The 57,195-nt window shown below is 63.6% G+C and carries 50 protein-coding genes (1 of these 50 only partly in view); 25 read left to right on the top strand and 25 right to left on the bottom strand.

What is annotated here, in order from left to right:
* The 3 genes from F3H35_RS15515 to F3H35_RS15505 all read right to left on the bottom strand — a co-directional run.
* Positions 1–1,105, bottom strand: partial view of a metal ABC transporter permease gene (locus F3H35_RS15515; protein WP_149780454.1) — the 5' portion only. 95 nt of this gene lie to the left of the window's left edge; only the first 1,105 of its 1,200 coding nucleotides appear in the window; the start codon lies at positions 1,103–1,105; the stop codon falls past the left edge of the window.
* A gap of 112 nt (positions 1,106–1,217) precedes the next feature.
* Entirely contained in the window at positions 1,218–2,015 is a 798-nt protein-coding gene (locus F3H35_RS15510; protein WP_149780453.1) for a metal ABC transporter ATP-binding protein, read from the bottom strand.
* A gap of 3 nt (positions 2,016–2,018) precedes the next feature.
* Positions 2,019–2,996, bottom strand: coding sequence for a metal ABC transporter solute-binding protein, Zn/Mn family (locus F3H35_RS15505; protein ID WP_149780562.1), 978 nt, complete (start codon positions 2,994–2,996; stop codon positions 2,019–2,021).
* Between the two features lie 158 nt (positions 2,997–3,154).
* Here F3H35_RS15505 and deoC point away from each other — a divergent pair, with 158 nt between their 5' ends.
* On the top strand, positions 3,155–4,144 hold the full coding sequence (gene deoC, locus F3H35_RS15500) for a deoxyribose-phosphate aldolase (protein ID WP_149780452.1): 990 nt from the start codon (positions 3,155–3,157) through the stop codon (positions 4,142–4,144).
* Between the two features lie 36 nt (positions 4,145–4,180).
* Positions 4,181–6,529, top strand: coding sequence for an aldehyde dehydrogenase family protein (locus tag F3H35_RS15495; RefSeq protein ID WP_149780451.1), 2,349 nt, complete (start codon positions 4,181–4,183; stop codon positions 6,527–6,529).
* Positions 6,530–6,605: 76 nt separating this feature from the next.
* On the opposite strand, the gene F3H35_RS15490 is transcribed toward F3H35_RS15495, so the two are convergent.
* Positions 6,606–9,143 carry a hypothetical protein gene (locus F3H35_RS15490; protein WP_449619072.1) on the bottom strand — a complete coding sequence of 846 codons (2,538 nt, stop codon included), beginning with the start codon at positions 9,141–9,143 and terminating at the stop codon, positions 6,606–6,608.
* Positions 9,144–9,291: 148 nt separating this feature from the next.
* Between F3H35_RS15490 and F3H35_RS15485 the strand changes: the two genes are divergently transcribed.
* Positions 9,292–9,966, top strand: a complete 675-nt coding sequence (locus tag F3H35_RS15485) for a thiamine diphosphokinase (RefSeq protein ID WP_149780449.1) — start codon at positions 9,292–9,294, stop codon at positions 9,964–9,966.
* A 30-nt stretch (positions 9,967–9,996) separates the two neighbouring features.
* Here F3H35_RS15485 and F3H35_RS15480 read toward each other — a convergent pair whose 3' ends face one another.
* Positions 9,997–11,370 (bottom strand): L-serine ammonia-lyase, encoded by a 1,374-nt coding sequence (locus F3H35_RS15480; RefSeq protein ID WP_149780448.1) that lies wholly within the window; start codon positions 11,368–11,370, stop codon positions 9,997–9,999.
* Between the two features lie 189 nt (positions 11,371–11,559).
* On the bottom strand, positions 11,560–12,264 hold the full coding sequence (locus F3H35_RS15475) for a glutathione S-transferase family protein (protein WP_149780447.1): 705 nt from the start codon (positions 12,262–12,264) through the stop codon (positions 11,560–11,562).
* Between the two features lie 221 nt (positions 12,265–12,485).
* On the opposite strand from F3H35_RS15475, the gene rpiA reads away from it, so the two are divergent.
* From rpiA to F3H35_RS15445, 6 genes are all read left to right on the top strand, one after another.
* Complete coding sequence (gene rpiA, locus F3H35_RS15470) at positions 12,486–13,274, top strand: ribose-5-phosphate isomerase RpiA (protein ID WP_149780446.1); 789 nt, start codon at positions 12,486–12,488, stop codon at positions 13,272–13,274.
* Between the two features lie 25 nt (positions 13,275–13,299).
* Complete coding sequence (gene gor / locus F3H35_RS15465) at positions 13,300–14,655, top strand: glutathione-disulfide reductase (protein ID WP_149780445.1); 1,356 nt, start codon at positions 13,300–13,302, stop codon at positions 14,653–14,655.
* Between the two features lie 66 nt (positions 14,656–14,721).
* Positions 14,722–15,888 carry an FtsH protease activity modulator HflK gene (hflK, locus tag F3H35_RS15460; RefSeq protein WP_149780444.1) on the top strand — a complete coding sequence of 389 codons (1,167 nt, stop codon included), beginning with the start codon at positions 14,722–14,724 and terminating at the stop codon, positions 15,886–15,888.
* On the top strand, positions 15,888–16,925 hold the full coding sequence (gene hflC / locus F3H35_RS15455; protein WP_223228444.1) for a protease modulator HflC: 1,038 nt from the start codon (positions 15,888–15,890) through the stop codon (positions 16,923–16,925). Before hflK ends, hflC begins: the two co-directional genes overlap by 1 nt.
* Complete coding sequence (locus F3H35_RS15450) at positions 16,922–17,119, top strand: DUF2065 domain-containing protein (protein WP_188130004.1); 198 nt, start codon at positions 16,922–16,924, stop codon at positions 17,117–17,119. Before hflC ends, F3H35_RS15450 begins: the two co-directional genes overlap by 4 nt.
* Positions 17,120–17,342: 223 nt before the next feature.
* On the top strand, positions 17,343–18,740 hold the full coding sequence (locus F3H35_RS15445) for a Do family serine endopeptidase (RefSeq protein ID WP_394852320.1): 1,398 nt from the start codon (positions 17,343–17,345) through the stop codon (positions 18,738–18,740).
* A gap of 179 nt (positions 18,741–18,919) precedes the next feature.
* Here the strand turns inward: F3H35_RS15445 and F3H35_RS15440 are convergent, their stop codons facing one another.
* The 4 genes from F3H35_RS15440 to rbfA form a co-directional block, all read right to left on the bottom strand.
* Positions 18,920–19,444 (bottom strand): DUF1643 domain-containing protein, encoded by a 525-nt coding sequence (locus F3H35_RS15440; RefSeq protein WP_223228443.1) that lies wholly within the window; start codon positions 19,442–19,444, stop codon positions 18,920–18,922.
* Between the two features lie 44 nt (positions 19,445–19,488).
* Positions 19,489–20,394: a tRNA pseudouridine(55) synthase TruB gene (gene truB / locus F3H35_RS15435; protein ID WP_149780441.1), complete on the bottom strand. Its 906-nt coding sequence runs from the start codon at positions 20,392–20,394 to the stop codon at positions 19,489–19,491.
* A gap of 76 nt (positions 20,395–20,470) precedes the next feature.
* Positions 20,471–21,220, bottom strand: coding sequence for a phosphodiester glycosidase family protein (locus F3H35_RS15430; protein WP_188130003.1), 750 nt, complete (start codon positions 21,218–21,220; stop codon positions 20,471–20,473).
* Entirely contained in the window at positions 21,207–21,602 is a 396-nt protein-coding gene (gene rbfA, locus F3H35_RS15425; protein ID WP_149780440.1) for a 30S ribosome-binding factor RbfA, read from the bottom strand. The genes F3H35_RS15430 and rbfA overlap by 14 nt, the downstream gene beginning before the upstream one ends.
* 150 nt (positions 21,603–21,752) lie before the next feature.
* On the opposite strand from rbfA, the gene dapB reads away from it, so the two are divergent.
* Positions 21,753–22,571: a 4-hydroxy-tetrahydrodipicolinate reductase gene (gene dapB / locus F3H35_RS15420; protein WP_149780439.1), complete on the top strand. Its 819-nt coding sequence runs from the start codon at positions 21,753–21,755 to the stop codon at positions 22,569–22,571.
* Positions 22,572–22,640: 69 nt separating this feature from the next.
* Positions 22,641–23,000, top strand: coding sequence for a dihydrodipicolinate reductase (locus F3H35_RS15415; RefSeq protein WP_149780438.1), 360 nt, complete (start codon positions 22,641–22,643; stop codon positions 22,998–23,000).
* A gap of 15 nt (positions 23,001–23,015) precedes the next feature.
* Here the strand turns inward: F3H35_RS15415 and F3H35_RS15410 are convergent, their stop codons facing one another.
* The gene (locus F3H35_RS15410; protein WP_007811658.1) at positions 23,016–23,195 is read right to left on the bottom strand and encodes a DUF1674 domain-containing protein; all 180 of its coding nucleotides are present in this window, start codon (positions 23,193–23,195) and stop codon (positions 23,016–23,018) included.
* 66 nt (positions 23,196–23,261) lie between these two features.
* Here F3H35_RS15410 and F3H35_RS15405 point away from each other — a divergent pair, with 66 nt between their 5' ends.
* From F3H35_RS15405 to F3H35_RS15370, 8 genes are all read left to right on the top strand, one after another.
* Positions 23,262–24,545 (top strand): RsmB/NOP family class I SAM-dependent RNA methyltransferase, encoded by a 1,284-nt coding sequence (locus tag F3H35_RS15405; protein ID WP_149780437.1) that lies wholly within the window; start codon positions 23,262–23,264, stop codon positions 24,543–24,545.
* 211 nt (positions 24,546–24,756) lie between these two features.
* Positions 24,757–26,502, top strand: a complete 1,746-nt coding sequence (locus F3H35_RS15400; protein ID WP_149780436.1) for a heparinase II/III family protein — start codon at positions 24,757–24,759, stop codon at positions 26,500–26,502.
* A 44-nt stretch (positions 26,503–26,546) separates the two neighbouring features.
* A complete protein-coding gene (gene purH, locus F3H35_RS15395; RefSeq protein WP_149780435.1) occupies positions 26,547–28,136 on the top strand; it encodes a bifunctional phosphoribosylaminoimidazolecarboxamide formyltransferase/IMP cyclohydrolase in 1,590 nt (529 codons plus the stop codon).
* Positions 28,137–28,147: 11 nt separating this feature from the next.
* Positions 28,148–28,621, top strand: coding sequence for a signal peptidase II (gene lspA / locus F3H35_RS15390; protein WP_149780434.1), 474 nt, complete (start codon positions 28,148–28,150; stop codon positions 28,619–28,621).
* A gap of 52 nt (positions 28,622–28,673) precedes the next feature.
* Positions 28,674–29,201 carry a DUF3035 domain-containing protein gene (locus tag F3H35_RS15385; protein ID WP_149780433.1) on the top strand — a complete coding sequence of 176 codons (528 nt, stop codon included), beginning with the start codon at positions 28,674–28,676 and terminating at the stop codon, positions 29,199–29,201.
* A gap of 91 nt (positions 29,202–29,292) precedes the next feature.
* Positions 29,293–30,624: a M16 family metallopeptidase gene (locus F3H35_RS15380; RefSeq protein WP_188130002.1), complete on the top strand. Its 1,332-nt coding sequence runs from the start codon at positions 29,293–29,295 to the stop codon at positions 30,622–30,624.
* Positions 30,621–31,934, top strand: coding sequence for a M16 family metallopeptidase (locus F3H35_RS15375; protein WP_188130001.1), 1,314 nt, complete (start codon positions 30,621–30,623; stop codon positions 31,932–31,934). Before F3H35_RS15380 ends, F3H35_RS15375 begins: the two co-directional genes overlap by 4 nt.
* 171 nt (positions 31,935–32,105) lie before the next feature.
* Positions 32,106–33,116: an alcohol dehydrogenase catalytic domain-containing protein gene (locus F3H35_RS15370; protein WP_223228442.1), complete on the top strand. Its 1,011-nt coding sequence runs from the start codon at positions 32,106–32,108 to the stop codon at positions 33,114–33,116.
* 6 nt (positions 33,117–33,122) lie between these two features.
* Here F3H35_RS15370 and F3H35_RS15365 read toward each other — a convergent pair whose 3' ends face one another.
* Complete coding sequence (locus F3H35_RS15365) at positions 33,123–33,986, bottom strand: LysR family transcriptional regulator (protein WP_149780431.1); 864 nt, start codon at positions 33,984–33,986, stop codon at positions 33,123–33,125.
* 93 nt (positions 33,987–34,079) lie between these two features.
* On the opposite strand from F3H35_RS15365, the gene F3H35_RS15360 reads away from it, so the two are divergent.
* Positions 34,080–35,630: a proton-conducting transporter transmembrane domain-containing protein gene (locus F3H35_RS15360; protein ID WP_149780430.1), complete on the top strand. Its 1,551-nt coding sequence runs from the start codon at positions 34,080–34,082 to the stop codon at positions 35,628–35,630.
* A gap of 3 nt (positions 35,631–35,633) precedes the next feature.
* Complete coding sequence (locus F3H35_RS15355; protein WP_149780429.1) at positions 35,634–38,006, top strand: YbcC family protein; 2,373 nt, start codon at positions 35,634–35,636, stop codon at positions 38,004–38,006.
* Positions 38,007–38,103: 97 nt separating this feature from the next.
* Here the strand turns inward: F3H35_RS15355 and gyrB are convergent, their stop codons facing one another.
* From gyrB to mutM, 8 genes are all read right to left on the bottom strand, one after another.
* Positions 38,104–40,521, bottom strand: coding sequence for a DNA topoisomerase (ATP-hydrolyzing) subunit B (gyrB, locus tag F3H35_RS15350; RefSeq protein ID WP_149780428.1), 2,418 nt, complete (start codon positions 40,519–40,521; stop codon positions 38,104–38,106).
* A gap of 184 nt (positions 40,522–40,705) precedes the next feature.
* Positions 40,706–41,326: a LysE family translocator gene (locus F3H35_RS15345; RefSeq protein ID WP_149780427.1), complete on the bottom strand. Its 621-nt coding sequence runs from the start codon at positions 41,324–41,326 to the stop codon at positions 40,706–40,708.
* Positions 41,327–41,432: 106 nt separating this feature from the next.
* Positions 41,433–42,545 (bottom strand): DNA replication/repair protein RecF, encoded by a 1,113-nt coding sequence (gene recF, locus F3H35_RS15340; RefSeq protein ID WP_149780426.1) that lies wholly within the window; start codon positions 42,543–42,545, stop codon positions 41,433–41,435.
* Positions 42,546–42,630: 85 nt separating this feature from the next.
* Positions 42,631–43,749, bottom strand: coding sequence for a DNA polymerase III subunit beta (gene dnaN / locus F3H35_RS15335; RefSeq protein ID WP_149780425.1), 1,119 nt, complete (start codon positions 43,747–43,749; stop codon positions 42,631–42,633).
* 166 nt (positions 43,750–43,915) lie between these two features.
* The gene (gene dnaA / locus F3H35_RS15330; protein WP_149780424.1) at positions 43,916–45,337 is read right to left on the bottom strand and encodes a chromosomal replication initiator protein DnaA; all 1,422 of its coding nucleotides are present in this window, start codon (positions 45,335–45,337) and stop codon (positions 43,916–43,918) included.
* 476 nt (positions 45,338–45,813) lie between these two features.
* Entirely contained in the window at positions 45,814–46,077 is a 264-nt protein-coding gene (gene rpsT / locus F3H35_RS15325) for a 30S ribosomal protein S20 (RefSeq protein ID WP_149780423.1), read from the bottom strand.
* A gap of 257 nt (positions 46,078–46,334) precedes the next feature.
* Positions 46,335–47,111, bottom strand: coding sequence for an enoyl-CoA hydratase (locus F3H35_RS15320; protein ID WP_149780422.1), 777 nt, complete (start codon positions 47,109–47,111; stop codon positions 46,335–46,337).
* Between the two features lie 65 nt (positions 47,112–47,176).
* Positions 47,177–48,028, bottom strand: a complete 852-nt coding sequence (gene mutM / locus F3H35_RS15315) for a bifunctional DNA-formamidopyrimidine glycosylase/DNA-(apurinic or apyrimidinic site) lyase (protein WP_007811697.1) — start codon at positions 48,026–48,028, stop codon at positions 47,177–47,179.
* 95 nt (positions 48,029–48,123) lie between these two features.
* Here mutM and ubiE point away from each other — a divergent pair, with 95 nt between their 5' ends.
* On the top strand, positions 48,124–48,867 hold the full coding sequence (ubiE, locus tag F3H35_RS15310; RefSeq protein WP_149780421.1) for a bifunctional demethylmenaquinone methyltransferase/2-methoxy-6-polyprenyl-1,4-benzoquinol methylase UbiE: 744 nt from the start codon (positions 48,124–48,126) through the stop codon (positions 48,865–48,867).
* Complete coding sequence (gene ubiB, locus F3H35_RS15305; protein ID WP_149780420.1) at positions 48,868–50,400, top strand: 2-polyprenylphenol 6-hydroxylase; 1,533 nt, start codon at positions 48,868–48,870, stop codon at positions 50,398–50,400.
* A gap of 64 nt (positions 50,401–50,464) precedes the next feature.
* Here ubiB and F3H35_RS15300 read toward each other — a convergent pair whose 3' ends face one another.
* From F3H35_RS15300 to fliK, 3 genes are all read right to left on the bottom strand, one after another.
* Complete coding sequence (locus F3H35_RS15300; RefSeq protein WP_149780419.1) at positions 50,465–51,346, bottom strand: phosphotransferase family protein; 882 nt, start codon at positions 51,344–51,346, stop codon at positions 50,465–50,467.
* A gap of 75 nt (positions 51,347–51,421) precedes the next feature.
* Positions 51,422–52,123 (bottom strand): flagellar hook capping FlgD N-terminal domain-containing protein, encoded by a 702-nt coding sequence (locus tag F3H35_RS15295; protein WP_149780418.1) that lies wholly within the window; start codon positions 52,121–52,123, stop codon positions 51,422–51,424.
* A gap of 125 nt (positions 52,124–52,248) precedes the next feature.
* Complete coding sequence (fliK, locus tag F3H35_RS18925; protein ID WP_188129998.1) at positions 52,249–52,809, bottom strand: flagellar hook-length control protein FliK; 561 nt, start codon at positions 52,807–52,809, stop codon at positions 52,249–52,251.
* Between the two features lie 1,321 nt (positions 52,810–54,130).
* Between fliK and F3H35_RS15285 the strand changes: the two genes are divergently transcribed.
* Together F3H35_RS15285 and flgN are read left to right on the top strand one after the other, a co-directional pair.
* The gene (locus F3H35_RS15285; protein ID WP_149780416.1) at positions 54,131–54,391 is read left to right on the top strand and encodes a rod-binding protein; all 261 of its coding nucleotides are present in this window, start codon (positions 54,131–54,133) and stop codon (positions 54,389–54,391) included.
* The gene (gene flgN, locus F3H35_RS15280; RefSeq protein WP_149780415.1) at positions 54,378–54,737 is read left to right on the top strand and encodes a flagellar export chaperone FlgN; all 360 of its coding nucleotides are present in this window, start codon (positions 54,378–54,380) and stop codon (positions 54,735–54,737) included. Before F3H35_RS15285 ends, flgN begins: the two co-directional genes overlap by 14 nt.
* A gap of 130 nt (positions 54,738–54,867) precedes the next feature.
* Here flgN and F3H35_RS15275 read toward each other — a convergent pair whose 3' ends face one another.
* Positions 54,868–56,340: a flagellar hook protein FlgE gene (locus F3H35_RS15275; protein WP_149780414.1), complete on the bottom strand. Its 1,473-nt coding sequence runs from the start codon at positions 56,338–56,340 to the stop codon at positions 54,868–54,870.
* A gap of 144 nt (positions 56,341–56,484) precedes the next feature.
* Entirely contained in the window at positions 56,485–57,093 is a 609-nt protein-coding gene (locus F3H35_RS15270; RefSeq protein WP_149780413.1) for an OmpA/MotB family protein, read from the bottom strand.
* Positions 57,094–57,195: the final 102 nt, after the last annotated feature.

Below are 57,195 nucleotides of genomic sequence, written 5' to 3'. Positions count from 1 at the left end.
CGGCGGCGGCCTCGTGCCGGGGATCGCCGCGCAGCATCTGCCAGCGGCGCTCGTCGAGTGCGGCGCGGGTGGCCTTTGCGCGCCCCGCCTCGGTCGCGACACCATCGGCGCGGACATAGCCCGCGCGCCGCATCAGGCGCAGTGTCAGGGGTTCATAGATCGGCTGGCCCTGCGCCAGCGCCAGAAGCCCCTGGCGCAGATGCACCCGCGTCTGGAAGCGGCGATGGCGCAGCAAAGCGGCCAGAACGCCCCGGCCGGGGGCGGCCAGCAGCGAGAGCGCAAAAAGCCCGAAGGCCACGATCACGATGATCGGACCCGTGGGCAGGGCAGGCGCCGTGGCCGAGATCGCCGCACCGACATAGCCCGACAGACCGCCGAACGCACCGGCCAGCAGCACCACGTGGTCCACCCTCTCGGACCAGAAGCGCGCGGCCACCGGCGGGATGATGAGCAGCGCCACGATCAGGATGAGCCCGACCATCTTGAGACCCACCACGGTGATCGCCATGGCAAGCCCCATCATCGCAAGATCGATCCGTTTGACATTCATGCCCTGTGCCGCTGCGAACTCGGCGTCGAAGGCCACAAGGGCCATGGGCCGGCGCAGCACCAGCACCGCGGCCAGCACCAGCGCACCGCCGAGGGCGATGATCAGCGCGTCAGAGCGTAGCATCCCCGCGGTCGAGCCCAGCAGGAAGGAATCCAGCCCCGCCTGCCGCCCGCCGCTCATCGTCTGGATCACGGTGAGCAGCACCACGCCCGCCCCGAAGAACACCGACAGCACCGCCCCGATGGCCGCGTCCGCGCTGAGACGGGTGCGCCGGGTGAGCCAGCTCACGCATAACAGCCCGAGGCCCGCCGACAGGGCCGAGCCTGCGAGAAGCCCCGGCAGATTGCGCCCGTCCCCGCCAAGGGCCACCATGAGGATGAAGGCAAGCCCCACGCCGGGCAGGGTCGCATGGCTGACCGCATCGCTCACGAGGGCGCGCTTGCCGAGAAACAGAAACGTGCCGGTGGCGCCGGCGGCAATGCCGAGCAGGCCCGCGCCGATGGCCACGAGGCTGGCATTGTAGCCCAGTTGCAGGGTCAGAGCGTCGATCAGCATTCCGTGCGTCGGGGTGAGCGGCGGAGAAGCGAGGGGCCAGCCCCTCGCGCTCCCCGGGATATTTGCGGCCAGAAGAAACGGCAAATGCCGTGGTTTGGGATGGTTGCGCCGGTCATGCGACGGTTCCGACTGGTGTCTGCGCCAGCCGCCCGCCATAGGCGCGGTGCAGGTTGGCGGCGGTGAAGGCCTCGGCCACGGGGCCGGCAGCGATGGCGGTGGTGTTGATGAGGAACACGTGATCGAAATAGTCGGTCACTGTGGCCAGGTCGTGATGCACGGCGATCACCGTGCAGCCGGAGGCACGCAGTTCCTTGAGAACCGCGATGATGGCTTTCTCGGTGGCCGCGTCGACACCGGCGAGCGGTTCGTCGAGAAGGTAGAGATCGGCGCCCTGGGCCAGGGCGCGGGCGAGGAAGACCCGCTGTTGCTGACCACCCGAAAGCTGGCCGATCTGGCGGTCGGCAAACCCTTCCATGCCGACACGCGAGAGGCACGACATGGCCTTTTCCAGATGCCGCGTACGGACCCGGCCGAGAAGCCCCAGATCACGGTAGAGACCCATCAGCACCACATCGAGCACACGGGTGGGAAAATCCCAGTCGACGCTGGCGCGTTGCGGCACATAGGCGATGCGGTGGCGCTGGCTGTTCAGGGGGCGGCCCCAAGAGGTCACCTGACCCGAAAGCGGCGTCACGATCCCGAGGGCGGATTTCAGGAGCGTGGATTTGCCCGCGCCGTTGGGGCCGATGATCGCCGTCATCGAGCCGGGCCGGAACGTGGCATCGACCGAGAAGACCGCCGGTTTTTCGCCATAGGAGACGGTCAGCCCGCGAATCGCCAGGGGGCTGTCCTGTGGCGCGGTGGCGGCGCCCGGCGCCTGACCGTCGAGGCGGGCGAGTTCAAGCTGCATTGCCTAGAGCCCCGCGCTCAGTCTGCCGTCCATGCCACGGGCGGGGGCCGTGCCGCCGAGCGCGGAGGCGATGGTGGTGGCGTTGTGGTCGATCATGCCCATATAGGTGCCTTCATAGGTGTCGGGCGGTCCCATCGCGTCCGAGAACAGCTCGCCGCCGATGGCGACCTCGTGACCGCGCGCGGCGGCCCCTTCGATCAGGGCGCGCATGTTGCGGTCGGAGACAGAGGTTTCGACGAAGACCGCACGGATATCGCGGGTGACCAGCAGATCGACAAGCGTGCCGATGCGGTTCAGGCCGGCCTCGGATTCGGTCGAGATGCCCTGAATGCCGATCACCTCGAACCCATAGGCGCGGCCGAAATAGCCGAACGCGTCATGGGCGCTCAACAGCACGCGGGAGGGTTCGGGCACCGTCATCAGCACCTCGCGCGCATAGCTGCCGAGGCGGGTGATCTGATCCAGATGGTCCTGAGCGTTCGCGTCGAAGGCGGCGGCATGATCGGGGGCCGCGGCACTCAGCGCGTCGCGCACACCCGTCACCACATGCGCCCAAAGCTCGGGCACCATCCAGACATGCGGGTCGAACTTGCCCTGATAGTCCTCATGCGCGATCAGCAGCTCCTGAGGCACGGTTTCGCCCACCGCGGTGACCTTGCCGCGAGAAGACAGATCGACCAGCAGCTCTTCGAGCTGTGCTTCGAGATAGAGACCATGCCAGAGCACCGCATCGGCGCGGGTGAGCGCCACGATGTCGCTGCGGGTCTGGCGATAGGCATGGGGGTCGACGCCCGGCCCCATCAGGGCCTGCACGGTCACCAGATCGCCGCCCACGTTGCGGGCGGCATCGGCGATCATGCCGGTGGTGGCGACAACGGAAAGCGGTGCGGTCCGGGCGTGTCCCGGCAGTGCTGCAAAAGCCAGAGCCGTGGCGGAAGCCCCGATCATCCGGCGGCGTGTCATGGTCGTCATGGCGGTCATGCTCCTAGCGATCATGGAGGGGAATATGAGGTGGGGGTGTGGGTCTGTCAATGCACTTGAGAATTATTCTCATTTGCAGAACCGCGATCAGGCCCGCTTGCCAAGCCCGTGGCGCCGTGTAACGCTGGCGGCGTCGCCATGTTTTTCCCGGATCAGCCATGAAGACCCTCGGACAGGATCACGCCAGTCTCGCGCCCAAACCCATCGGGCCGCGAAACGAGGGCTGCGCGCTGGACCTGGGCTGGGTGCGGTCGGTGCGGATCAACAATGCTGCGGTCGCGCGCCGAGCCGCCACCCTGCCGACAAGGCGCAGCGTCAAGGGCGCGCATCAGGCCGCGTGGCTGTGCAAGGCGGTGGCCTGCATGGACCTGACCACGCTGTCGGGGGATGACACCGCCGCAAGGGTGCGCAGGCTATGTGCCAAGGCCCGCCAGCCGGTGCGCGCCGATCTGCTGCAGGCCATCGGCATGGAGCGGCTGCAGGTGGGCGCGGTCTGTGTCTATCACGAGATGATCGGCCCGGCGCTGGAGGCGCTGGAAGGCTCGGGCATCCCGGTCGCGGCGGTCTCGACCGGGTTTCCGGCGGGGCTGTCGCCGTTGCACCTGCGACTGGCCGAAATCGAGCAGAGCGTCGCCGCAGGGGCGCAGGAGATCGACATCGTCATTTCGCGCCGGCATGTGCTGGAGGGCGATTGGGGCGCGCTGCATGACGAGCTGCGCCGGTTCCGCGAGGCCTGTGGGCCGGCGCATATGAAAGGGATCCTTGCCACCGGAGAGCTTGGCGATTTGGGTCAGGTCGCGCGCGCCTCGCTGGTGGCGATGATGGCGGGGGCCGATTTCATCAAGACGTCCACCGGCAAGGAGCCGGTCAATGCCACCCTGCCCGTGGGGCTGGTGATGTTGCGCTGCATCCGGGACTATCACGAGCGCACCGGTCAATGGGTGGGCATGAAACCGGCGGGCGGCATTTCCAAGGCCAAGGATGCGCTCAACTGGCTGGTGATGGTCAAGGAGGAGCTTGGCGACCGGTGGCTCGAGCCGGATCTGTTCCGCTTTGGCGCCTCGTCCCTGTTGGGGGATATCGAGCGCCAGCTCGAGCATCATGTGACAGGCGCCTATTCGGCAGGCTGGCGGCATGGGCTGGCCTAGAGGAAAGCGCCGCGCAAGGCCGGGAGAACGACACGCATGACAGTCAGAGAGCTATACCAGACGATGCCGTATGCAAACGCCCCCGAGAGTGCTGCCGAGGCGCTGGCCTGGCTGGTGGACAAGGGCGACCGCTTTGGTTTGTTCATCGACGGCAGCTTTACCGAACCGGGCAACGGGCTTGAGTCCATGAACCCCGCGACAGGCGAGGTTCTGGCCACGCTGACCGTGGCCACCGCACAGGATGTGGATGCGGCGGTGGCGGCCGCGCGGCACGCCTTGCCGGGTTGGGCCGCGCTTGGTGGGCATGGGCGGGCGCGGCATCTTTATGCACTGGCGCGGCTCTTGCAGAAACACGCCCGGCTTTTCGCGGTGCTCGAGACGCTGGACAATGGCAAGCCGATCCGCGAGGCGCGCGACGTCGATATCCCGCTGGCGCAGCGGCATTTCTATCACCATGCGGGGCTGGCGCAGCTGATGGCATCGGACATGCCGGACCGCGCGCCAATCGGGGTCTGCGGGCAGATCATCCCTTGGAATTTCCCTTTGCTCATGCTGGCCTGGAAGGTGGCGCCGGCGCTTGCGGCAGGCAACACGGTGGTGCTGAAACCCGCCGAATGGACCTCGCTGACAGCGCTTCTCTTCGCCGATATCTGCCAGCAGGCGGGGCTTCCGCCCGGTGTCGTCAATATCGTGACCGGCGGCGCGGAGGTGGGCGAGATGATGACCGCGCATCCCGGCATCGACAAGATCGCCTTTACCGGATCGACCGCCACGGGCCGCCGCATCCGCGAAGTGACGGCGGGCAGTGGCAAGGCCCTCACGCTCGAGCTGGGGGGCAAGTCCGCCTATCTGGTGTTCGACGATGCCGATCTCGATTCGACGGTCGAAGGGCTGGTGGATGCGATCTGGTTCAATCAGGGCGAAGTCTGCTGTGCCGGCTCGCGCCTTCTGGTGCAGGAGAGCATCGCAGATCGGCTGCATGATAAAATACGCAAGCGTATGGAAAAGCTGCGCGTCGGCGATCCAATGGACAAGAACACCGATATCGGCGCCATGGTGCACCCTGTTCAACGCGACCGGGTGGCCGGCATGATCGCCGGGTCACGCGGCGAGGCGTTCAGCGCCGGCGCGGTGCCGGAGGGGTGTTATCACGCGCCCACTCTGATCACGGGCCTCGCCCCGTCGGACCCCTTGATGCAGGAAGAGATCTTTGGGCCGGTTCTGGTCTCGGCCACGTTCCGCACGGTGGATGAGGCTGTGCAGATGGCCAACAACACCCGTTACGGGCTGGCGGCGTCGGTCTGGTCGGAAGGCATCGGGCGGGCGCTCGAGGTGGCGCGGCGGCTCGAAGCGGGGGTGGTCTGGGTGAATGGCGCCAATATGTTCGACGCCGCCGCACCCTTTGGCGGCATGCGGGAAAGCGGCTTTGGCCGGGATGGCGGATGGGAGGGACTTCGGGACTATACGCAACCGAATGTTTCTGGGGCGCCCTTGCGCCCGGTCGAGCCATTCGAAGACACAGGAGACGCGCCGACAGCGGCGGAGCCGCTGATCGACCGCACCGGAAAGCTTTATATCGGGGGCAAGCAGGTGCGGCCCGATGGCGGCTATAGCCGGGCGGTGCATGATCGCACGGGCAGGCTTCTGGGTCATGCGCCGGTCGCCGGGCGCAAGGACATCCGCAACGCGGTCGAGGCGGCGCGGGGCGCTTCGGGATGGTCCCGCAGCAGCGGGCACAGCCGGGCACAAATCCTGTACTTCATGGCCGAGAACCTTTCGGCCCGGACCTTTTATTTTGCCAACCTGATCAATGACTTGGCCGGTGAAGACCAAGGCATGGCCGAGGTGGAGACCGCGATTTCGCGGCTGTTCACATGGGCCGCGCGCGCGGACAAGTCCGCAGGACGCGCTCTGGATGTGCCACAGCCGAGCATGACGCTCGCGCTACGCGAACCGGTGGGCGTGATCGGCGCGATCTGCCCGGATGAGGCGCCGCTTCTGGGGCTGGTGTCTGTGTTGGGGCCGATCCTTGCGATGGGCAACCGCGCGGTGCTTGTCGCGTCCGAGGCGTTTCCGCTGGCGGCGCTGGATGTGGTCCAGCTTCTTGAAACCTCGGACATACCGCCCGGTGTGGTGAACGTCTTGACCGGCTGTCATGCCGATCTGGCGCCGACATTGGCGCTGCATGCCGATCTGGATGCGCTGTGGTGCTTTTCCTCGACCGATCTGTCGGGGCGGATCGAAACCGACAGCGCCGCCAGCCTCAAGCGGACATGGGTGAACAACGCCAAGGCGCGCGACTGGCTCGGCCCACAGGGCGAGGCGCCCGACTTTCTGGAGCAGGCGACGCGGATCAAGACGGTCTGGCTGCCTTACGGCGCCTGACACCTGTGCGAAACGCAAAGCGCCCGGCCGGATATGATCCCGACCGGGCGCCCCCCAGGGTTCGCAGGGTTGGCAGTCAGCCTGCGTTGCGAGCCTCTTGCGTGCGGAATTCGGTGTCATCCGTGACCGCGAACCGCCCGCCTTTGAGCTTTTGCAGCTTGCCGTCGCGCAACAGCTTGCCGAAACTGCGCAACCCGTCCTCGCGCGAGAAGTCGCTACCGGTCACTTCGCGCAGCTTGCCCATCAGCATCGGGCGCGAGAATTGCGGGCGCCCTTCGACATCCGATAGATAGGCCGCCGCCGCCTCCAGAAGTTCGGGCAATGAGGACGCGCCGGACTGTTCGACGAAATCGGCAAAGCCGGTATCCCCGATCTGCCCCGCCTGCAGGTCGCTGGACGACACCCGGCGCGGCATGATCGCTTCGCGCGGGGTTTCCACATCGACCCGCTGTTCGGCCACCAGCTTGAGCGGCGCGGGGCGGGTTTCCTCGGGGCGCGATGAGCGGGTGCGCGCACGCTCTCCCTCGAGGTTGGGACGGCGCGGACGCACGACATCGGCCAGATCCGACCGATAGGGCGACTGATCCTGGCCCGGATCAGACTCGATCCCGGCCTTTTTGTCGGCGCGCGTGGCAGCGACGGCAGCGCGAAGATGCTGGATCACGCTGCGGCGGCGGTTCGATTCAGGCTCGTCGCGCTGATTGTCGGCCTCCTGGAACATGCGGCTGACATCGTTCTGCGGGCCCCCGGCGGCAAGCTTGTCGCGCCCTTTGATTTCCGGTGCCGCAGCGGCCTGCTCTGCGTCGGCGTCAGTATCGGCCTCGCTGTCGGTCGCCGTCTCGGTGGCGGGTTCCGTGATCTCGTAGACGGTATCATCGGTGAACCAAGACAGGTCATCGTCTGCGTCGTCGATGTCATCCGAACGCTCGCCCTGGCGCATCTCGGCTTCGACCTCGGCCAGTTCACGCTGAAGCTCGGCCTCTTGTTCGGGGCTGAGGGTCGAGTCGTTGATGTCCTCGTTGAAGACATTGGCATTGGCCTCGTCGGTGTCGAGTTCGCCGGTGTCGGGCTCGTCCGTGTCGGACTCGACTTCCTCGATATAGCCATCGACGATCGCGGCCTCATACTTGCTGCGCTTGATCTTGACGACGCGCGCCCGCACGGCGGCCGGCTTGGCCGCGTCCCCATCAGGCGGCGCTTCGGCCATGACCGGCCGCGCCGCGACACTCGGCTCCAGCGGGGTGTCGGACGCGGAAGCCGCATCCTCCATCAGCTGCGCAAGCTTATCCTCCGACAGAACGAGAGGGGCAGCAGCGGACTCGGCCTCGGGCTGCTCATCGTCATCAAGCGTTTCGTCAATGATTTCAGCATGTTCCGGGTGGTCTTCGGCAGGCTCCTCTGCCTCGGCCACTTCTGCCTCAGGCTCTTCTGCCTCAGCATATTCTTCGGCGGTATCTTCCTCGGCAGCTTCTTCGATAGCCTCTTCTGCCTCGGCCTCATCCGCTGCGGCCTCTTCCATGCGGAAGCGGGCAAGGATCGAGTCCAGATCATCCTGCGGCACATCCACAGCCACAGACGCGGCGGCGGTTTCGGTCAGATCATCCTCGGCCAATGCCGCGTTGAGATCGGCGGTTGCCGAGTCAAGGAACGCCTGCGGATCAGAGGTAACCTCGGCGTGCTGATCCTCGGTATATTCATCGCCCGTATCCGTGCGTTCGGATTGCAGAACGACCGAGCGGATGCGGCGCAGCTTGGCGGCGATGCTGTCGCCCTCGTCCCCTTCGTCACTGGCCTGTTGCGGCGCGGGAGCGACGATATCCGCTTCCGGCAGCGCCTGCGGTTCGGGCGCTTCCGCCTTTTGTGCCTCGGTTTCAGGCTCTTCAAGGGCGTCGGGGGCGCGGTCCGAAAGCTCTGCCTCCTCGGCAATCTCGTCACCCTCGGCAGTCGCCTCACCCTCGGCAAGGGCGACCTCCTCTGCGCTATCCTCGAGCGCGCTGGCGGCTGCGGTCTCGGCTGTCTCGTCCCGGGCGGGTTCCTCGGTCTCGACAGGCGGCACCGCATCTGCGGGCGCTTCGGGCGCCTCGGCCTCTTCGGGCTTGGCTGGCGTCTCAGCCACCGTAGGCTCTTCCACCGGAGCCTCAGCCACAGCGGCCTCAGGTTCAGTAGCAGCAACCGGCTCGGGCGCATGGTCCGCCGCCTTTTCAGCGACTTGCGCCTCCGGGGCCGGGCTTTCCTCGGCCTGCACCTGCGGATCAGGGGCGGCGGGCGCTGTCATCTCTGGCGCTGGTTCGGGTGCTGGTTCGGGTGCCGCGGGCTTCGGCGCCGCACGGACCCCGGAAAACCCGGTCAGCGCCGCAGCATCCGAGGCGCGCAGCACGATGCTGCCGTCGCTCTGATAGGCGTCGACCCGGCGTGAAATCTCACGCTCGGCGATCCTCGCGAGCATCTCGGCATCCGGCGTCGGAGGTTCCGCCCCGAAATACCGATCATCTGCCGCGAGATCGCGGAAATACTCTGCTATGGCCTTCATCGTCTCGAAGGAATCATCGAATCCCTCGAGGGTGCACGAGAAGGTGCCATACGAAACTGTTAATATCTTGCTTCCGCTAACCATAAGAATGCTCGCTTTGCTTTGCCTGCGACATTCGTGTTTACCATCCTTCCCAAGACCAAAGAGGCCCGATTCTTAGAAGTTTACCGTATCATTTCATGGTGAGAATGTGATCCGTTTCCTTAAAATGGGGTAATCCGGGGAAAATGAGATGATTGTCAATGCGACAGAGCCAGTGACCCTGATCGGTGGCGCAGAGGTGGACAAATCCATGCTCGACCGCGCGCGCGCGGTGGCGCCAAGGGTCATCGCGGCGGATGGCGGGGCCGATGCGGCGCTGGTGAACGGGGCACGGCCCGAGGCGGTGATCGGCGATTTCGATTCGCTGTCGGACTGGGCGCGCCAGCAGCTTGCCCCCGGCAGTCTGCACCATATCCCGGATCAGGACAGCACCGATTTCGACAAATGCATGGCCAATGTCGCAGCCCCCCTGATCGTCGGCGTGGGATTTTCCGGCGCGCGGCTGGATCATCAACTGGCTGCCTATAACACGCTTGTGCGCTTTGCCCATCGGCGCTGCCTTCTGCTGGGCACCGAAGAGCTGGTGTTCCTTGCGCCGCCCGAATTGCGGCTGGACCTGCCCGAGGGATGCGCGGTGTCGCTGTTTCCCATGGGCGCGGTCGAGGGAATATCGGATGGGCTGGAATATCCGATAGGCGGGCTGAACTTCGCCCCGGACGGGCGGGTCGGCACCTCGAACCGGGCGCTTGGTGCGGTGGATCTGTCGATCACCGCGCCCAAGATGCTGGTGATCCTGCCCCAGACGATGATGGAACGCGCCGCCGATGCGCTGCTGTCGTCGCGCGCGGTCTGGCCCGATCTGTGACGCCAGCCTGTCAAACCGGGGCGCGGTCCTTCAGCAGTTGGGCACGTTGACGGCCAACCCCCCAAGCGAGGTTTCCTTGTATTTCTCGCTCATGTCGGCACCGGTCTGGCGCATGGTTTCGATACAGGCATCGAGCGGCACCAGATGTGTGCCATCGCCGCGCAGCGCGAGCGAGGCCGCCGACACCGCCTTGATCGCGCCCAGCCCGTTGCGTTCGATGCAAGGCACCTGCACCAGCCCCTTGACCGGATCGCATGTCATGCCGAGGTGATGCTCGAGCGCAATCTCGGCAGCGTTCTCGATCTGCGCGGGCGTGCCGCCCAGAACGGCGGCCAGCCCGGCAGCCCCCATCGCCGCGGCGCTGCCCACCTCGGCCTGACAGCCAGCCTCGGCGCCCGAGATCGAGGCATTGTATTTCACCAGCCCGCCAATCGCCGCGGCGGTCAGCAGGAAATCCTCGATCTGCGCCTCGGAGGCGCCGGGCACATGCTCGAGCCAGTATTTGATGACGGCGGGCACCACTCCGGCCGCGCCATTGGTGGGCGCGGTCACCACCTGACCGCCGGCGGCGTTTTCCTCGTTCACCGCCATGGCATACAGGCTGATCCAGTCGTTGATCTTGTGCGGCGCCTGCAGGTTGGTGCCGCGTTCGGCCAGCAGCGCGTCCCGGATACCCTTGGCGCGGCGGCGCACCCGCAGCCCGCCGGGCAACTCGCCATCGGTCTGCATGCCGCGTTCGATGCAGTCATTCATCACCTGCCAGAGCCGCGCCACGCCCGAGCGCAGGTTTTCCGGCCCGCCACGCGAAATCTCGTTGGCCTTCTTCATCTGGGCAATGGACTTGCCCGAGCGGTCCGCCATGTCCAGCATCTCGGCGGCGGATTTGAACGGATAGGGGACGGGATCGCCTTCGTCGGTATTGCGGCCCTGGGCCAGCTCGCCCTCTGTCATCACGAAACCGCCGCCGATGGAATAATAGGTCTCCTGCAGGATCACATCGCCCTGCGCGTCTGTCGCCATCAGGATCATCCCGTTGGCATGGCCCGGCAGGTTGGGGCCGAAATCGAAGATCAGATCATCCTTGGGATGAAAGGCCAGCTCCGGAAGCCCCGGTGGGCGCAGCGTATGCGTCTCGCGGATCTGCTCAAGCACGGCTTCGGCCTTGTCGTGGTCGTAATCGTCGGGGCGGAACCCCGCCAGCCCAAGGATCGTGGCCCGGTCGGTGGCATGTCCCACGCCGGTGAAAGCCAGCGAGCCATGCAGCGACCCGCGCAGGCCATGCGCCTCGAAAGGGGCGGCGCGCATCTTGTCCAGAAAGCGCGCGGCAGCCACCATCGGCCCCATCGTATGCGACGAGGACGGCCCGATCCCGACCTTGAACATCTCGAATACGGACAGAAACATGTGATCCTTCCTGCGCTATGTGCCGGGCGGCCCTTTGGGGCGTCGCCGATCTCTCTATGACCCGAAGCGTAGGCCGCGCCGCGCGCAAAAGCGACCGAAGCATCCAAATCTGCGCCAATCCCTGTCATGTAGACATGCACGGCCCGGATTTTAACGCCCCTGCCCGAAATTCAGCCGCACCGCGCGCGCTCAGGTGGCGCTGCCTTCGGGCGGATCGGCGGGTTGCGGATCGCTGAATGGGTGCGGCCCCAGCCCTTCGGCCCGGATGGCGGCGGCTGTGCTGGCGCGGCGCTCGAGGCCAAGCGCCAGCGCCCGCAGGCGCGGCCAGTCATAAAGATCGAACCACGCGGTGTGATCCTCCGGGTACAGCGCCATCCAGCGCAGGATCGGCCCCAGATAGAGCGCGATGATCCCCGGCCTGTCGCCATCGAAGAGATCGGGATGATCGCCCGCCGCCACATCCAGCTTGTCCAGATGCCCTTTGATGCGGGCCTGCGCATGGGCGCGCAGCCGGGCCTGTTCGTCCGCGTCGCCGTCGGTATAGGCGTCGGGATAAAACGTCATGCGCAAGGCGGGATGCAGGGTGTTGGACACGAAGAACAGCCATTTGAGCGCGGCCCCCCGCCCCGGAGCCTGCGGGCCGGGACCCAGCGCGCCATGCCGGTCAGCCAGCCACAGCAGGATCGCGCCGGTCTCGAAGATCGGGCCATCGGGCGTTTCCAGAACCGGGATCAGCCCCATCGGATTGAGCCGCAGGTAATCGGGCGAGCGCTGCGCCCGTGCGGCGCGGTCGACCAGCGCGGTGTCATAGGGCACGCCCAGCTCTTCCAGCGCGAGCCGGATGATGAGCGAGGCGTTGTCGGGCGCGTAATGCAAGCGGTAGGTCTGTGTCATGACCGCACCCTAGCGCGCGCCCCGCCCCCAGCCCGCCCGAAACCGACATGACCGTGACGCTGCTGCGACGGCGCGGGGCGCCTCGAACGCCCCGCCGATGGGTTTCGCACGCGATTGCCCCCCGATCACCCGGTTTTCCGGTGTCAGATCGTGGTCATTGCCCCTCGCACCCGGCGCGCAACTTGCCTATAAACACCCCGAAACCTGTGGGGAGCACTGCCATGACCGGAGAATTGTCGCCCATCGACAAGGCCAAGTTCGTCGCCGCCAAACGTTCCGTGGACTATGTCGAGGACGGGATGCGCGTCGGGCTGGGCACAGGATCGACCGCCGCCTGGATGGTGCGCTGCCTGGGCGAGCTCGTGCGCGAGGACGGGCTGAAGATAAAGGGCGTGCCCACATCGACCCGCACCGCCGATCTTGCCCGCGAGGTCGGCATCGAGGTCATCAGCCTCGACGAGGCGCGCTGGCTGGACCTGACCATCGACGGCGCCGATGAATTCGACGCCAGCCTCAACCTGATCAAGGGCGGCGGCGGCGCGCTCTTGCAGGAAAAGATCGTGGCCACCGCCAGCGACCAGATGATCGTGATCGCCGATGCCGGCAAGGAGGTCGAGACCCTCGGCGCCTTCCCCCTGCCGATCGAGGTGATCCCCTTCGGCTGGGAAACCACGAAATCGCTGGTCGAAGAGATGCTGATCTCGATGGATGTCCTGGGCCGCGACGCGACCCTGCGGATGAATGGCGACCGGCCTTTCGTCACCGACGAGGGGAATTACATCCTCGATCTGCATCTGGGCCGGATCGGCAAGGCCAATCAGCTTGCCATGGTGCTCAACCAGATGCCCGGCGTGGTGGAAAACGGGCTGTTCATCGACATCTGTGATATCGTGATCGTGGGCTATGGAGATGGCCGGGTGGAAACCCGCGACATCAACGAAGGCACGGTGGCCGAGGATCGTCTGGATTTTCTTGAATCCGACAATCTCTTCTCCGATCTGCAGGACTGAACCCAACACCGCAAAAAGGCAGACCATGACTTTCGACTACGACCTTTTCGTGATCGGCGGCGGCTCGGGCGGCGTGCGCGCGGCGCGTGTCGCGGCGCAGGGCGGCGCAAAGGTGGCCCTGGCCGAGGAAGACCGCTATGGCGGCACCTGCGTGCAGCGCGGCTGCGTGCCCAAGAAGCTGATGGTGTTCGCCAGCGAATATCCCGGTCAGATCGCCGATGCGCAGGCCTATGGCTGGACCGTCCATGCCGGCGGCTTCGACTGGCCCGCGTTTCGCGGCAAGCTGCATGCCGAACTGGACCGGCTCGAAGGGGTCTATCGCCGCCTGCTGGCCAATAGCGGGGTCGAGACCTTCGACACCCGCGCCTCGGTGGCCGACGCCCACACGGTCGAGCTGGCCTCGGGCGGAACGAAGACGGCGAAACATATCCTGATCGCCACCGGCGGCTGGCCGGTGCTGCCCGATCTGCCCGGTGCCGAACATGCGCTCACCAGCAACGAGATTTTCCATCTCGATGAATTGCCGCGCTCCATCCTGATTGTCGGCGGCGGCTATATCGCCTGTGAATTCGCCTGCATCCTGAACGGACTCGGCGTCGAGGTGACGCAATATTACCGTGGCGCGCAAATCCTGCGCGGCTTCGACGAAGAGGCGCGCGGGCTGATTTCCGAAGAGATGATCCGCAACGGCGTGGGCCTGCATCTGGGCACCAATATCATCGAGATGGAAAAGCTGGACCACGGCTTCCGCGTCAAATCCACCAATGGCGACGAACGCGTGTTCGATCAGGTGATGTTCGCCACCGGTCGCGCGCCCAACACCCCAGAACTGGGGCTGGAACGTACCGGCGTGAAGCTGGGCCGCAACGGCGCCATCGAGGTGGACGCCTACAGCCAGACCTCGGTGCCGTCGATCTATGCCATCGGCGACGTGACCGACCGCGTGAACCTGACCCCGGTGGCCATCCGCGAGGGCATGGCCTTTGTGGAAACGGTGTTCAACGGCAACCCCACCCCGGTGGATCACGCGCTGATCCCGACGGCGATCTTCACCCAGCCCGAATTCGGCACCATCGGCCTGAGCGAGGAAGAGGCCCGCGATCAGGAACCGATCGAGATCTATTGCACCTCGTTCAAACCGATGCAGCAGGCCTTTGCCGGACGCGAGGACCGTGTGCTGATGAAATTGATCGTCAGTCAGGAAACCCGGCGGGTTCTGGGCTGTCATATCGTCGCGCCCGGGGCGGGAGAAATGATCCAACTGGCGGGGATCGCCGTCAAAATGGGCGCAACCAAAGAGGATTTCGACCGGACCGTCGCGGTACACCCCACGATGGCCGAAGAAATCGTGACGATGCGGGATCCGGTGCGCAGCGCTTGATTTTTCGCACGCGCTGCACAGGTTAGACACAACGTCCGGGAGGACGACAGTAAAGGAAGGTAACACATGGCTGGACAATCTGGCGGCCCATGGGGCGGCGGAGGCAATTCAGGCGGCGGCGGGGATGACAACCGTGGTGGCAACAGGGGCGGTCGCAGACCCCCCGAAGGCGGCGGCCCGCAGATTCCGGAAATCGACGAACTGGTTCGCAAGGGCCAGGATCAGCTGCGCGTCCTGATGGGCGGTCGCGGCGGTGGCACGGGCGGCGGCGCCGGTGGCTCAGGCGGCGGTGGCGGCCCGGCTTTCGGGCGGGGTTCGATCCTGCTCGGTGGCGTGATCGCCGTGGTGCTCTGGGGCGCAGCCAGCTTCTATACCGTGAAACCCGAAGAACAGTCCGTGGAGCTGTTTCTGGGCGAATATGCCTCGATCGGCAATCCCGGCCTGAATTTCGCGCCCTGGCCCGTGATGACCTATGAAGTGGTCAACGTCACCTCCGAACGGACCGAAGAGGTGGGCGGCGGTCGCAGCGGCAATGATGGCCTGATGCTGACGACCGATGCGAACATCGTGGATATCGATTTCCAGGTGGTCTGGAACATCTCCGATCCGGCCAAGCTTCTGTTCAACATGCGCGACCCGCAACTGACCGTGCAGGCGGTGTCCGAATCCGTCATGCGCGAGATCATCGCCGCCACAACGCTGGCGCCGATCCTCAACCGGGATCGTGGTCTGATCGCCGATACCGCGCGTCAGAACATCCAGGAAACGCTCGACGCCTATGACAGCGGCATCAACATCGTGCGGGTCAACCTCGATACCGCCGATCCGCCGCGCGAAGTGATCGACTCCTTCCGCGAGGTGCAGGCCGCCGAACAGGAACGCGACCGTCTGCAGCGTCAGGCCGATGCCTATGCCAACCGCGTTCTGGCCGAAGCCCGTGGTGAAGGCGCCCGGATCATCGAAGAGGCCGAAGGCTACCGCGCACGCGTCGTCAACGAAGCCATCGGTGAAGCCAGCCGCTTCGTGGCCGTCAGCCAGGAATTCAACCGTGCACCCGAAGTCACGCAGCGCCGGCTTTATCTCGAAACCGTCGAGCGCACGCTCGGTCAGCTTGACAAGATCCTGATCGACGAGAGCAGCGGTGCCGGCGGCGGACAAGGCGTCGTGCCCTACCTGCCGCTCAACGATTTGCGTCGCGGCACATCCAACTCCAGCAACGGGGGCTCGAACTGATGCGTAAAACCGCAATGCTTCTGCCGATCCTGGCCATCGCCGGCGTCGGCCTGATGTCCTCGATCTTCATCGTGGACGAGCGCGAAAAGGCGCTGGTCCTGCAATTCGGTCAGATCAAGCAGGTCGTCGAAGAGCCGGGTCTCGGCTTCAAGCTGCCGCTGATCCAGGAAGTCGTCAAATACGACGACCGGATCCTGTCGCTCGATACCGACACGATCGAGGTGACGCCCTCGGATGACCGCCGTCTCGTGGTCGATGCCTTCGCGCGCTACCGGATCACCGATGTGGTCCAGTTCCGGCAGGCCGTGGGCGTGGGTGGCATCCGCACCGCCGAGGATCGCCTCTCGTCGATCCTCAACGCGCAGATCCGCGAGGTTCTGGGTGCCGATCAGGTGACATCCGACACGATCCTCTCGCCGCAGCGGGGCGATCTGGCACGGCGCATTCGCGCCAATGCCCGCACCAGCGCCGAAAGCCTCGGGCTGGAAATCGTCGACGTCCGGCTGAAGCAGACCAACCTGCCCCAGCAGAACCTCGACGCCACCTTCGCCCGGATGCGCGCCGAACGTGAACGCGAAGCCGCCGACGAAATCGCCCGTGGTAACGAAGCCGCGCAGCGCGTCCGCGCCGCCGCCGACCGGACCGTGGTCGAAACCGTCTCGCAAGCCGAGCGTGAAGCCGAGATCACCCGCGGTGAAGCCGATGCCGAACGGAACCGGATCTACGCCGAAGCTTTCGGCGACAGCCCCGAGTTCTTCGCCTTCTACCGCTCGCTTTCGGCAATGGAACGCTCCTTGCAGGGTGACAATTCCACACTGGTCTTCTCGCCCGACAGCGACTTCCTGTCCGAGATGTTCAATGCGGTGCGCGCCGACGGCCTGGTGGCCACGGACAGCATCGGCATCGACATCGAACGCCTGCGCGAAATGGCCCCCGAAGTGCAGATCTCTCCCGATCTGCCAGAGGCGGAACGCCAGCGGATGGAAGAAGAAACGCAATCGGGCTCCGGTGACGCCGCCAGCGGAGTGACGAATTGATCGAAACGCTGCTTCTGGCCCTCGGGCTGGTGCTGATCGTGGAGGGGCTGGTCTATGCGCTGGCCCCTTCGCTTTTGGAGCGGATGCTTCTGGCCCTGACCACCCTCTCCGAAGATCAGCGCCGCATGATGGGGCTGATCGCGCTCGCGCTCGGGGTGGCGATGGTCTGGGCCGCAAAGACGCTTGGCGCTTGATTTCCCGTTCACTTGCCTTTCACATGGCCGTGACACCGTGTTGCGATCTTTGCGTTTACGCGGACAGTGCCTAAATGATGGTCATAGGACCACAGGGCGTGCGGGCAAGGTTCCGCGCGCTTCCGGACAAAGCCAAGGAGACTCCGCTGTGAAAGGCCAATCCGTATCCATCCCCAAAGTCAGCCCCTCCGCCCTCCGGGCGCTCTGGCTGACAGCGCTGACCATGGCGCTGATCGTCGCTCAGGCGCTTGTCGCGCTGGCGCGCCCCGAAAGTTTCGCCGATCTGGCCGACCGGGTCAGCCCCGCAGTGGTCAACATCACCACTTCGACCGTGGTCGCCGAAGGCGCCGGCCCCTCCCCCATCGTTCCCGAAGGCTCACCCTTCGAGGATTTCTTCCGTGAATTCCGCGATCGCAACGGCGATGGCGACCGTCCGCGCCGCAGCTCGGCGCTCGGCTCGGGCTTCGTGATCTCCGAAGACGGCTTCGTGGTGACCAACAACCACGTGATCGAAGCCGCCGACGAGATCATCATCGAGTTTTTCTCGGGCGAGGAACTGGTGGCCGAGGTGATCGGCACCGACCCCAAGACCGATATCGCCCTGCTCAAGGTGAAAGCCGATCAGCCGCTGCCCTTCGTCACCTTCGGCGACAGCGACACCGCCCGCGTCGGCGACTGGGTGATGGCCATGGGCAACCCCCTGGGTCAGGGCTTCTCGGCCAGTGCCGGCATCGTGTCGGCGCGCAACCGCGCCCTCAGCGGCACCTATGACGACTACATCCAGACCGACGCGGCCATCAACCGCGGCAATTCCGGCGGCCCGCTGTTCAACATGGACGCGCAGGTGATCGGCGTGAACACCGCGATCCTGTCGCCCACCGGCGGCTCGATCGGGATCGGCTTCTCGATGGCCTCGAACGTGGTGACGCGGGTGATCGACCAGCTCAAGGAATACGGTGAAACCCGCCGCGGCTGGCTCGGCGTGCGCATCCAGGACGTGACCGAGGATGTCGCCGAAGCCATGGGTCTCGAAGAGGTGCGCGGCGCGCTCGTCACCGACGTGCCCGATGGCCCCGCCGCCGAAGCCGGCATGCAGGCCGGCGACGTGATCCTCAGCTTCGACGGCACGCAAGTGGACGACACCCGCGGCCTCGTGCGGCAGGTCGGCAATACCGAGGTCGGCAAAGCCGTGCGCGTCACCGTGTTCCGCGAGGGCAAGACCCAGACGCTCAAGGTCACGCTCGGCCGCCGCGAGGTCGCCGAAGGCGCGATACCCACGGCGCAACCCGGCGCCGACACCCCAGAAGAGCCGTCCGAGCAGGAAATGATGGGCCTCACCATCAGCCCACTCGATGACGAGCTGCGTGGCCAGCTCGATCTCGGCTCGGATGTGACCGGGCTTGTCGTGACCGATGTGGACAACCTGTCGGAAGCCTATGAAAAAGGCGTGCGGGCCGGTGACCTGATCACCGAAGCCGGTCAGCAAAACGTGGCCAGCATCAGCGATCTCGAGGACCGCATCAGCGAGGCGCGCGAAGCGGGACGCAAATCCATCCTGCTTCTGATCCGCCGCTCGGGCGAACCGCGCTTCGTGGCGCTGCCGATCGACAGCGAGAACTGAGCTTTTGGCCGATGAATGATCAAGGGCGCCTTCCGGGGCGCCCTTTTTCGTCGGTGCGGATTGGGGGCCAGCCCCCAAACCCCCGGGATATTTGAGGCCAGAAGAAGCGCGCGCGCGGCGCGTCTTTCATCGTTCCACAAATACTCCCGCCGGAGGCATCCACGGTCGGACACATGCGTTCACGCCGGGATGGGGAAATCCATCAGCGGCGTGTCCTTGCGCAGATAAAGCGGGTGCTTTGCCGATCCGTCCTTGTTCAGACCGAGGCATTTGATGGGCTTGCCCGTGCCCGACATCGCCGCCAGCACCGCGCGCACCACGGGCTGATAGCGGGTGTGCAGCTTGCCATAGGCCATGACGAGCAGATCGGCCTCCTGCGCCATCTCGGTCAGCGCCGGGATATTGGCCGGGCTGCAGGCGAGATCGGGATCGGCGGGCAGGTCGCGCGGCGCGGTGGCGCGCCAGTCCAGCACATTGCCCTTGAGATAGCGGGTAAAGCCCCAGTCGCGCGCGAAGATCAATTCGCGGTGGCATGTCGGGTCCGAGACCTCGGCCGCGGCGACCGATGGGTTCATGCCCACGAAAAGCACGGCGCGCGGCACGGCATCCGTCGGTGTCCAGTCGCGGCTGAGCATCTGGCGGTAGCGGCCGCAGTCGGAAAAGCGCGCGCCGCCGGTCACCCCGTCGGGCAACTTGAGGCGCACCTTGCCGCCTGGGTCGTGCCCCTCCGGTCCGGTGGCCGACCCGGTCACTGGTTGAAGACGCGGCTGGGATGCAGCTCGCCCGCCTTGTAGCGGCCTACCGCGACGGCCCGACCGTCATAAGAGGCCCAGCATTCCTCGCCATACTCGACATCCGAGGCGATCACCATGCCGGGATTGCCGTTCTTCAGCCGCGCCAGCCCCACATCGGTGCAGTGCAGTTCGGGCAACTCGCCGAGTCCCTCTTCGAGAGGGCGCACAAAAGCGTCAAGCTCGGGCGTGCGGGCCAGCCTGTCGATCTCGTCGAGGCTCAGGCCGTCCTCGGCGCGGAATGGTCCAGACCAGATGCGCCGCAGCCTTGTGACATGGCCGAAGCAGCCCAGCGCCGCGCCCAGATCACGGGCGATCGCGCGCACATAGCCACCCTTGCCGCAGGTCATTTCCAGAACCACGTGATCGGCATCGGGGCGCTCGATCATCACCAGTTCCTCGACCCAGAGGGGGCGGGCCTCGACCTCGAAGGTCTCGCCGTCACGGGCCAGTTTATAGGCGCGCTGGCCGTCGATCTTGACGGCGGAATATTTCGGGGGCACCTGCATGATCTCTCCGACGAAGCCGTGCAGCGCCTCCTTGATGGTGGCGTCATCGGGGCGCGCGTCGCTCTGGGCGATCACCTCGCCTTCGGCATCATCGGTATTGGTGGCCTGCCCCAGGCGCACGGTGAATTCATAGGCTTTCAGCGCCTCGGTGATATAGGGCACGGTCTTGGTGGCCTCGCCCAGCGCCACGGCCAGAACGCCGGTCGCCTCGGGATCGAGCGTGCCGGCATGCCCCGCCTTTTGCGCCTGCAGCGCCCAGCGCACCTTGTTGACCACGGCGGTGGATGTCAGCCCTGCGGGCTTGTCCACGACCAGCCAGCCGGAAATATCGCGCCCCTTGCGTTTGCGTGCCATGGTCCTGTCCTTCATCCGGGGTGGAGGCGCGGGCGTAGCCCAAGGCCCGCGCGCTGTCAATTCGGCAGGTGCCCGATCAGCCCTGCGGCTCCACCACGCCCACGATCGGTCCCATCGGGAAGCCGCCGTCATGGCGGTTCAGCGCCGGAACATAGAGCCGCGAGATGCTGCCATCGAAGTAAAGCGCCTGCTTTGCCCCCAGCACATCGCGAAACAGCGTGCCGAAGTCGTGGAAGGTCACCGGCGCCTCGGAGATCGCAAACCAGACCACGCGCCCATCGCCCGAGCTTCCAACCCCGTTGCGCACATGACGGCTGTCGCTATCGGGCAGGAAACGCGGATGCAGCGCGCCGTCGATCACCAGCATCGGCCCCGACTGGGTGGCATGGCGGCAAGCGGGCGCCTCCTCGATGAAGCGCAGCGTTTCCACCACATCGGCCCGGCCCTGCGCGATGCAGAACACCCCGTTGGGCAGCATTCCGAAATTCCCCGGCCCCGCCGACGAGATCACCGGCGCCAGCGCCACACCATCCTCGACGTAATGACCCACGGGTCGGCGATCGCTGTGATACATGCCCGCGTTCATCGCAAAGACCAGGCGCTCGCCCGCAGCCTCCAGCCGTTCCTCGACATTGCCGAAACTGGCCAGCGGGCGCCCAGTCTCCGGATCGCGCAGGAACAGCCGCAGATCGGCCGATGCCGCATCCACCGTGCAGACCGTGAAGGATTGCCCCAGATGCTCGACCGCTGCGCACTCGACCGCCGCCGCAGGCCCGGCCAAGGCACAGAGCACCGCGGCCCAGCGCAACGCCCTAGCTTTCGACATCCCGTCGCACCTTTTCATCGGCGAACATGCGGCGGGTCTCATCCATGCGGTCGAAGGTCTCGTCGATGCGGAACCGCAGATCGGGCACATATTTCAGGTCGAGCTTCTTGCCGATCAGCCGGCGCAATTCGCCCCGGTTGCGCGCCAGCAGATCGATCGCCTGCTCCTGCCCGTCACCGCCCAGAGGCAGCACATAGGCCGTCGCGATCCTGAGATCGGGCGACACGCGCACCTCGCCCACGGTCACCGACATGCGGTTCAGTTCGGGGTCATGCACATCGCCGCGCATCAGCAGGTCCGACAGCGTCCGGCGCACAAGCTCGCCCACGCGAAGCTGGCGCTGAGAAGGGCCCTGACCATCATGAGACTTGTTCTTTGCCATGCAGCGCATCTAATCGCTCTGCGGGCCTTTGCCAAGACGAATGCGCGCGTCCGGCCCTTGCCGCCCGCTGTTCCCCATTGTGCGCCGCCCCCGGCCCGCGTTACACAACCCACCAGACACCAGACCCGTTTGCCAACCGGAGACCGCGACATGACAGACCTGCCCGGCATTGTGATCACCGGCGCCTCGGGGCGCATGGGCCAGATGCTGATCCGCACCGTGCTCGACAGTCCGCGCGCGCGGCTGGTGGGCGCGCTGGAACGCACGGGGCATGACTGGATCGGACGCGATCTGGGCGAGGCGATGGGTGGCGCGCCGATCAATCTCGCCGTGACGGACGATCCGCTCGAAGCCTTTGCCCGCGCCCATGCGGTGATCGATTTCACCGCCCCCGCCGCCACCGTGGAATTTGCCGGGATCGCGGCTCAGGCGCGCTGCGTGCATGTGATCGGCACCACCGGCTTCAGCGATGACGATCTGCATGCCATCGGCGCCGCCGCGCGCCACGCCACCATCATCCGCGCCGGCAACATGAGCCTTGGCGTCAACCTTCTGGTGCAGCTCACCCGCAAGGTCGCAGCAGCCCTGGACGAGGATTTCGACATCGAGGTGATCGAGGCGCATCACAACCAGAAAGTCGATGCCCCCTCGGGCACCGCCCTGATGCTCGGTGAGGCGGCGGCCCTTGGGCGCGGTGTGCGGCTTGACGACGTCTCGGACCGGGGCCGTGACGGGATCACCGGCAAGCGCCAGCGCGGCCATATCGGATTTTCCGCGATCCGGGGCGGAGATATCGTGGGCGAACATGACGTTATGTTTGCAGCCACCGGCGAGCGTGTGATCCTGCGCCACATCGCCACCGACCGCGCGGTGTTCGCGCGCGGCGCTCTCAAGGCGGCCCTCTGGGGTCAGGGGCGTAAACCCGGCGAATATGACATGATGGATGTGCTGGGGCTCAACGAAAATTGATCCGCATGGGGCGCTGACCCGTATAGTATCCATCACCGACTCGTTTGTTAGCGTGAAGGACCGTGGATTATGCGTCTCTATGCCCTCACTTTTCTGAGCTTCACCGTCGCGGCACCCCTGCCCGCTGCCGCTGAAGGTTTTGCGCAAATATCGGATGAAAAGACATTCGTCTCGCTGGTGGATGGGCGCAAGCTCACGCGCTTCGGCATCCAGCTTGATGTGACCGATGATGGCCAGATCAAGGGTCGCGCCTTCGGTCGGAACGTGACCGGCGCATGGGATTGGCGCTCGGGCTATTTCTGCCGCAACATCTATTGGGGCGATTACGAGATCGGCGACAATTGTCAGGCGGTTCAGGTCAAGGATCGGACCCTGCGCTTCATTTCCGATCAGGGAACCGGCGATTACGCCGATCTTCGTCTGCAATAGCCAAGCGGCCCGCGATCAGAAATCTATCGCGAGCCCCTTTTTCTCCCAGTCGCCATAGCGCACGGGCTCAAGCCCTTCGCGCCGCCCGCCAAGTTCCTTGGGCAGATCAAGCGCTTCGGCCTTGCGCCGACGTTCCTCGGCCTCGGCCAGGGCGCGTTGCGCGGCGGGCGGCAGATCGGAGATGTCATCGCTCATCGTCGGGGTTCCTTTGCTCTTCGCCCCTTGATATATGCCAGCCTTGCCCCAAGCCAAGGATGCCAGATGTCACAGCCCGCACCGTCCGCCCGCCGCAGCGCGGTCCATCTGCTCGATCAGGTGCTGGGCGAAGGGCGGCTGATGTCCGATCTCATCTCCTCCGGGGCGCTGGACCGGCTCGATCCCGCTGACCGCGCCCGCGCCCAGCGCCTTGCCACCGACACGCTGCGCGGCATCGAGCGCGCCGACCGTCTGCTCAAGCGTCACTTGCGCAAACCCCCGCCGCTGCATGTGTTCAACATCCTGCGTCTCGGCACGGTCGAGCTGTGCATGGGCGGCGATGCGCATGGCGTGGTCAACGATCTGGTGGCCATCGTCGGCTCTCACCGCCGCTATGGCAACCTCAAGGGGTTGATCAACGCGGTGCTGCGCAAGATGGCCGCTGACGGGCCGGGCACTTGGAACGATCTTCGGGTGCCGCGCCTGCCGCGATGGCTACGCGAACCGCTGGTTTCTGCATGGGGGGCCGGGGCCGTGGCGCAGATGGAGCAGGCGCAATTCGCCGGTGCGCCGCTCGATCTGACCGCGCGCGAAGATGCCGCCGCCTTGGCCGAACGCCTGCAGGGCACGCTGTTGCCCACCGGCTCGGTGCGCCTGTCCGACGCCGGGCAGGTCTCGGCGCTGCCGGGTTACATGTCGGGCGACTGGTGGGTGCAGGACGCCGCCGCCGCCTTGCCCGTCCGGGTGCTGGACCCCCAACCGCGCGAGGCGGTGCTGGATCTCTGCGCCGCACCGGGCGGCAAGACCCTGCAGCTTTGCGCCGCCGGGGCCGATGTGACGGCGCTTGATCTGTCCGAGAAACGCATGGCCCGTGTGCGCGAGAACCTTGAACGCTGTGGATATTCGGCCAATTGCATCACCGGCGACGCGCTCGAACATGCGGGCGGCCCCTATGACGCGGTGCTGCTGGATGCGCCCTGTTCGGCCACCGGCACGATCCGCCGCCATCCCGATCTGCCCTTCGCCAAGGACGGGTCCGAGTTCGGCGCGCTGATCGCGCTGCAGGCGGCGATGCTGGATCATGCTCTGTCCCTTCTCAAGCCGGGTGGGCGGCTGGTGTTCTGCACCTGCTCGCTTCTACCGGACGAAGGTGAATGCCAGGTTGACGAGGCGCTCGGTCGTCATCCCGGCCTGTCGGTCGACCGGGACGCCACAGCCCACCTGCCGGGGATCGACCCTGCATGGATCACCGACGAGGGCGGGTTGCGCCTGCGTCCCGATCACTGGCCCGAGCTTGGCGGGATGGACGGCTTCTACATCGCCTGTCTGCGGCCCGCTCCGGCGTCCTGATCCGGGTCCGATCCGGGCAGGCCTGGGCCGATTTGCGTACGGGATGGACACAAATCTGCGGCTTGGACTCGAATTTGGTCCTGAATGCGTGTCGGTTTCGTACAACTCGTACACAGCTGTCTCTGCCGCGTGCAATCCGTCGGTGACTTGGCGGGTCTGGGCGGCTATAGTTCCGCCACAACGCCAGCAAGAGCGTGCAGAGGCACGGTAAATGTTACAACCCGATACCCTGTCGGCGCGCTGGACGCGCCTCATGAACCGCGCCGCCGCCCGACGCGCCACTTGGTCGCGCCCGATCACCGCCTTCGTGTCACAGCCCGAACCCCGCACCATCGGAAGCTATGCGCGCGGCAGGCAGTTAGCCGCCGGCAACTTCTTGTTTTCCGGCCATCTTTTGCAGCAGCCCGACACAAACATCTGGGATCTCGATCCGCCTGATGCGGCTTTTGCGGATGCGATGCACGGCTTTGGCTGGCTCGATGATCTGGCCGCCGCCGCCGATCCGCGCTGCCGATCCTGTGCTCAGGATTGGCTCTGGACATGGATTGAGCGCTATGGCGCCGGTCGCGGCCCCGGCTGGACCCCGGATCTGGCGGGCCGCAGGCTGATCCGCTGGATCAATCACGCGCTTTTCGTGCTCAGCGGTCAGTCCGCCGACCGCACCCAGGTCTTTTACAAGTCCTTGGCACAACAAACAATTTTTCTTGGCCGCCGCTGGCAGGCGGCGCGCCCCGGCCTGCCTCGATTCGAAGCGTTAACCGGGCTTGTCTATGCCGGACTGTCGCTTGAGGGAATGGAAACCCATATCGCCCCCGCCGTGGCGGCCCTGGCCCGCGAATGCGACCGCCAGATCGACGACGCCGGTGGCCTACCCACCCGTAACCCCGAGGAATTGCTCGAGGTTTTCACCCTGCTGACATGGGCCTCGGTCGCACTCTCCGAATCGGGGCGCGCCCCGTCCGAGGCGCATTGGTCCGCCATCGAACGCATCGCCCCCACCCTGCGCACCCTGCGCCATGCCGATGGCGGGCTGGCGCGGTTTCATGGCGGTGGCAAAGGGCTTGAGGGCCGGCTGGACAACGCGCTTGCCAACAGCGGCGTCAAGACACGGCAACCTGACGGTTTATCAATGGGTTACGCTCGCCTCAGCGCCGGTCGAACCTCGATCATCGTGGACGCCGCGCCGCCTCCTTCGGGCAAGGCTTCGGGCAATGCCCATGCCTCGACACTTGCGTTCGAGCTGACCTCGGGCCGCCGCCCGCTGATCGTGAACTGCGGCTCCGGCGCCAGCTTCGGCCTGCAATGGCGCCGCGCGGGCCGCGCCACACCGTCGCACTCCACCCTGGTCCTTGCCGGCCGGTCCAGCGCCCGGCTCAACAAGGGCTCCGAACGGCATGCCCTGCTGATCGACGCCCCCCGAAACGTGCCGGTCAAGCTCAGCCGCGCCTCGGATGGCATCCGCTTCGAGGGTGGGCATGACGGGTATGCGGCCAGTCACGGCCTCACCCATGCCCGCAGCCTCGATCTGACCTTCGACGGGCGCGGCTTGGCCGGTGAGGACATGTTGCTGACGCTCAACGAAACCGACCGCCGCCGTTTCGACAAGGCAATGGATGCGGTGACGCTACAGGGCGTCACGTTCGAGATCCGGTTCCACCTGCACCCCGATGTGGATGCCAGCCTCGACATGGGAGGGGCCGCCGTGTCCATGGCCCTCAAAAGCGGTGAGATCTGGGTGTTCCGGTCCGATGGAACAGTGAAACTTTCGCTTGAACCCAGTGTTTATCTTGAAAAAAACCGCCTCAAGCCGCGTGCGACCAAACAAATCGTTCTATCCGGTCGCGTGATGGAGTATGCGACGCGCACAAGATGGTCACTCGCCAAGGCGCAGGAGACGCCGATCGGCATCCGCGACCTGGCACAAGACACGCTCGAGCCGGTGACCGACATCGATTGAACCGACCCTAGACTGACACAGACAGACCCGAGGATCCGCTGCCCATGACCGATCTCGCACCCGTGCGCCGAGCCCTTCTTTCCGTTTCCGACAAGACCGGACTGGTCGAACTGGGACAGGCCCTTGCCGATCGGGGGGTTGAACTTTTGTCCACCGGCGGCAGCGCCAAGACCCTGCGCGAGGCCGGTCTGACCGTTCGGGATGTGGCGGATGTCACCGGCTTCCCCGAGATGATGGACGGGCGTGTAAAGACCCTGCATCCCGGCGTGCATGGCGGGCTTCTGGCCCTGCGCGACAACGATCAGCACATGGCCGCGATGACCGCACATGGCATCCAGCCCATCGATCTGTTGGTGGTCAATCTCTACCCGTTCGAAGAGACCGTGGCCAAGGGCGCCGATTATGCCACCTGCATCGAGAATATCGACATCGGCGGTCCCGCGATGATCCGTGCCGCGGCCAAGAACCACGCATTCGTCAATGTCATCGTGGATGTCGAGGATTATCAACCACTTCTCGACGAACTTGCCGCCAATGACGGACAGACAAGCTATGCGTTCCGACAGCGCCTTGCGCTCACTGCATATGCGCGCACCGGGGCCTATGATGCGGCGGTCTCCACCTGGATGGCGGATGCATTGGACGAGCAAGCGCCGCGCCGTCGCGCCGTCGCGGGCAAGCTGGCACAAACCCTGCGCTATGGCGAAAACCCGCATCAGCGCGCTGCCTTCTACGTGGATGGCAGCAATCGCCCCGGCGTCGCCACCGCCACCCAGCATCAGGGCAAGGAACTGAGCTACAACAACATCAACGACACCGATGCCGCCTTCGAGCTGGTAAGCGAGTTTCTTCCCAAGGACGGTCCGGCCTGCGCGATCATCAAGCACGCCAATCCCTGCGGCGTGGCCCGTGGCGCGACGTTGAAAGAGGCCTATGCCCGCGCCTTCGACTGCGATCGCACCTCGGCTTTCGGCGGGATCATCGCGCTGAACATGACGCTGGATCGTGAAACCGCCGAGGAAATCTGCCAGATCTTCACCGAGGTGGTGATCGCGCCCGGCGCCCATCAGGAGGCTCGGGACGTCTTTGCCAGCAAGAAGAACCTGCGCCTTCTGACGACGCCGGGTCTGGCCAATCCCGCCGAGGCGGGTCTGATGCTACGGCAGGTCTCGGGTGGATATCTGGTGCAGGACAAGGACAATGGCCGCTTGCAGGAAAGCGATCTGAAGGTCGTGACCAAACGCGCGCCGACGGATCGCGAAATGGCCGACATGCTGTTTGCCTGGCGCGTCGCCAAGCATGTGAAATCCAACGCCATCGTCTATGTCCGTGACGGGGCCACCGTCGGCGTCGGCGCCGGACAGATGAGCCGTGTGGACAGTTGCCGGATCGCCGCCCGCAAGGCCGAGGACATGGCCGCGACACTGGGCCTCGACGCCCCGTTGACCCAAGGCAGCGTCGTGGCCTCCGACGCGTTCTTCCCGTTTGCCGACGGCCTTCTGACCGCTGCCGAAGCCGGCGCCACAGCAGTGATCCAGCCCGGTGGCTCGATGCGCGACGATGAGGTGATCGCCGCCGCCGACGAGGCCGGGCTTGCCATGGTCATGACCGGCATGCGCCATTTCCGGCATTAAGGGGACAGGTTATGCGTTTGGTGTTCTGGGTTGCGATCTTCATCTTCATCCTGGATCAGGTGACCAAGTATTGGATCGTGCATGGTCTCGACCTTGCGCGCCTTGGTGCGATCGACGTGTTTCCGCCCTACCTGAATTTGCGCATGGCGTGGAATTACGGGATCAATTTCGGTCTGCTGTCGCAGGATAGTCCGACAACCCGTTGGGCGCTGATCCTAGTGGCGCTGTTCATTTCAGGCGGAGTCCTGTGGTGGGTCCATCGAGAGCCCGGTGGTCGCTGGCAGGCGATTTCGGCCGGACTGCTCGTGGGCGGCGCGATCGGGAATGTGATCGACAGGATCATCTATGGTGCGGTTGCCGATTTCCTGAACATGTCCTGCTGCGGGCTCAACAATCCCTATGCTTTCAATGTGGCCGACATTTCGGTTTTTGCCGGTGCGATCGGGCTGGTTCTGTTCACGCCGCCCGAGAAAAACGCCGCGTGACCTCGGGCTCAGGATACGATACATCTGTCGGCGACATCCAAGGAGACTGGCAATGATCTTGCCGCGCTGCACTGTAATGATCGTCACACTGGGTCTGTTGACCGCCTGCGGCAACCGCGGCGAAGACGTGACGCTGACCCGCCTCACGAACACCGGGGACGGGCCGGACGAGTTTTCGATCTTGCCCTCGAAACCCCTTCAGACACCCGAAAGCTATTCGGAGCTGCCTGCGCCGACCCCGGGAGCACGGAACCTGACCGACCAGGATCCCAAGGCTGACGGCGTGGCCGCACTTGGCGGAAACCCGGCGGCATTGGCTGTCACCACGCCTGCAGCGTCAGATGCCGGATTGCTGCGCTATGCCTCGCGCAACGGGACACAACCGGCCATTCGTGAAACGCTGGCGGCGGAAGATGCCGATATCCGGCGCAGCTATGGGCGCGTCAACGTTCTGCGCTTCGGCCCCCGTGACAATTACGCCGACGCCTACAAGGATCAGTGGCTGGATTCCCACGCCGAAGAAGAACGCCTACGCCGCAGCGGCATAGATACACCGAGCGCGCCGCCGAAAGAAGACTGACGCAGCCGCTCACATCCGCGTCAAGACGCTTGATTCGCCGTCGCGGCACCGTATCTACTGCACGACACCTGCAGGGAAACGGAGACGCTCGATGCGCCAGTTGATTGCCAGTTTGAGCCTTATGGTTGCGGCCGCACTCCCGGTGGCAGCCGCGGATCAGGTCACCTCCTTCACGCTGGATAACGGAATGGATGTGGTTGTGATCGAAGACCATCGCGCGCCGGTCGTCGTGCATATGGTCTGGTATCGTGCCGGCTCTTCGGATGAGCCGCCCGGATCATCGGGCATCGCGCATTATCTCGAACACCTGCTGTTCAAGGGCACGGATACGCTGGAGCCGGGCGAGTTTTCGGCGACTGTGGCAAAGAACGGCGGCTCGGATAACGCGTTCACCAGCTATGACTACACCGCATATTTTCAGCGCGTCGCCTCTGATCGGCTTGGGCTGATGATGCAGATGGAAAGCGACCGCATGGTCAACCTGCGTCTGACCGAAGAAGACATCGCGACGGAATTGAACGTCATCATCGAAGAGCGCAACCAGAGGGTCGAAAACAATCCCGCCAGTCTGTTCCGCGAGCAGAAAAGCGCGTTGCAGTATCTCAACCATCCCTATGGCGATCCGATCATCGGATGGCAGCACGAGATGTCCAATCTTGGGATGGAGGATGCTCTGGGTTTCTACAAGACCTATTACGCACCGAACAATGCGGTCCTGATCGTCGCCGGCGACGTGGAGCCCGACGAGGTGCGTGCGCTCGCCGAAACGCATTACGGCAAGATCCCTGCAAATCCCGACCTGCCCGAGCGAAGCCGCCCGCAGGAGCCAAGGCAAATGGCCGAGCGGCGGATGATCTTCGAAGATCCGCGCGTGGCGCAACCCTATGTCACCCGATCCTATCTTGCGCCTGAACGAGACAGCGGTGAGCAGGAAAAAGCGGCGGCGCTCACGCTTCTTGCAGAAATCCTCGGGGGCGGAACGACGTCGCTGATGGCGGAAAAGCTGCAGTTCGAAACGCAGCGGGCGGTCAATACCGCGGCATATTACTGGGGCACGTCATTGGATGACACGACCTTCACGATGGTCGTGGTCCCGGCTCCGGGTGTGACCTTGCAGCAGGCCGAGGATGCGATGGACGAAGTGATCGTCAGCTTCCTCGAAACCGGCGTCGATCCCGAACAGCTGGAGCGGATCAAGATGCAGGTCCGCGCCTCGCAGATATATGCACGTGACGATGTCGGCCAGCTGGCCAATCGCTATGGTCGCGCACTGACCCAAGGACTGACCGTCGAGGATGTCCAGGCTTGGCCGGATATCCTGCAGGCGGTGACCCCCGAGCAGATCGTCGAGGCAGCACGCGAGGTGTTCGACCGTGACAAGTCGGTAACCGGATGGCTGAAAGCACCCGAGGTGACCCAATGATGCGTTTTGTTTTTGCCTTCGCCGCTTTTTTCGCAGCCATGCCCGCATGGGCGACCATCGAGATCGAGGAAGTGACGACCCCGGGCGGCATCGACGCTTGGCTGGTCGAGGATCATTCCATTCCCTTTGTCGCGCTTGAATTGCGGTTCAGAGGCGGCGCGTCACTGGACCCCGAAGGCAAGCGCGGTGTTACAAATCTCATGGTCGGTCTTCTGGAGGAAGGCGCAGGAGACATGGATTCCCGCGCCTTTGCCCGCGCGACCGAGGCGCTTGCCGCGTCCTTCAGGTATGACGTTTCGGACGACACCTTGAGCGTTTCGGCGCGATTTCTGACCGAAAATCGGGATCAGGCCGTTGCCCTCCTACGCAAAAGCCTTGTGGATCCGCGGTTCGATCAGGACGCCATCGACCGTGTCCGCGAGCAGGTGAATTCCGGCATCAGGTCGAGCGAAAAAGACCCTCAGGACATCGCCAGCACGGCATTTGATGCGCTTGTTTTTGGCGACCATCCCTATGGCAGTTCGCTTTCCGGGACGTTGGAAAGCGTGGCCAGCCTGACCCGTGAGGATATCGTTGCCGCCCATCAGGCATCCATGACCCGCGACCGTCTTTACGTCAGCGCGGTTGGTGACATCACCCGCGACGAGCTTGTTGCCTTGCTCGACGGTCTGCTTCTCGATCTGCCGGCCGAGGGCGCGCCGTTGCCGGGGGTTGCCGACCTCAACCTGCCCGGCGGCATTCAGGTTGTCGAATTCGAGACGCCTCAGGCGGTCGCCGTTTTCGCGCAACCCGGTATAGATCAGGAACATCCCGATTTCTTTCCCGCTTTTGTGCTCAACCACATTCTTGGTGGAGGCTCGTTTGAAAGCCGTTTGATGCATGAAGTGCGCGAGAAACGCGGCCTGACTTATGGGATTTCGTCCTACCTCATGGATCGCGACAGCGCCGAGTTGTGGATGGGTGGCGTTGCATCCGCCAATGATCGGATCGCCGAGACGATCGACGTGATCCGTTCGGAATGGGCACGGATGCGCGATACCGGGGTTACCGCCGAAGAATTGGAAAACGCGAAAACCTTCCTGACAGGCGCCTATCCTTTGCGGTTCGATGGCAATGCCCCGATCGCGCGGATTGCCGTGAACATGCAGATGCAGGGCCTGTCCACGGATTACATCGCCAACCGGAACGACATGGTGAACGCGGTCACGCTGGAAGACGTGAACCGGGTCGCCCAAGAACTTCTGGACCCGTCGCGCCTGACATTTGTGGTTGTGGGCCAACCGGCTGGCGTGACCTCGTCAATCAACTGACAGTCCGGGCCTTACGGCCCGGTCTGACGCAGTTCGGCGCCGATTTGGCGCATGCCCCTGTTTTCAGGCGCTCCCGGATCCCTATACTTCGCGGCATGGCTGTTGATCGTGGACAAACGACGACATGACACGAGGACAAGGGAATATCGCGGGATGCTTCTGCCAGCGACGATGAAAGCCATGGTCCTTACAGGACATGGCGGACCGGACAGATACGAGTGGCACGAGGACTGGCCCACACCCTTGCCCGGTCCACGCGAGGTGGTTGTCAAGATCGGTGCCTGTGGCCTCAATGCGACCGATGTGAATACCCGCAGCGGGTGGTATGGAAAGACCGGCTGGTCGGGCCGCCCGATCCGGTTCCCTTTGATCCAAGGGGCTGATGCCGTCGGCACAATCGCGGCGGTTGGCGACAGGACGGACCCCAGCCTCATCGGCAAAAGGGTCATGATCGACGGCTGGCAGCGCGATTGGAAAGCGCCCGAGGACATGAACCGCACGGTGTATTTCGGCAGCGAGTGTGACGGCGGGTTCGCCGAGTATGCACGGGTCGATCCCCGCAACATGATGATCGTGGACAGCCCGCTGAGTGACGCGGAACTGGCCACGTTCCAGTGCAGCTATACCACCGCCGAGGCCATGTTGGCGCGGGCCGATGTGAGTGCTGCGGATACGGTTCTGGTGCCGGGGGCCTCGGGCGGGGTTGGCAGCGCTTTGGTGCAGTTGAGCAAGAGACGCGGAGCGCGAGTGATCGCGCTTGCATCCGAAGAAAAACACGCGGAGCTCGGCGTTCTGGAGCCCGACCTGATCCTGCCCCGCGCGCCCGACGACCTGCGCTTGGCGCTTGGGAACGAAGCCGTAACGGTAATCGCCGATGTGGTCGCCGGTTCCTTGTGGCCCCAGTTGATCGGCGTGCTGGAACGCGGCGGGCGCTATGTCTGCTCGGGGGCGATCGCCGGGCCGGACGTGACTTTGGACTTGCGCCAGGTCTATCTACGGGATCTGACGCTTCTTGGATCGACTGTCATACCCGCCAATATTTTTGCAGATGTGGTCACATACATCGAACGCGGTGAGATCAAACCGCTTCTGGCCGAAACCTATGCTCTACGCGATCTGGTCAAGGCCCAGGTCGCGTTCGAGGAAAAGCGACATGTCGGCAATATCGTGGTGATCCCCTGACGCGCATCAGCGCCCGATCAGGTCTTTCACCACCGGGTTGGGAAAGCTGCGATTGACCGTCACGGCATAGAAACTTTCGACGATATCCAGATCGAACGGGGCGGCTTGCAGCAGACCGTTGGCGATCTCATCGGCCAAGACCACCGCAGGCGTGATGGCAAGTCCCGCATCCTCTCGGGCCAGAAGGCGGACCATAGCCATATCATCCACCTCGGCGGCGATTTGCGCGGTCACACCCAAACGCGCGGTGAGGCTGTCAAATCCGGTCCTGATCGAACTTTCCGTGGGAAGGATCACCGGCTCGGAGGCCAAGAGGGATCCCAGAGACGTATGGTGCATCCGTCGGGCCGTTCCGTAGACCCCCACGCGCTGTTCTGAAATGCGGTGCGAGGTGAATCCGGAAAAAGCGTCGCGTCCCGGCGGTTCGGTGGTCAACACCACATCCAAAGTCAGCGATTGCAGCGCTTCGAGAAGGACCGTCGCGCCACCGGATCGCAGAATGATATCAAGATCATCCCGCCCTATGATGGGGCGCAGAAATTCCAGCTGGAAGTTTCTCGAAAGTGTCGAAAGGGCGCCGATCCGGATAGGCTGGCGCGCAGCGCCGGTTCGGTTCAGGGTGGCCATAAGCTCGTCACCCGCCGTGAAAATCCTGTCGGCATGATCCAGCGCGATCCGCCCCGCTTCGGTCAGGGCGAGCCCCCGCCCTTGCCGCTCGAACAGCTTGTGCCCCATGCGCGCTTCGAGCTGCTTGATCTGGGTCGACAGCGCGGATTGCGACAGGTTCAGACGTTCGGCGGTACGGGTCAGGTTGCCGTCATGCGCCACGGCCCGGAAATACCTCAGGTGATGATAATTCAAATCCGCCATAGTTCCATTTTATAGAACGATATTAGCTTTACAATGTATTTTTACTTATGCCGCAACGCAGCTAAACCGGCTGAAATCATTTCGGAGGTTTTCATGTCGCTGCTTCCCTTTCTTGCCCCGCTCGCCCTTTTGATGGCCGCACTCGCGCTGTATCTCAGGCCCGCTCCGCGTGCGCATTGGTCCCTTCGCCTGCCCGAATGGGCGGCGCTGGTCGCTGTTGGTGTTGGTGTGGCGACAGGCTTCATGCTTTGGGCAAATGGCCCGGGCACAAGCCCTGTCATAGGGGTCGGCGGCGCCGGGCTTTCGGTACGCACGGATATCGTGAGCGTCAGTATGGCGCTGACGGTTGCGTTTGTCGGCTGGGTGGTGCTTCGGTTCTCGCGCACGGCCCTTGACGGCGAGGCGCGGCACGGGCGCTTCATGATCGGCATGTCCGTCACCCTGGCCTGCGTTCTGCTGCTGGTGACTTCGGGCAACCTTGTCCAACTGGTCGTTGCATGGGTGGCCGTGGGCGTGGGCCTGCACCGGTTGCTGCTGTTCTATCCTGACCGCAAACAGGCGCAGCGCGCCGCAAGGAAGAAAACCGTTTGCGGCCTCATCGGAAGCGGCGCTTTGCTGGCTGCTGCAGGCATATTGATCCAGGGGTTTGGTACCGCCGATATCGCCACGATCACCGAAGCCGCCCGGTCTGGCAGCGTGCCCGGTACCGTCTGGCTGGCGGCGGTGCTGTTGTCGGTTGCGGCTGTGTTCAAATCGGCGCTTATCCCGACACATGGTTGGCTGACCGAGGTCATGGAAGCCCCCACGCCGGTATCAGCCCTGCTTCATGCCGGTGTCGTCAATGCCGGCGGCTTCCTCTTGATCCGATTTGCCGATGTCCTTCTGACGGCTCCGGGTGTTCTTGCGCTTCTGGCCCTGATTGGCGGCTTCAGCGCCCTGGTCGGTGCTGCGGTTGCGCTGACGCAACCCTCGGTCAAGACGGCGCTGGCATGGTCCACCTGTGCGCAGATGGGGTTTATGGTGTTGCAGATCGGCCTCGCCCTGTTTCCGCTGGCGCTGCTGCATATCGTGGCGCATTCGCTTTACAAGGCCCATGCCTTCCTGGCGTCAGGAGGTGCTGTCGAGCAGGTCGCGTCGATCCGCAGGCCCGGACCGGTCGCTGTTCCCGGGCTCAAGGCCGTGACCAAGGCTTTCGCGATCTCGCTGGCGATCTTCCTGTGTATCGGTGCAGGATTCGTGATGTGGGAAAAACCGCCACAGGCCATCGCGCTTGGTGCGATCCTCATCTTCGGCGTGGCGTATCTGATTGCGCAGGGGCTTGCGGATGCAGCACCTCGGGCGCTGACCTGGCGCACAGCCGTGATGTCGGGCTTTGCGACACTGGCCTATTTCGGCTTTCAGGCTGGCTCGACGGCCCTGTCTGCAGGAACGCTTCCACCGCCGCCAGTGCCGGACGGGCTGATCTGGGCAGTGATCGTTCTGGCAGTTGCAAGCTTTGGCCTTGCCGCCATCGCACAGGCCACCTTCCCGCTTTGGGCAGGACATCCCGCCGCAACGGGTATGCGGGTTCACCTGATGAACGGTCTTTATCTCAATGCACTCAGCGACCGGATGACCGGACGTTGGGCTCCGAAGAAAGGATAAACCATGACGTTTCAGTATCTCAACTTTCCGGGTGCCACGCTTGAGTTGTTCAACGCTGCAAAAGGCGCAATCGCTCAGATTCCCCCGGCCTTTCCTCTGGATGCCACGGTCGCTGTGAACCCATTCCTCGGACAGCTGCACGAGTCGCGGGCGCTGACGGCCGCGCGGTTATCGAAAACGGCCGGGATTCGCATTTTCCCCGAGCGCAGCGACTATGCCGCGCGGATCGCGGACGACCGGATCAAGGAGGGTCATCTTGCGGCTGCGGCATCGAGCGCAGGCGTGACGGTGGCCGATCTGCGGGACGCCGCCAAGCGGGCCACGCCGATCGAAACCGCGCTTCCTACGGTTGCGGATCTTGTCGCGCAAGAGACAGGCATTGAATGGCCCGGTTTCGTTGCGGACAGGATCAGCCTTTGGGCGGCGGTGCATTTCGATGAAGGTCAGGCGCTTTGGCCTGCACCCAAGGGCGGGGTGTTCGCATCATGGCGCGCCTTTGCCAGCCGTGATCTCAGCACGGGTATCGCCGGGCTGCCTGGGTTTGCGGCGCATGTGGCTTCCATGCCCGATGATCCGCGGATGGCGCTTGCCATGGCCTGCGAGAAACTGGACCTCGCGCCGCAATCCGCACCGCTCTATTTCCATCGGCTGCTGATGACCCTGGGTGGCTGGGCACAGCTTGCCCGCAGCAAAGGCTGGCTTGCGGAGCGGGACGGCACACGCAATGACAGTTGCTTTGATCTGCTGGCGGTGCGGCTGGTCTGGGACGCGGCCTTGCTTGAGGTCCATGGCGACAAGGTCAAGGCCGAGTGGCACAAGGCCCTTTCGGCTTATGCCGAAGACTTGGCGCCGAGCAAGGATCACATCCTTGACGCAGCCCTTCAAGATGCTGCCGACAGAGCCTCGGAAGAGGCGCTGGCCGCGACACTCAGTGCAACCCCAAGCCCGGACGCTACCGAAGAACGGCCCGCAATTCAGGCGGCCTTCTGCATCGATGTCCGCTCCGAGGTGTTCCGGCGCGCGTTGGAACAATCCGATCCAGAGGTCGAAACCATCGGTTTTGCAGGGTTCTTTGGGCTGCCGGTCGCGCATCGGGCAAAGGCCTCTGACATCGTCGAAATGCGGGCGCCTGTTCTTCTGAATCCCGGTTTGGCATCTGTATCTTCCGGTGATCCTGATGCGGACTGGGCCGAAAGGCTTCATCGGCGGGCCGTTCGCGCCTGGGGCCGCTTCAAGATGGCGGCAGTGTCGGCTTTCGCCTTCGTCGAAGCGGCCGGCCCGCTTTATGTGGCAAAGCTCGTCAAGGATTCCCGCTCTCATGTGAAGGCGGTCAGCTATGGCGATGCGCCGAGTGTGGATCTGCCTGACGAGGCGCGGATCGCCGCCGGAGAACAGGTGCTAAGGGCGATGTCGTTGACCGAAGGCTTTGCACGGGTGGTTTTGATTGCCGGACACGGCTCGTCGGTCACGAACGCACCACATGCCAGCGCCTTGCAATGCGGCGCTTGCGGAGGACATGCAGGCGATGTGAACGCAAGGCTTTTGGCGGCGCTTTTGAATGATCCGGTCGTGCGCGATGGTCTGGTCAGCAAGGGGATCGAGATCCCCGAGGATACCGTCTTTGTGGCCGGCCTGCATGATACGGTGTCCGATCATGTCACCTTGTTTCATGATCAGGCCATGCCCGAGCACGGCAAGGATATCGAGCGCCTCGAAGCGGTGCTGGCCAAGGCCGGCGCGATTGCGCGGCTGGAACGCTCCGTGGTTCTGCCCCGGGCGAATGATGCCGAGCAACTGGCGCTGCGGGGCGGCGACTGGTCGGATCTGCGTCCCGAATGGGGGCTTGCCGGATGTAGCGCGTTCATCGCGGCACCGCGGCATCGCAGTGTCGGGCGGGACCTTGGGGGGCGCAGCTTCCTGCACAGTTACGATTGGCATGCGGACAAGGGGTTCGGCACGCTGGAACTGATCCTGACCGCGCCTGTGGTCGTGGCCAGCTGGATCTCGCTTCAGTATTACGGCTCATCGGTCGCACCCGAGGCCTTTGGGGCGGGCAACAAGCTGATCCACAATGTCACCGGCGGTATCGGTGTGGTCGAGGGTAATGGCGGCCTGCTGCGTGCCGGTCTGCCGTGGCAGTCCGTGCATGATGGGGACAGCTTGCGGCACGAACCCTTGCGGCTTCACGTGGTGCTGGAAGCCCCGACCGAGGCAATTTCCGCAGTACTGGACCGTAACCCCGATGTCAGGGCGCTGTTCGACAATGGCTGGCTGGCGCTGAGTGCAATGAACGATCAGGGCCAGATCGCGTGGCGTTATGACAGCGGGTCCTGGATACCGCTGATCAAAGAGGTCGAACGGCTTTCGGTTGCTTGACCCCTGGCGCCGAAATCAACCGGGCCGGGCCTGCATCTTGCAAGGCCCGGCCCGGTTACATCCGTTTGCATCGGTGCCGCTATGTCAGGACGAGGTGTCAGAAATCTAGGTTTTCGACATTCAGCGCGTTTTGCTGAATGAACTCGCGTCTCGGCTCCACCACGTCGCCCATCAGCTTGGTGAACAGATCATCCGCCTCTGCGACATCGTCGATCTTCACCTGCAGCAGCGTGCGGGCGTCCGGGTCCAGCGTGGTTTCCCACAGCTGACCAGGGTTCATTTCGCCCAAACCCTTGTACCGTTGCAAGGTCAGGCCTTTTTCACCTTCTTTCAGGATCGCATCCAGCAGGTCCAGAGGCCCGTAAATCGCCTGTTCGCGATCCTTGCGAACCAGCTTGGCCGGAAACTCATAGATTTCGCGCAGTGATGCGGTCAACTGGCCCAGTCTGCGCGCCTCGCCGCCCCTGAGGATGGGGCCATCGAGCGTGCGAATTTCCTCGACACCGCGCAGGCTGCGGGTCAGGCGGATGCCATTATCCTGCGTCACGCGGCCTTGCCAGCCGCGTTCATATTCCAGCGCGATCAAATCCAGCCGTTTCGCAATCGCATCGGCCACCCCTTGCAAATCGGCATCGGCACGTCCGGGCATGAAGGCCTCGGCGATGGAGGCCTGCTCAAGGATGTGGCGAGGGTAATGGGTTGGAAACGCTTCAAGAATACGCTTGGTCTGACGGGCTTCCTCAACGATCCGAACCAGATCCTGCCCGACGATTTCCTCACCCGAGCCAAGGCGCAGCATCGCATCATCCGTGCCCTGCTGAATCAGGTAATCCTCAAGCGCGGGTTCATCCTTGAGATACACTTCGGACTTGCCGCGCATCACCTTGTAGAGGGGTGGTTGCGCGATATAGAGATACCCGTTTTCAATAAGTTCCGGCATCTGGCGATAGAAAAACGTCAGCAAGAGCGTTCGGATATGCGCACCATCCACGTCAGCATCGGTCATGATGACGATCTTGTGGTAGCGCAGTTTGGAAATATCGAACTCGTCCCGGCCAATGCCGGTTCCCAGAGCCACGACAAGATTGCCAATCTCCTGACTGCCCAGCATCCGGTCAAATCGCGCGCGTTCCACGTTCAGGATCTTGCCGCGCAGGGGAAGAACAGCCTGTGTCGAGCGATCCCGGCCAGTCTGGGCCGAGCCGCCGGCGCTGTCGCCCTCGACAAGGAACAATTCGGTTTTCGAAGGGTCTTTTTCGGAACAATCCTTGAGTTTCCCGGCAAGGTAATTCACGTCCATCGCCGTCTTGCGACGGGTCAGGTCGCGGGCCTTGCGGGCCGCTTCGCGGGCCATCGCAGCCTCGATGATCTTGCCGACGATCTGCTTGGCTTCGTTGGGGTTTTCTTCAAACCACTCGGTCAGCTTTTCGTAAACCAGTCCTTCGACCGCCGGTCGCACTTCGGAACTGACCAGCTTGTCTTTTGTCTGGCTTGAAAATTTCGGATCGGGCACCTTGACCGACAGCACACAGGTCAGCCCTTCGCGGGCATCATCCCCGGTGAAGGTGACTTTTTCGCGCTTCGCGATGCCACTTTCCTGCGCGTATTTCTGGATCGTCCGGGTCAATGCCCCGCGAAATCCGGCCATATGGGTGCCGCCATCACGCTGCGGAATGTTGTTGGTAAAGGGCAGAACCGTTTCGTGATAGCTGTCGTTCCACCACATCGCCACCTCGACACCGACACCGTCCTTTTCCCCGTTGATCGAGATCGGTTCTGCGATCATCGAGGTTTTGTGCCGGTCGAGATATTTGACGAATTCCTGAACGCCGCCGTCATAGTGCAGCTCAGTCACCAGAGGTTCGGCGGGGCGGTCATCACGCAGGATGATGCGCACACCGGAGTTCAGGAAGGCCAATTCCCGCAGGCGCTTTTCCAGCGTATCAAAGCTGTATTCGAGGTTCGAGAATGTCTCGGTCGACGCAAGGAACCGAACCTCGGTCCCTTTGCGGCCATTGGCGTCACCAACAACCCGCAGATGTTCGACCGTATCGCCGCGTTCGAAGCGGGCGTAATGTTCCTTGCCATTGCGCCAAACGCGCAATTCCAGCCATTCGGACAGGGCGTTGACGACCGAGACACCGACGCCATGCAGACCGCCAGACACCTTGTAGGAATTCTGGTCGAATTTGCCCCCGGCGTGAAGCTGGGTCATGATGACCTCGGCTGCGGAAACGCCTTCTTCTTCGTGGATTTCGACAGGGATTCCGCGGCCGTTGTCGCTGACGGAAATGCTGGAATCCGCGTGGATCGTGACATTGACCGCATCGGCGTGGCCGGCGAGGGCTTCGTCGATGCCGTTGTCGACGACTTCGTAGACCATGTGGTGGAGGCCGGAGCCGTCGTCGGTGTCGCCGATATACATGCCGGGGCGTTTGCGGACGGCCTCCAACCCCTTGAGAACCTTGATGGAATCGGCGCCATATTCGTCAGGCGACGGTACTGCTTCGGCCATCCGTGTCATCCTTCGTACTTTTATGATTTTATACGATTTTATAGGGGGGATGTCACGCGTTTACCCCAATATTTTGTGGTTATGGGCGACAATTCGGGTCCTTGGAAGAGGGGCGAAAAACCGCATCGGTATCACGTCGGTATGACGTCGGTATCGTGTCGGTGCCGCGCGTGCGAAAAGCGGGTCAGGTGAAGACGATGAGGACGCCGACGCCGATCAGAAGCCAGCCGGAAATGACGTTCGTGCGACGGATCGCGGCGGGGGAGCTCATCACCCGGCGGATGCGGTCCACGAACAGTGCCAGCGACAGGTTGCCCACGAGCGGCACGGCGAAGGACAAGAACACGATCGCGGCGATGTCGGGGGGCGTGATGCTCTGAAGATCGAAGAAGCCCGGCAAGACACCCATGTAGAACAGGATCGCCTTGGGATTGCCGAGGATCGCCGCCAGACCGGCCATGAACCCCGCCCATTTGCCGGGGCGGGTCAGGCGGCTGTCGGCGGCGATGGAGCGGTCGGCATTGCGGATCAAAAGCGCCCCCATGCCAACGAACATAAGGACCGCAAGAACCTGCAGCGCGATCATGAAGCCGGAAAACACCGACACGATCCATGTCACGCCGAGAATGGCCAGAAACGGCCAGAGCATATCGCCCACCACGACGCCAAGCGCCAAGGGCCACGCAGCATGAAAGCCCCCCGACATCGACCGCGCCAGCATCGCCAGCCACACCGGACCCGGCGTCAGGAAGAGGATCAGCAGCGCACCGGCATAGAGTGCCAGATCGGACAGGGTCAGGGTCATGCAGGGGCCGTCCAGCCAAGCGCCGAGTGATACCAGCGCGCCGGCTCAAGGTCATCGACACCAAGGGCGATGAGCGTCACGCGCTGAGGGGGCAGGACAGGTGATGTCACGGGGTGGGCCTTTCGTCGATCCGGCTGATGCCATCGGTTTCGGTCACTTCGATATATTGCGCGCGGTCGCCCAGGTCCGAGAACAGCTCTGGCCCGGTGCCCGTCATCCATGCCTGAGCGCCAAGCGCGCAGATTTCGTCATAGAGCGCCGCGCGGCGTCCGGCGTCAAGATGGGCTGCCACCTCATCGAGCAGCAAGAGCGGCGGTGCTCCGAAATCTCGGGCGAGCGCCCGGGCATTGGCGAGGATCAGCGAGACCAGAAGGGCCTTTTGCTCGCCGGTGGAACAATCGCGGGCGGGCACGCCCTTGGCGGCATAGACCCCGTAAAGATCGGCGCGATGCGGCCCGATCAGGGTGCGGCCTGCGGCCAGATCGCGAAACCGGCTTTCGGCGAGCGCCTCGGCCAGATCGGCGGGGGTGTCCGGCATGTCGGCCTCGGTCGAGATCAGATCGAGGTCGGCGGCGGGAAAAGCTGTTTCAGCCTCCGCCTGAGCCTCGCGCAACTGATCGAGGGCATACAGGCGATTGGCGTGGATCGCAGCGCCGGTTTCGGCCAATTGCCGTTCCAGAGCCACATACCAATGCGCATCGCGCACCTGATCCTTGAGCAGGCGGTTGCGTTCGCGCATGGCTTTTTCATAGGTCAGCGAGATATCGGCGTGATCGGGCCGGAAACTGAGCGTCATGCGGTCGAGAAAGCGGCGGCGGCCTTCGGTGCCTTCGATCCAGAGCCGGTCCATGCTGGGCACCAGCCACAGCACGCGCGCGATCCGGCCAAGGGCGGTTTGCGCAGCGGGCTTGCCATCGATCCGGGTCTGACGGGCGGCACCTTCCTCGGACCACAGCTCGACCTCGTGCAGCTGATGCAGAGAGTGCAGGATACCGGTCACCTTCCAGCCAAGCGCCTCGGGGCGGCGGGCCATATCCTGCGCGGCCGCCCGACGAAGGCCGCGACCCGGAGAAAACAGCGACACCGCTTCGATAATGTTGGTCTTGCCCGCGCCGTTGGGGCCGTAAATCGCCACGGGGCGCGCATCGACATCCAGCCTTGCGCCCTTGTGCGAGCGGAAATGCGAGAGCGTCAGTGTGGAGATGTGGAGAGATCCCATCGGCCCGATTACGTCCAGAGAACAAGAAAAAGGGACGGCAAAGCATGGCTTGCCGTCCCGTTATTCTGAAGCATGACAGCCAGTGTTAAACCCGCATCGGCATGACGACATAGACCGCGCTGGTATCGTTGCCTTCGCGCATCAGGGTGGGGTCGCCCGACGAGTTGAACATGAACACGGCGTTTTCGCGATCCACCTGGCTTGCGATTTCCAGCAGGTATTTGGCGTTGAAGCCGATTTCCAGCCGTTCGTCGCCGTATGCCACGGCAAGCTCTTCCTCGGCGGCGCCGCTGTCGGGGGCGTTGACCGACAGGATGAGGCGGTCTTCGTCCAGGGTCAGTTTCACGGCACGGGAGCGTTCGGAGCTGACGGTGGCCACACGGTCGACGGCCTTGGCGAATTCGGCGGCGTCCACTTCCATCTTGCGGGTGTTGCCCTGGGGAATGACGCGGGTGTAGTCGGGGAACGTGCCGTCGATCACCTTGGAGGTCAGGGTGATGTCGGGGGTCGCGAAGCGCACCTTGGTTTCCGAGACCGAGACGGCGATCTTCATGTCGTCATCTTCCAGAAGCTTGCGCAGCTCGCCCACGGTTTTGCGGGGCACGATCACGCCGGGCATATCCTCGGCGCCCATGGGCAGATCGGCGTCGATGCGCGCAAGACGGTGACCATCGGTGGCCACGCAGCGCAGCACCTTGCCGCCATCGGCATCGGCGACATGCATGTAGACACCGTTGAGGTAATAGCGGGTCTCTTCGGTGGAAATGGCGAATTTCGACTTGTCGAAAAGCCGACGCAGCACAGGCGCGGGGGCACTGAAATTGCTGGCATATTCCGACGACGCCATCACCGGGAAATCCTCTTTCGGGAGAGTGGCGAGGTTGAAGTTCGAGCGCCCCGCCTCGACGGTCAGGCGGCCCGTGGCGCTGTCATCGGTCAGGGTGACCAGCGCGCCATCGGGCAGCTTGCGAACGATCTCGTGGAGCATGACGGCGTTGACGGTGGTGGCGCCGGCGCGTTCGACCTTGGCGGGGGCCTTGTCGACCACCTCGATATCGAGATCGGTGGCGCGGAACTGCACGGTGTCGCCCTCGGCTTCGATGAGGACGTTGGCAAGGATCGGAATGGTGTTGCGCCGCTCGACGACGGATTGCGCCTGCGCTACGGCCTTGAGCAGCGTGCCGCGTTCAATGCTGAATTTCATCCACTCGCTCCCTGCATAGGATACCGGCGTCGCACCGGGAGGGGCACGTTAGCAAAATCCCCTTACGGCTCAAGCCTTTTGTTGACGTTTTCGGTGTTAATGGGGCACGGGTCAAGTACGGCCCCGCGCAGGGGCGGGGCCGGTGTTGCCAAAGGGGCGCGGATGCCTAGCCTTCGAGCGTGCGGCGCAGAATTTCGAGGTCTTCGGCGATCTGCGCGTCCTGCATCTGCAACTCTTCGATGCGCTTGACGCCATGCATGACGGTGGTGTGGTCGCGGCCGCCGAAGCGCCGGCCGATTTCCGGCAGCGACCGGCTGGTCATCTGCTTGCACAGGTACATCGCCACCTGACGGGGCCGGGCGAAGGCGCGCAGGCGTTTGGGGCCGATCATCTCGCTGAGGCGGATGTTGTAGTGGTCGGCCACCTGACGCTGGATTTCCTCGACGCTGACCTTGCGTTCGGAGGCGCGCAGGATGTCGGCAAGGCAATCCTGCGTCAGTTCGAGGGTGATCTCGTGACCGACAAGCGAGGCGAAGGCGAACAGCCGGGTCAGGGCCCCTTCGAGAACGCGGACATTGGTGCTGATCCGGTGAGCGAGGAATTCAAGCACGCCGTTGGACAGCTTGAGATCGGGATATTGGCGGGCGTAATGCTCGGATTTGGACTGCAGGATGCCGAGGCGCAATTCGTAATCGGTGGGGTGAAGATCGACCACCAGACCGCATTGCAGGCGCGACTTGATGCGATCCTCGAGATTGGCGATCTCGCCGGGGGCGCGGTCACCGGAAATCACGATCTGCTTGTTCTGGTCCACGAGCGCATTGAAGGTGTGAAAAAACTCTTCCTGCGTGCTTTCCTTGCCGGCGATGAACTGCACGTCATCGACCATGAGCACATCGACCGAGCGGAACAATTCCTTGAAATCCATCATCTTGCGGTCGCGAAGCGCCTGCACGAAGCGGTACATGAACTGCTCGGCCGAGAGGTAAAGCACCGTCAGCTCGGGGCTGCGCTGTTTCAACTCCCAGGCAATGGCATGCATCAGGTGCGTCTTGCCGAGGCCGACGCCACCATAAAGAAAGAGCGGGTTGAAGGTGACCGGGCCACCTTCGGCGACACGGCGCGCGGCGGCATGGGCCAGCTCGTTGGGTTTGCCGACCACGAAACTGTCGAAAGTGAATCTTTCGTCGAGTGGTGCTGTGTTGAGGCGGATATCCGAGGCGGATTGCGGCTGACCGGCATCGGTCGTCACGCCGGACCGGGCGACAGAGGCGGAACCATCTGCAGCGCCGTCAGGGTCCGGGCGCGCGCCTGCAGGGGACGCCATCACGGGACGCGCCGCGGAATTGGCGGCGACACGGAACTGCACCCGGCGGATTTCGGGCGCGAACGTGTTCATCTTGTAGAGAATGAGATCTCCGAAATTCTGGGACACGTAATTGCCCAGAAAGCTGGTCGGGACGCTGAAGGTGGCGACGCCTTCGTTGACATCCGCAAGCTCAAGAGGCTCGATCCAGTTGGTATAGTTGTTTTTACCAATCGATTTCAGAAGGTCCTGCTTTAATTGGCCCCATTGTTCCTGCGTCATTTTTCCCCCGTCTCAAAATCGCGACATTTCTTATACGCCATAATGGCTCGCGACCCGAGAGGGGGATCAGGCAAAACACCACCCTGCCCGCTGCAACAACTGCAGCAGAAGAGCGGCCCTGACCGGACCCGTATATTCCAATGGACGCAACCAGCCGAATTTCGCGGGACAGTCCCATACCGCGTTTTCAGCATGTGTTGCGCATAGACTTGCCGGACATGACGCAGGCTTACACCTAACACTCGGAGGACATACCCCATGTGTCCCCGAACCGCTGCGCCGCTTGTCCCCCCAAGCTTGAATCGCTCAGGGAAACTACCAAGCCCGAAGGCGCGCGGGCAACTGAACTTCGCGCTTGACAGAAGGTTTGGGCGAAAAGAATCTCCGGGCTGTTCACGAAAGCCACAAACGCAAAAAAGCGCCGGATTGACCGGCGCCTTTTGTATCAATGATTTAGCGATGTGGCGCGCTGCGCCTTAGCCGAGCGACTTCACGCGGGCAGAAAGACGCGACATTTTACGCGACGCGGTGTTCTTGTGGAACACACCCTTGGTCACACCACGCATCAGTTCGGGCTGAGCAGCGCGCAGGGCGGCCTGGGCGGCTTCCTTGTCGCCCGAAGCGATCGCTTCTTCGACCTTGCGGAGGAAAGTGCGGATGCGCGAACGGCGTGCTTTGTTAACGGTCAGGCGGGTTTCGCTCTGACGGGCGCGTTTTTTGGACTGGGGCGTATTTGCCATTTTGAATCGGACCTCTGTCAGGTTTTCATTGTCTCTATAGCGCGGAGGCAACCCGAACGGGCGACATATCGACCGGAGGTGATTCTGGCCAGAGCGGGCCGCACGCGCATGTATGACGCAGGCCTATAGCCAAGTTCGACAAGATTGCAAAGTCGAAACTGAGCGGAGCCAGTTTGAAACCGGCGGGCGGCGTCGCGGCATTGGGCCAGGATCGGGCGCCCGGGCAAGGCCGCGCGAACGGCCCTGCCCGGTTGGTGTCATTTATCGCGGAATTGCGGCTCGCGCTTTTCGATGAAAGCGGCCATGCCTTCGGCCTGATCCTCGGTTGCGAAGAGCGAGTGAAAGACGCGACGCTCGAACAGGAGACCCTCGCGCAGGGTCGTCTCGTAGGAGCGGTTCACCGATTCCTTGACCGCCATCACGGTGACCATGGATTTCTCGGCGATCTTGTCGGCGGCGCTGCGCGCCTCTTCCATCAGCTTCTTGACCGGCACGACGCGGCTGACCAGCCCGGAACGCTCGGCCTCTTCGGCATCCATGAAACGGCCCGTCAGGTTCATGTCCATCGCCTTGGACTTGCCGATGAAGCGGGTCAGGCGCTGGCTTCCGCCAAGGCCCGCCATGACGCCGAGATTGATCTCGGGCTGGCCGAATTTCGCGGTGTCGGACGCGATGATGAAATCGCACATCATCGCCAGCTCGCAGCCGCCGCCGAGCGCATAGCCCGAAACCGCCGCAATGATGGGTTTGCGCACGCGCATGATCGCATCGCTTTCCGGACCGAACAGGTCTTCGGAAAACACATCGACGAAGGTCTTCTCGCTCATCATCTTGATATCGGCGCCGGCGGCAAAGGCCTTGTCCGACCCGGTCAGGATGATGCAGCGCACCTTGTCATTCGCCTGCGCGTCCTTCAGGGCCGTGCACAGCTCGGTCATCAGCTGGGCATTGAGCGCGTTCAGGGCGTCGGGGCGGTTGAGTTTGATGAGGGCGACGTGGTCTTCTATTTCGACGATGATCGTCTCATAGGCCATGAAATCTGCTTTCGCTTGTTTCTGTCAGGACGGATTCCTTACCACCGTTCGCGCGCGGATCAACCTCATCTTTGGCATAAAGTGCAATAGAAGCTGGATCGGCCGGATTGCACGATGCGGGTGATGGTGCCGGTGCAGCCGGGGGTGCGGCAGGGGTCGCCCTCACGGTCGTAGACGTCGAAACTGTGTTGAAAATAACCGAGTTCGCCGTCGGCCTGACGGAAATCACGCAGCGAGGAACCACCTGCTTCGATCGCGTCGCGCAGCACGTCGCGGATGATCGGAACCAGTGCGGCGGCGCGCGCCCGAGACAGGTTGCGCGCGCGGCGTTTTGGGGAAATCCGCGCCCGATAGAGCGCCTCGCAGACATAGATATTGCCGAGGCCCGCAACGATTCGCTGATCGAGAAGGGCGGATTTGATCGGCGTGTTGCGGCCAGAGAGGGCATCGGCCAGATAGCTTTCATCGAACTGGTTGCCCAAGGGTTCCGGCCCCAGCTTGGCCAGCAGCGGATGGGTGTCGGCCTTGGGCGTGGAGATCAGGTCCATCGCCCCGAAGCGCCGGGGATCGTTGAAGGTGATGCGCGCGCCATTGGCCATGTGGAAGACGACGTGATCGTGTTTGGCGGGGGCGGGGTGATCGTGGTGGAACGCACCCAGAGGATCGCCCGAAACGGTCATCCGGCCCGACATGCCCAGATGAATGAGCAGCGTTTCGCCCGAGGACAGGTCGGCGAGGATGTATTTCGACCGCCTGCGCAGCGACAGAACGGTCTTTCCGCTCAGGCGCGTGGCCATGTCCACGGGCAGCGGCCAGCGCAGATCGGGGCGGTTCACATCGGCGCGGGCGATGACCGCGCCTTCCATCGCGGGGGTAAGCCCGCGGCGGACTGTCTCGACCTCTGGCAATTCGGGCATGCTGCGGACCTTCTGCGAAAGGGGCGCATTGTATCCACCCCCGGGCGCCCTATAAGAAGGTCGTGACGAATGAACGGCAAGGCCCGGACGCGACAATGAGCGAGAAAACCACCCATTTCGGATTCCAGGATGTGCCCGAAAGCGAGAAGGCGGGCCGCGTGCGGGGCGTTTTCGGCTCGGTTGCGTCGAAATACGATGTGATGAACGATGCGATGTCCTTTGGCATCCACCGCCTTTGGAAGGATGCAATGATGGACTGGCTGGCCCCGAGGGCCGGTCAGCGACTGCTGGATGTGGCGGGCGGCACCGGCGATATCAGCTTTCGGTTTCTCAAGCGGGCCGGGTCGGGCCATGCGACGGTGCTCGATCTGACGGAGCCGATGCTGGTGGAGGGCCGCAAACGGGCCGAGGCCGCGCAGATGCAGGACCAGCTTGACTGGATGGTGGGCGACGCGATGGCCCTGCCCTTCGCGGACAACAGCTTCGACGTCTACACGATCAGCTTCGGCATAAGGAACGTGACCCGCCCGCAAGAGGCACTGAACGAGGCATTTCGCGTGCTCAGACCCGGCGGGCGGCTGATGGTGCTGGAGTTCAGCCAGATTCCCAATGACCTGATGCAATGGGCCTATGACCTGTATTCCTTCAACATCATCCCGCGCATGGGGCAGATGATCGCCGGGGACAAGGACAGCTATCAGTATCTGGTCGAATCGATCCGCAAGTTTCCGGATCAGGAGACATTTCTGGAGATGGTCCGGGCGGCGGGGTTCGAAAACGCGAAATACCGCAATCTGAGCCTTGGCATCGCCTGTCTGCATTCCGGCTGGAAGATCTGAATGAGGGGTCCGCACAATATCCTGCGGCTGATCGTGACCGGCGCCACGCTGGAGCGCACGGGCGCCATGGCCCAGGTGATGGCCGCATTCGACGCCCCGCCTTTGGTGCGCGTGACGATGCGGGTGCTGGCCTGGCCGTTTCAGTGGCTGGGGTATCGCGGTGATTCGTCGGTGCCGCCCGCGACACGGGCGCTCACGGCCCTGGGGCCGGCCTATATCAAGTTCGGGCAGATCCTGTCGACGCGACCCGATCTGGTGGGTGAGGAGCTGGCGACGCAGTTGCGCGTCTTGCAGGACAAGCTGCCACCCTTCTCGGTGGCGGAAGCGAAACGGCAGGTGGCCGAGCAGCTGGGTCAGCCTGTGGAGACGGTGTTCGCCGATTTCAGCGAGCCGGTGGCTGCGGCCTCGATCGCGCAGGTGCATCGCGCCACGTTGCGCGCAACGGACGAGGTCGTCGCGGTCAAGGTGCTGCGGCCGGGGATCGAACGGGCGTTTCGCCGGGATATCGACGCCTTTTATTTCGCCGCGCGCACGATCGAGTTCCTGTCGCCGGGATCACGGCGGCTGCGTCCGACCGATGTGATCGCCCATTTCGAAGGCGTGGTGATGGGTGAGCTGGATTTGCGGCTTGAAGCCGCATCAGCGGGGGAATTCGCGGCCAATACGGCCAATGATGCGGGCTTTGATCTACCGGCGATCAAATGGCCTCTGTCAGGCCGCCGCGTGATGACGATGACCTGGGCCGACGGCCTGCCCCTGGGCGACAATGCGGCGCTGGATGCGGCAGGACATGACCGCGCGGAGCTTGGGGAGCGGGTGCTGCAACTGTTCCTCAGCCATGCGCTGCGCGACGGGTATTTCCACGCGGATATGCATCAGGGCAACCTGAAGGTGGCGGCCTCGGGAGATATCATCGCCTATGATTTCGGTATCATGGGCCATATCGACGAATATACCCGCAAGGTCTATGCCGAGATCCTCTATGGCTTCATCAAGCGCGATTATCGACGCGTGGCGGAAGTGCATTTCGAAGCCGGTTATGTGCCCGCGGACCGGGATGTGGATGCTTTTGCACGGGCGCTGCGCGCGGTGGGCGAGCCGATCTTCGGCATGGATGCCAGCAAGATTTCGATGGGCAAGCTGCTGAGTTACCTGTTCGAAGTGACCGAGCGGTTCGGGATGGAAACCCGCACCGAGCTGATTTTGCTGCAACGCACGATGGTGGTGGTCGAGGGCGTCGCCCGGTCGCTGAGCCCGCAGATCAACATCTGGCAGGTCGCCCGCCCGGTTGTCGAGGATTACATCCGCAAGAATATCGGACCGCGCGCGGCGGCACGGGATCTGCAAAAGACGCTCGAGGTTCTGGTGCGCTATGGCCCACGCCTTCCGGGAATCGTGGAAAACGCGCTGATCCGAAGCTCGGCGCCGAACACGTCACCGCCGGCGCCCAGCCGTCTTGTGCCGGCCTTGTGGGCGGCAGGCGGTGCTGTGGCGGGAATAGCGGCAAGCTTTGCCGCGTTCTGGCTGATCTGACGATCGGCGTTTCGCTTTTTCGTGTCGAGCAGAGGGGACCGCGCCGATGGCGCGGTGATGCGAGTCACGCGATTTGAGACTGTTTCAGACCGGTTTCTTCGGCGCGAACGGCATGGCGCGCCAAGGCATCGCCGCGTTCATGCCGCCACAGGCAATAGGCCAGCATGCGCCAGTGATACCAAGGCGCCAAGGCCCTGTAGCGCGCAACGGTCTGCTGGCAGGGATAGCTCGCCAGAAAGGCGGCACGTTCGGCCCGGCCAAGCGGTGCGGCACCGCGCAACACCTGCATGGCAGGGGACAGGAACAGGGCGAGGTCCGTGCATGGATCGCCCGACGCGGCACACCCAAGGCCGGCCCAACGAAAGCCGGTTTCGGTAACGATCATGGCGTCGGGCACCGGATCGCCATGCAGAAGAACCGGGCGCTGCAAGGGCGGCACATTGCCTTGAGGCGCCAGATTGCGGGCAGCCGTTGCTGCGGGCGACGCGCAATCCGACAGGATAGCAGCAGTCTGTTCGGCCAGTTCGACGCTGCCATCCGGGGCCTGGCGCAGACCGGGGGGCTGTAAGTTGCCGTGCAATTTGTGCAGCGCGCGAGCCACGAGGAATGTACCGCGCCGCTGAGGTGCGCCGGGCACATCCTCGTGCACGAGGCAGATGCCCAAAGGTGTGGAGCACTGGAACACAAGGCGCGGCGCCAATTGGCGCGCGGCCAGATACCCAAGGATCTCGGCGTCGCGTGCCGGATCGTCGGCAAAGAGCGGGTCAGGTTCCGAGACGGCGTAGAGCTTGACCGTCAGGGGAGGCGCGCTGTCGCGATCCACCCGCCACAGGCGTATCCCACGGCGGTCAGACAGTGGTGTCCAGTCATCCTCGGGCGTCAGGACGCCGTGATGCGCCAGTTCCGTGGCGAGCGTTTCCGGTGGAAATATCCCGGTTCGTGTCATTTTCAAAGCGGCATCCGCAATCGAGCATCGGAGCACCGGACGCTAGAGCAGCAGGCCGCCGGGGGCAAGGGAGGGTCAGGGATCGGGATGGCGCAGGCCAAGAATGCTTTCGGCGGCAACCTCCTGTCCACCGGCGAGCACAAGGGTGATTGCGCCTGCGTCATTGCGGGCCTCGACGATACGGCCATGCACCTGCACCGGGGTTTCCCCAAGGCTTTCGCCATTGGAAAAGGATTCGACCGCAAGATCATAGCGCCCTGAGGGCAGCGGCGCGCCATTCGGTCCGACACCTGCCCATTGCAGGGTTCCACCCTCGATTGACACGTCGCTGCGCTGAACGATGGTGCCGGTGCCGTCTCGGGCGACGATCTGCGCAGCATCCGCGAGCGGCACAGGCGGCACTGTCAGCGCAACGGGAGCGCCATCGAGCTGGACAGGGGCGATGGCGCGCGCCTCCATCCCGACCCAGCCGGACAGTTGCGACATGCCCATGGCCCCCATCCGGTCACCGAGTGTTTCCAGCAGATCATTGGTGCGAACCTGCTGTTCCACGGTGGAAAAGGTGGCGAGCTGCACCGCAAAATCAGCGGATTCGACCGGATTGAGAGGGTCCTGATTGCGCATCTGAGCGGTCAGCATTTTCAAGAATGTCTCGAAATCCGAGCTGAGCGCGGGTTTGGGAGGTGCCTCGGTGGCGGTATTCGCGCCGGCAGAGGGTATCGAAGAGCCCGGCCCCTGAGATGCAGGTCGGGTGATGGGTGCTGTGATCGGTTCCATGTCTGGCCTTTCTAAAGCGTTTCGCGAAAAACCTGACTCACGGATTTTCGCGAAATGCAGGGCTTCATTCAGTCGTTGCACGCGTTCCGCCTTTGGCTGCTGTCGCAGGTTAAAGGCGGAACGCTTTAGAGTCTGATATCGACGCGGTCGTTCGAGATGCGGGCAGATGCGACGCTGTGAGCCAGAGGCTCGGGCGCGGTGGCTTCGCGGTCGACCGTGTCGGTCCCGGGGTCACCCCGCTGTCCGGAGCGCTGCGGCGTCTGACCAAAGTTGAATTCGGCCCGTCCATACCCCATTCCGAGGAAATCCTGAGCCAGCGTGTCGGCATGGCGGCGCATGAGATCGAGGGTTTCCGGCCTTTCCGCGATGATGGTCACGATGATCCCGGCATCCCCGGGCGCCAGGCTGATACGCACGCGGCCGAGTTCGACGGGGTTCAGCGTGAGGTCCAGATTTTTCTCGCCCGGCGCGCGCTGAATGGCGGCAACGAGTTGCGTGAGAACCTGACGGGGCAGTTCGGGGCGATGGAGGATGTCATGGAAGCTGCGGGCCGCGTTGGGCAGGTCGGATAAGGTACGAATTTCGGCATTTTGGGCCGGATCAGAGACAAATGTCTGAGGATCGCTCCAACCGTCAACGAGTGGCTGCGGCAGCGATTGAACGTGCTGTGCGACGAACGGTTGCACGGCTTGGTTGGCAAGCGGCTGAGGTGTCGGCAAGGCGATCTGAGGGGTGACAGGCGCCTGAGCGGTTTGGACCAGGTCGTTGGGCGCGAGACGTTCCCTTGGCGCGATTGCGCCCGGATCGGGCTTCGGCGCCAGAATTGGCGAGAAGGGCTGTAAGGGTTGCGCAAGGGTCGCGGTTGGCACCCCTGAAGCCAGGTGTTGCTCTGAAGGTCGGCGCGCGACGGAAGGGCCGATGATCGCCCCGAGCGGCAGCGATGTAGCGGGCGGTTCAGGCAGGGGAGCGTGCGGAGCCGGAGGCATGGCAAACCGGGCCTCGGTCGTGTTGAGCGCTGGAGGAGGCGTCAAGGTCGGCGAGGTCAGGGAGACGGCGGCGGCATCAGGGCCGGGTCCCTGAGCGGGTGGCGCAATCACACGAGCCGGTTCCGCCGTGAAGGGCGCGGGCTGCTCGGGTCGAAGCGGTCTGGCAGGTGGCGAGAGGGTGGCTTGGGTCGATGCCCGATCCGGAACGCGAGGATCGCCACCGTCATCCGTGTCGGGCGCAGGATCGGAGGCTGGTGGGCCTGTCGGATCAGGGACAAACGAGGCCACTGGATCGGGCGCCACGGGACCAGCCGTATTTGGCGCCAACGGGGCAGCCGGCGTGGGAACCAACGGAGCAGGTGAATTGGAGACTGATCCGTCAGCCGGATCTGAGACCGACACCGCAGATTGGCCGGACCTATCTGCCATGGTCGGGAGCGTTGGGGCGGGTTGATTGGAGCCGATCGGCCAGATCTGTGGATCAGCCGCGAGCACAGGCCTTTGCGCGTCACGAGACCAGACCTTCGCTGGCGGGTCATTCGGGACTGTTCCGGGATCACGTGGCGGGACGGGATCCCCGAGCAAAGGCGCGTCATCCGCTGGATCGACAGCCAAGGACACTTCGGTATCCGGCTCTATCAGGGTTTCGGGGATGTCCGGTTCGGGCGGCGTGGACGCATCCGCGACCGGCGGGGCGATGTCGTCAGCTGGTGCTGCATCAACCAAAACATCCTCGGTCATGGCGCCGGACAATTCCGAGAAAACGACCTGAAAACTGGCATGTGCCGCGGCGTCGGACGAAAGCGCGATCTTCGCGGGATCTTGGGGCGGTCGTGGCGCAGCAGCCGGTATGGACACGGTATCAGGCAGAATCATCATGATCTCCGGGATTTCTTCCACAGTGTGTCCGGAGCATGACAGCTGCTGGTTACCGGATCTTTACCAGATTGAGGTGAAATGATCATCAATATCGTCAATTTGAGGTGAAACAGTGACTGATCTTTTATCGATTCCCCCGTCAATGGCCCGACCTTCCGGCGCGGAAAAAAAGGCCAGGGCGCTGGACGCCGCCCAGAAACTGGAAGCGACATTTCTGGCGGAAATGCTCAAATCGACCGGATTGGGCGCACAGAAAAACAGCCTGTCGGGCGAACAGACGGAGGATCATTTCGCCTCTTTCCACAGACAGGCCATCGCGGACCAAATGGTGAAAAGCGGGGGAATCGGTCTGACTGAGGCGTTCTATCGCGCAATGATGGAGGCCCAGAATGACGGCGAATGACATGCAGGGGCTGATCGATCGGCTGGACGATCTTCTGGAGAGTGAACGGAGCAGTCTTCTTTCCGGCAATCTGGAAACGATCGGTTCGCTTCTCGAGGACAAGCAAAAGCTGATCGACAGGTTCAATGCGCTCGATCTGGAACGCAGACCCGAGCTTGAGTCAGTTCACAGAAAGCTGATGCGTAATCAGGAGCTTCTGGACGGAGCGCTGGAAGGGATCAGAAAGGTCGCCGCACGGATGGCCGCGATGCGGCAAGTGCGACAGTCACTGGAGACCTATGACCAACGCGGGAAAAGACAGACGATCGATGGCGCGGTGGTGCGCAAGATCGAAAAACGAGCCTGAGCAAGTTGTCTCAAATGCAGGCCATATGGACAGGCGGATTTAGCACTCCCTTAGCAATTGGCGGCGATGGTGATCGTGCAGCCGGAAGCGGTTGGCGCGGCCTCGGGGGGTGACCCGGCAGCCGCATACGTCAGAAAGACGCCATAGCCGTCTCCCACGGGGGCGGGACGCAAACTGGTGCAAAGCACCACAGGCTAAAGGAACAAGCTATGTCCAGTATTTTGACCAACAACAGCGCCATGGTCGCGCTGCAAACGCTGCAATCCGTCAACAAGAACCTGGCGAAGACCCAGAACATGATCTCGACCGGCAAGGAAATTGGCCAGGCCAAGGACAATTCGACGGTCTGAATGACCTTGGCGTTCGACGAATAGGCGCGCTGGGTTTGAATCATGTCGGTCAACTCGCCCGCGACATCGGTGGCGGATTCCTCACGGGCGAAGGCCACCACGTCCCCGGTCGGGCCGTCACCGGCGTTCCACAGGAAAAACGAGCCGCTATTTGGCGAAGGCATGAAGGTCTGCTTGTCGAGTGAGACCATGCCATTGGGATTCGGCAAATCGACCAGCGGCACCTGATAGATGATCTTCGTAATTCCGGTATCGAAGGAGGCATGAACAAAGCCGTTCGGATCCACGTTGACCGAGACCATGTTGCCAACCGGCGAGCCATCCTTGGAGATCGAGAGGGGCGCAAAACTGTTGGATAGTTGCGTGATTCCCGTAGAGGTGCCGAGCTGGCCAATGCGGATTTCCATCGGACCGCCCGCGACGTTGACGATCACGCTGCCTGTCGTGTTGTTGTAGGTGCCGCCCGAAACGGTCGTCACCGATTGAAGGGTGCCACCCGAGGCGCGGGCATCATCGAATTGCAGTGTGTATTCGCCGATCACGGTGCCCGCCTGAGCGGAATCACGCATCGTCACGGTCCAGGTGTTGGACGATCCGGTGGCCGGTACAGAGGGGCTGAATTCAACGAGGATATTCTCGGATTTGCCGAGATTGTCGAAATATTCGACCGAGAGCTGGCGACTGTCGCCAGTCGATCCCGCCTCGGTCTCGGTGGCGGGGAGGTTGACGCCCAGATTGATTTCGGTGGTCGGTTCACCCGTCAGCTGATTGACGTTGATGCGGACGGGTTCCAGCCCATCGCTGGTGTCACGGGGGAATTCCGGCACGGTCCCGTCAGGGCCCGCAGGCCATCCTAACAGCACAAGGCCTGTCCCGGTCATCAGACGCCCCTGAGCGTCGGTGCGGAACGAGCCGGTTGTGGTCAGCAACATTTGCGGTTCACCGTTGCCTGCATCGATCTGACTGATCGACGCCACCGGCAACATGCCGCGCCCACGCACGGCAAGATCGGTTGGATTCGAGGTCGAGACCAAGGATCCGCTTTCATCGATCAGTCGCTGCGTGATGGAGCGGACGCCGCCAGCGGAATAGCTGCCACCGTTCGAAGAGATCACGAGCGACTGGAAATCGGTTTCCACACGTTTGTAACCATAGGTGGCCGAGTTCGAGATGTTGTCGGAGATGGCGGCCAGTCGCGTTGCATTGGAGGCCAGCCCCGCAACACCGGCATTGAGGGAAGAGGAAATCGTCATGGATACGCCTTTCTGCTGCATCTAGAGGTTTCGCGATGCAGCATGGCGCAGATCCATTTAATGGCAGGTGAACAGATAAAATCCGCTCGAAAACCTTTCGAGCCTCCCGTGAGGGTCGACAGGAAGCGAAGCGATTTACGAGCGTCAGTCGTCGGATCGCAGCAGGATCACCTCCAACCTGTTGTTGCGAAGAGCCATTTTGTCGGACAGAACCGGCTCGCGGTCGGCATGGCCGGTGACGCGGCTCATGCGGTCGGAACGTATTCCGGCGTCCTGCATGAGGTTGCGCATCGCGTCGGCGCGGGCCATGGACAATGTCCAGACCGGATTCACCTGCACCACCACTGGCCTTGCGCGGGTATGACCCTCGATTGCGATCTCGTTTTCGACAAGTTGCGCGGCCGTCACCACCAGCTGCGCCAATTGGCGCAAGAGAGGGGTGGGCGCCGGGCTTTCGGGCATGAACAGTCTCGCATCCTCGAGATCGAAAAGCTCGATCACGAGGCCTTCGTCGGTCACCCGGGTCAGCACGTGCCGCAGAATTTCAGGCGACACCGCACTTTCGCCGGAATGACCCTTGAGAAGATCCTGCACCTTGTCGAACTTGGCCTCATTGGCCATTTGCCGGGCGGTGTCAGAGCCTGATCCCGATGCGGCTGCCGTGTCTTGGGACACGCCGGTTTCGCCACGCGACTGCCGGGACTCTGCCGGGCGCTGATTGGTGGCGCCATTGCCGTTCTGAGGCAGGGTCATTTCCGAGTGAGCTGCCCCCAGTGAAGTGGTCCACCAACCGGGATAGGATTATCCTGCAATTTGGAGGACCAGAGAATGGCTGGGAAACGAGAGACGCCAGAA

The organism is Roseovarius litoreus (assembly GCF_900142765.1).
Classification (GTDB): Bacteria; Pseudomonadota; Alphaproteobacteria; order Rhodobacterales; family Rhodobacteraceae; genus Roseovarius; species Roseovarius litoreus.
The sequence above is the reverse complement of the archived record's forward strand: the minus strand, read 5'-3'. Positions and strand labels throughout refer to the sequence as shown.

Excerpts from the sequence above, each read along its gene's own strand:
- F3H35_RS15385 (WP_149780433.1), top strand. The coding sequence starts at position 28,674 with ATGATCTTGCCGCGCTGCACTGTAATGATCGTCACACTGGGTCTGTTG.
- F3H35_RS15430 (WP_188130003.1), bottom strand. The coding sequence starts at position 21,220 with ATGTCGAAAGCTAGGGCGTTGCGCTGGGCCGCGGTGCTCTGTGCCTTG.
- F3H35_RS15345 (WP_149780427.1), bottom strand. The coding sequence starts at position 41,326 with ATGACCCTGACCCTGTCCGATCTGGCACTCTATGCCGGTGCGCTGCTG.
- rpiA (WP_149780446.1), top strand. The coding sequence starts at position 12,486 with ATGACCGGAGAATTGTCGCCCATCGACAAGGCCAAGTTCGTCGCCGCC.
- lspA (WP_149780434.1), top strand. The coding sequence starts at position 28,148 with ATGCGTTTGGTGTTCTGGGTTGCGATCTTCATCTTCATCCTGGATCAG.
- F3H35_RS15510 (WP_149780453.1), bottom strand. The coding sequence starts at position 2,015 with ATGCAGCTTGAACTCGCCCGCCTCGACGGTCAGGCGCCGGGCGCCGCC.
- recF (WP_149780426.1), bottom strand. The coding sequence starts at position 42,545 with ATGGGATCTCTCCACATCTCCACACTGACGCTCTCGCATTTCCGCTCG.
- F3H35_RS15270 (WP_149780413.1), bottom strand. The coding sequence starts at position 57,093 with ATGACCCTGCCTCAGAACGGCAATGGCGCCACCAATCAGCGCCCGGCA.
- F3H35_RS15505 (WP_149780562.1), bottom strand. The coding sequence starts at position 2,996 with ATGACCGCCATGACGACCATGACACGCCGCCGGATGATCGGGGCTTCC.
- F3H35_RS15475 (WP_149780447.1), bottom strand. The coding sequence starts at position 12,264 with ATGACACAGACCTACCGCTTGCATTACGCGCCCGACAACGCCTCGCTC.
- F3H35_RS15490 (WP_449619072.1), bottom strand. The coding sequence starts at position 9,143 with ATGGTTAGCGGAAGCAAGATATTAACAGTTTCGTATGGCACCTTCTCG.
- F3H35_RS15375 (WP_188130001.1), top strand. The coding sequence starts at position 30,621 with ATGATGCGTTTTGTTTTTGCCTTCGCCGCTTTTTTCGCAGCCATGCCC.
- hflK (WP_149780444.1), top strand. The coding sequence starts at position 14,722 with ATGGCTGGACAATCTGGCGGCCCATGGGGCGGCGGAGGCAATTCAGGC.
- ubiB (WP_149780420.1), top strand. The coding sequence starts at position 48,868 with ATGAGGGGTCCGCACAATATCCTGCGGCTGATCGTGACCGGCGCCACG.
- dnaA (WP_149780424.1), bottom strand. The coding sequence starts at position 45,337 with ATGACGCAGGAACAATGGGGCCAATTAAAGCAGGACCTTCTGAAATCG.
- dapB (WP_149780439.1), top strand. The coding sequence starts at position 21,753 with ATGACAGACCTGCCCGGCATTGTGATCACCGGCGCCTCGGGGCGCATG.
- F3H35_RS15495 (WP_149780451.1), top strand. The coding sequence starts at position 4,181 with ATGACAGTCAGAGAGCTATACCAGACGATGCCGTATGCAAACGCCCCC.
- gor (WP_149780445.1), top strand. The coding sequence starts at position 13,300 with ATGACTTTCGACTACGACCTTTTCGTGATCGGCGGCGGCTCGGGCGGC.
- deoC (WP_149780452.1), top strand. The coding sequence starts at position 3,155 with ATGAAGACCCTCGGACAGGATCACGCCAGTCTCGCGCCCAAACCCATC.
- flgN (WP_149780415.1), top strand. The coding sequence starts at position 54,378 with ATGACGGCGAATGACATGCAGGGGCTGATCGATCGGCTGGACGATCTT.
- gyrB (WP_149780428.1), bottom strand. The coding sequence starts at position 40,521 with ATGGCCGAAGCAGTACCGTCGCCTGACGAATATGGCGCCGATTCCATC.
- hflC (WP_223228444.1), top strand. The coding sequence starts at position 15,888 with ATGCGTAAAACCGCAATGCTTCTGCCGATCCTGGCCATCGCCGGCGTC.
- F3H35_RS15380 (WP_188130002.1), top strand. The coding sequence starts at position 29,293 with ATGCGCCAGTTGATTGCCAGTTTGAGCCTTATGGTTGCGGCCGCACTC.
- F3H35_RS15320 (WP_149780422.1), bottom strand. The coding sequence starts at position 47,111 with ATGGCCTATGAGACGATCATCGTCGAAATAGAAGACCACGTCGCCCTC.
- F3H35_RS15365 (WP_149780431.1), bottom strand. The coding sequence starts at position 33,986 with ATGGCGGATTTGAATTATCATCACCTGAGGTATTTCCGGGCCGTGGCG.
- F3H35_RS15480 (WP_149780448.1), bottom strand. The coding sequence starts at position 11,370 with ATGTTTCTGTCCGTATTCGAGATGTTCAAGGTCGGGATCGGGCCGTCC.
- dnaN (WP_149780425.1), bottom strand. The coding sequence starts at position 43,749 with ATGAAATTCAGCATTGAACGCGGCACGCTGCTCAAGGCCGTAGCGCAG.
- F3H35_RS15275 (WP_149780414.1), bottom strand. The coding sequence starts at position 56,340 with ATGACGATTTCCTCTTCCCTCAATGCCGGTGTTGCGGGGCTGGCCTCC.
- F3H35_RS15410 (WP_007811658.1), bottom strand. The coding sequence starts at position 23,195 with ATGAGCGATGACATCTCCGATCTGCCGCCCGCCGCGCAACGCGCCCTG.
- F3H35_RS15300 (WP_149780419.1), bottom strand. The coding sequence starts at position 51,346 with ATGACACGAACCGGGATATTTCCACCGGAAACGCTCGCCACGGAACTG.
- purH (WP_149780435.1), top strand. The coding sequence starts at position 26,547 with ATGACCGATCTCGCACCCGTGCGCCGAGCCCTTCTTTCCGTTTCCGAC.
- F3H35_RS15360 (WP_149780430.1), top strand. The coding sequence starts at position 34,080 with ATGTCGCTGCTTCCCTTTCTTGCCCCGCTCGCCCTTTTGATGGCCGCA.
- F3H35_RS15355 (WP_149780429.1), top strand. The coding sequence starts at position 35,634 with ATGACGTTTCAGTATCTCAACTTTCCGGGTGCCACGCTTGAGTTGTTC.
- F3H35_RS15445 (WP_394852320.1), top strand. The coding sequence starts at position 17,343 with ATGGCGCTGATCGTCGCTCAGGCGCTTGTCGCGCTGGCGCGCCCCGAA.
- rpsT (WP_149780423.1), bottom strand. The coding sequence starts at position 46,077 with ATGGCAAATACGCCCCAGTCCAAAAAACGCGCCCGTCAGAGCGAAACC.
- ubiE (WP_149780421.1), top strand. The coding sequence starts at position 48,124 with ATGAGCGAGAAAACCACCCATTTCGGATTCCAGGATGTGCCCGAAAGC.
- F3H35_RS15295 (WP_149780418.1), bottom strand. The coding sequence starts at position 52,123 with ATGGAACCGATCACAGCACCCATCACCCGACCTGCATCTCAGGGGCCG.
- F3H35_RS15405 (WP_149780437.1), top strand. The coding sequence starts at position 23,262 with ATGTCACAGCCCGCACCGTCCGCCCGCCGCAGCGCGGTCCATCTGCTC.
- F3H35_RS15285 (WP_149780416.1), top strand. The coding sequence starts at position 54,131 with ATGGCCCGACCTTCCGGCGCGGAAAAAAAGGCCAGGGCGCTGGACGCC.
- mutM (WP_007811697.1), bottom strand. The coding sequence starts at position 48,028 with ATGCCCGAATTGCCAGAGGTCGAGACAGTCCGCCGCGGGCTTACCCCC.
- F3H35_RS15485 (WP_149780449.1), top strand. The coding sequence starts at position 9,292 with ATGATTGTCAATGCGACAGAGCCAGTGACCCTGATCGGTGGCGCAGAG.
- F3H35_RS15400 (WP_149780436.1), top strand. The coding sequence starts at position 24,757 with ATGTTACAACCCGATACCCTGTCGGCGCGCTGGACGCGCCTCATGAAC.
- rbfA (WP_149780440.1), bottom strand. The coding sequence starts at position 21,602 with ATGGCAAAGAACAAGTCTCATGATGGTCAGGGCCCTTCTCAGCGCCAG.
- truB (WP_149780441.1), bottom strand. The coding sequence starts at position 20,394 with ATGGCACGCAAACGCAAGGGGCGCGATATTTCCGGCTGGCTGGTCGTG.
- F3H35_RS15415 (WP_149780438.1), top strand. The coding sequence starts at position 22,641 with ATGCGTCTCTATGCCCTCACTTTTCTGAGCTTCACCGTCGCGGCACCC.
- F3H35_RS15370 (WP_223228442.1), top strand. The coding sequence starts at position 32,106 with ATGAAAGCCATGGTCCTTACAGGACATGGCGGACCGGACAGATACGAG.